Raw genomic sequence first — 57,671 nt, 5'->3', positions numbered from 1 at the left:
CCTTTTCATCAAAATGTAACTCTATGCTATCTATATCTTTCTTGTTTTTTATAGTTATCTTATTTATAATCAATTGTAGCAAAGTTTTTTTATCTTCTGGGGCAGTAATTTCTAGTAGCTTATGGAAGTTACTCATAGCGTTATATAAAGTAGTCATAACCCTATATCTATTAACATCTTTATTGCGTTCTAACCAATATTTAAAAATCTTATTTTTACTAATTATTTCTGCTCCATTGTCAGTAACATGCTCATCAGTTGCTTTTAAAATTCCCTTTACTATAAGCATCTAAAGCCTCGTTATAATTTCCATTTCTACGTGCTGTATACCTAAAAAGAGTGTCAAGATAGCTATACAGCTGCGCTAGGCTTTTATCTTCTATACAATCTAATACCAATCACATACCTTTTTGTCCTTTCTTTCTATCACTTACTTTTAAAGAACTCTGGTATAATAATCAAAATACTTTCATGTAAGTTAAATTTAATATAATAAACTAATTTACCTATTAATAACTCCTCTAATATCATCCAACTTCTGTTGACTTTCCTTGTATCTATTGTATAGGTAACATACTAACTCATCAATTTCTTTTATTAATTCATCTTGTTCTTTTTTGGGCAGCGACGTGAGTTTGTAGAGTCTATTGGTAATCATTCTTTTAGTCCCTAAAGAACTTTTTTCGCCCGCTGCATACACTTCAATATAAATGTCCCAATAATCATACTGCGGAAAGTCTTCTTCCCATATTTTTGATATTTGCTTTCCCTCCCTTGCAAGTTGAACTATCCTTTCAGAATCTCTCTTATCCATCTTAATAATACCTCCATAAATTTTGAAAAATTTATATCACATATAATTAATTAACCCAAAATGTTCTTTTAACTAAATATTTTCGTTTTATTCAACTTCCCATTATAGACATAATGTCTTATACGCCGTTTCCATTAATTTCATTATTCTACAAATTAGCTTAAATTCCTTTATTTTTAATTTCATTACTATAAAACACTTATCAGAAAAACAATCTTTACTAATGTACTTAAGACTCCCCACAACAAAGGCAACCTATAAACTTATACTTCATAGTGACTTGTATTGCTAGTATACGAGCTCCTCCTTGAAAAAAATAAAATATGCTACAGAGAACAAACCCTGTAGCAATTTCAAATTAAATCCCATCTTGTCTATTTAATTTACATAAAACTATTAACGTCCTCTAAAACACCTCTGTTTTTGTATCCATAAAACCAAAGTTGCTTAAATAATTAAACTTCTGCTATTATGGAGACTTTATGCAGTGATTGAGATATTATTATTTATTAACAAGTAGCTCCACCAACTAAATGAAGTTTTGCCTGTAATATTTCATCTTTTCTTTCTAGTATTTCATTTGATAATAATTCAGCTTCTATATTTTCAAATCCAATTCTTTCAATTGTGTCAGAAAGGCGCTCACCGGTTCTTCCTTTTTCTCTGTATAATAAAAGTGTTTTTTCTATAATACTTAATGCTTCTTCCTTATCCGTAAAAATTTTATTTAATGCTTTTCCTTTTGCTGTGAGTTTACCCCAACGACCTCCTATATAAATTTTATAACCTATGGTGCCATCTTCCATTACATCAAAATGACACTTTCCAATACAGCGTCCGCAATTGTTACATATATCCTTATCTATATTCAATATACTGTCTGCTATTTTGGCAGCTTTCATAGGGCAAGCTTCTGCTACATAACACTTTTTACATCCATTACAGCTGTCTTCATCAAAATTAGGTATTCTTTGTCCTATAATTCCTAAATCATTTAAGTCCGGCTTTACACAGTTATTTGGGCATCCTCCTACTGCAATTTTAAATTTATGAGGTAATTTTACATCTGAATATCCCTTATAAAATCTTTCATGAATTTCCTCTGATAGAGCATAAGTGTCAATGAGACCATATTGGCAAGTTGTTCCTTTGCAGCTTACTATTGGACGAACCTTAGAGCCTGTACCACCAGTAACCAGACCTTCTTTTGCAATATAATTTCTAAAATCCTCAATTTTATCATAAGGAATTCCTTGACATTCAATTGTAAGACGTGTAGTCATAGTAACAATACCGTTACCATATAATTGAGCTGCTTCTGCTATACATTTTATTTGATCAGAAGTGATTTTACCATTTACCGTAATTACCCTTCCTGAAAAATTATCTGTGCCTTTGTTGCTTAAAAAGCCAAGAGCTTTTACTCTTTTTTCATTTTCTGCACTAATTGTTAATGTAGCCATAATATTTGCTTCCCCCTTATACAATATTGTTTTTCTCTTTAAACTGTAAGCTTTTACTGTTTTATTTCATTTTAAATTTATTTATTCAATAGAATTCAAGGTTAAGCCGCCTTCAAGAACCAATGTATTGGTATATCCATAAAATTTTAATCGGTTCTGCAACAGGTACCCACGTTTACCTTTCGCACATACAAGCAGTAGCTTATCATCCTTATTAAGACCTTCCACCTCTCCCTTTACTTTCGTTAGATCAAGGTATTCTGCTGATTGGATTGTAGGTTGAAGAGAAACATCTATAATTTTATAATCAGAAGCTTCCCCTCTTTTATAAGCAGTAGGTGTAATTGTTGTAAACTCGCCCTTTATTTTATTTAACAAAATATTTACTGTGTTCGTAAAAGGATGAATTGCCGTTGAAAAAGGTGGTGCATAGGCCATATCCATATTCTCTAAGTTCTCTAAGGTAGCATTTAAAGTAAGTGCTGTTACTGCAATATCAACTATTTTATCAACTGCACCTTTACCAAGCACTTGTATACCTAAAAACTTATGAGTAGCCTTATCTGCAACCATTTTTATAATGAAGAATGAAGAGCCTGGGTAGTAGTGAGCTTTATCATCTACCACAGCTATAACGCTTATGGGATCATAGCCATGCTTTATTGCATCTACTTCTGATAGTCCTGTTTTTCCAACATTAAGTTCCGGCAATTTTGCTACACCTGTACCAAGAACACCTGGGTAAGATATGTTTTTATTGTTTATATTCTTAGCTACTATACGACCTTCCATGTTTGCAGAGGAACCCATTGGTGACCATGCTGGCAATTTGCTTATCCTATTTGTTACACAGGCACAATCTCCAACAGCAAAGATATCCTTTACATTTGTTTGGAGATGTTCGTCTACCTTAATTGTTCCATTTGGCATCAATTCAATATGGGAATCCTTTAAAAAATCAGTATTTGGTTTAATGCCAATAGAGAGAATAACTATATCTGCTTTTATTTTTTGTTTATCAGTTCGAATCCTTTCGACTTTTCCTTCTCCTATAATGGCTTCCAGTTTTGTGCCGGTAAAAGTCATAATTCCTCTGTCAGCTAGATGGTTTTCTACATACTCTGCAATTTCAGGATCAAATCCTGGTAAAATGTGCTCTGCTGCATCAATAACCGATACTTTTACCTTTTGATTGGCAAGGTTTTCAGCAACTTCTAGACCAATAAATCCGCCGCCTACTACAACTGCACGCTTTATATCGCCAGCTTCTAATGATTCTTTTATACCAATGGCATCATCTGGTGTACGCAATACAAATACACCCTTTAAATCTATTCCTTCAAAGGGAGGTTTTATTGGCTTTGCACCTGTTGCCAGAATAAGTTTATCATATGAATAGCTGGAAACTTCTTTTGTATTTAAATTTACGGCTTCTACTATTTTTTTGCTACTATGAATTGCAATTACTTCTGTTTCTGTTAAAACATTGACACCTGTAAGCATAGAAAATTTCTCTGGTGTATTTACAATTAATTCTTCTCGATCCTTAATAACATTTCCAATATAATAAGGAAGTCCACATCCGGCATAAGAAATATCTTTACTCATTGTTAAGATAGTAACTTCATCTTGTCTATTTTCCCGTTTTAGCTTTGCTGCTGCTTTCGTTCCAGCAGCTACTCCACCTATAACTAATATTTTCATAATATAACATCTTCCTTCATCTATATTTATAATTCTATCTGTATAGTAGTACTACTTGTCTTTATCATACCACTTGTTATTAAATAATAAAAATGGTATTATTTTATAATAATGATAGGTAAAACCTACTAAGTTTTAGGTATTATAAAGATAATAAAATAAATTTATAAAGAAAGGTTTATAATCAATATGACAATTCGCCATTTAAAAATCTTTATAGCTGTAGTAGAAACAGGTAAAATGAGTACAGCTGCAGATCTATATTATATTTCACAACCAACCGTTAGCCAGGCAATTAGGGAATTAGAAGATCACTATGGTGTGTTATTGTTTGAAAGAATTTGTAAAAAGCTATATATTACAGATGCAGGAAGAAACTTATTTACCTATGCTAAAATGGTAGTAAATCAGTTTGATGAACTAGAAGATAACATGTTAAAGGGGTTTTCAGAAAAACTCCGCATTGGTGCTACCATAACTGTAGGGGCTTGTATTATGCCTGAGCTTATAAATGAATATAAAAAAATAGCACCTCAAGTGGAAACTTTCGCTTACATTAATAACACCAAGTCTATAGAAGAAAAGTTGCTCAAATCCGAATTAGATATTGGCATTGTAGAAGGTAAAATTAAAAATCAAGATTTAGTCGTCACTCCAGTGATAAATGATTATCTTGTGATTGTATGCAGCAAGAATCACAGACTTTCAGGGTGCGGAAATGTTTCTATTAAAGATTTAGAAAAGGAACCTTTTGTAATGCGTGAAGAAGGAAGCGGTACTAGGGAACTTTTTGAGAATTATATTTCTAAGTGTGGAGCAAATATAAAGATTAAATGGGAAGTGAACTGTCCAGATATGATGAAGAAAGTAGTGATTGCAAACAACTGCCTTACAGCTATATCTGCAAGATTAGTTGAGGAAGAAGCAAAAAAAGGTTTGCTTTATGTGATAAAAAGTAATGATCAAGCCTTAGATAGGTCTTTTAGTGTAGTATACTACAAAAATAAATTTGTTAATGACAACATGAAGAACCTGATGCACATATTAGAGAAATATAAGGACAAGCATATTTTAAGTGGAATATCCACTGGAAGCTTAGTGGATATTTAATATTTTTGATCACAAGGACTTTTTTTATAATTTTTTAACATGTCTATAAATACTAGCGCCCCCTTTGATGGAGTGATTCCCTTTTGTAAAATATACGAAAAGGGACGGATATATTGCTGAGGAGTTTTTAAAATAGAAAGTTCTTTATTTATTAATGCAGTTTCAGTAACAAGGGAAGATATAAATGTAATTCCTAAGTTATTTTTAACTGCTTCTTTTACAGAATAATTGCTTCCAAATACAATGACATTTTTTGCATTAATATTATTAGTAGATAAAAAAAGTTCTAAATATTCCCTTGTTCCAGAACCAATCTCCCTGCTAATCCAGGTTTGATTTCCTAACTCTTCAACTGAAAATTTTCTATTAACTAAATAATGATTATAAGGAACAGCAACTACCATTTTATCTTTGTAGAAATTATTAGTTACAAAATTAGAAGATGGAACAGTACCTTCAACTAGTGCCAAATCAACTTGAAAATTTTTTACCTTCTCACAAATATTATGGGTGTTTTCAATTGCAATTTCTAGTTCTAAATCCGGATAGGCTTTAGTAAATTGACCTAAAAAGTGTGGCAAAAAATACTCTCCTATAGTAAAACTAGCTCCTATACGCAGTCTGCCCTTCACAATATTTCCATAATCCAACAAGTCATCCTTTGTGTCCTCTAATAGCTTAATAATTTGTTTTGAACGTTCATAAAGTAAGTTTCCTGATTCGGTTATATGTATGTTTTTTTGCTTAATTGAACGTTGTATTAGTGTTGCATTAAAATACTCTTCAAGATGTTTAATATGTAAACTTACACTAGGTTGAGATAAATTAATAGCCTCAGCTGCTTTAGTAAAATTTTTATATTCCACAACTGATATAAATGTCTTAAGTTCCTCTATCATAAAGTTTTATCCTTTCTGATAACCATTAAATATTTTAATGGTTATCATGATATATATATATTTTACTTATGGTTATATATCTATTATACTCAAACATGTAAGAAAAATCACTTCATATGAAGAGTAAAATTTGGAAGGATGATATAAATGCAATTAAATTCATTTGCATCTAATAAAAATGCTTTTAAAAAGGCAGATAAAGTTATTAAGATTTTACCGGGACTTATCATATGTGTAATTATTGCTTGGATAGGAAAGCTTATAGGAAATTATGTGCCTAGCATAGGCGGTGCATCTATGGCAATATTTATAGGTATGGCATTTGGAAATACATTAGGAAACAAAAAAATATATTCAGCAGGAGCTAAATTTGCTGAAAGTGATTTGTTATCTTATTCTATAGTTTTACTTGGTGGCACATTAAGTGCTCAAACTCTTCTTAAACTAGGATTTTCAGGAGTTGCTTTCATAGCATTACAAATGGTTATAACAATTACTTTTGCAATACTTATAGGAAAAAAACTTGGCTTTTCAGAAAACTTCCGTTTTTTAATGGCAAGCGGTAATGCGGTATGTGGTTCTTCTGCTATAGCAGCTACTGCTCCTGTTATAGACGCAGATGATAATGAAAAAGGCATAGCTATAACAATAGTAAATGTTACTGGAACAGTTTTAATGCTGCTACTGCCATTTATCGCTGCAGTAGTATTTTCTACTGAAACAATAAAAACTTCTGCTTTAATAGGAGGTATACTTCAGTCTGTAGGTCAAGTTGTTGCAAGTGGTAGTTTAGTAAATGAACAGGTTAAAGACTTGTCTACTATATTTAAGATAGTTCGTATAATATTCTTGATTTTTGTTGTATTAAGCTTTGGTACAATGAAGAAAAAATCTTCTACAACAGGTTGTAAAAATTCTAATTCAAAGGTAAAGGTACCTTGGTATGTAATAGGTTTCTTTATGATGTGTTCCTTATTTACAATGGGTGTGTTTTCCCTAGAGCTTTCTAAAATATTTAAATTGATAAGCAACAACTTTGAAATAATTGCCCTTGCAGGTATAGGAATGAGAGTAAATTTTAGAGAGCTTATAAAGCAAGGGGCTAAAGCTTCAATATATGCATTAGGGATTGCTACAGTTCAGATCCTATCGGCTATTGTGCTAATAACTGTTCTTCTATAAATTATTCTTTTTACAGGAATCTTGTACCCAACAATCCCAAGACAGAAATAGGACAACAAGTCTTTCTCTTGCAAAATTATCAGAGAGACCTATTACTGATACTGAGTGGTGAAAACTATAAAAGTATTTTAAAAATTAATGCTTAAAATACTTTTATAGTTGTTTTATATGGTATTCCACTTAAAAATTTAGCATTTTCATCTAAAATTCTTAATCCATATCCCGATTCTTTTTCAGCAGAATAGAAAACATTTACACCATCGATTTGAGTAAAGTTTCTCATTTCCACTTCATTAAACTTCGCATATTTACCTTGGAGTCCAGATTTGTAATCCCCTTTATTAACTTTTCCTGAAAGAATATCAAAACTCTTAATCTCTTTCCATTTGTTATTTATTTCTTGATAAACCTTACCTATGCGATCCAAAGAACTTACTAATATGTAATAATCCGTATCTGATTTAAATTCTGCCCTTCCATCAGCCTTTACCTTATCATCTTTATATAGTTTATCTGCTAAATTTGTATCTATCTTACCACTTATAGGTAAACTATTTTCTTTTTGAAATTGTTTTACTGCTGATATAGTATCATAACTGTTTAAATTTCCATCTAACTTTAGTTTATAACCTAAAGCAATAAGTTTTTTTTGAATATCTAAAGATATTGGACTAAATCCATTATTATCATCCACAGAATCATAATAGTTATTATTAATATAACCTAGTAAGGCTTTAGCTGTTTTAGGCCCAAAGACTCCATCTGTACTTATGCCTAACTTTTTCTGTACACTCTTAACAGCATCTTCTGTGCGCTTTCCATATATCCCATCTTCAGGAAGTTTAACCGCAAAATATGAATTTAAAACCCCCTGTATGTTTTTAACAATATCCCCTTTTGTATTTAACTTAATAGTTACTTTAGAATAATCATTATAATTATATATAGTTGTTTTAGATACTTTAGTAGTTTTTGCTTGCTGTGAATCCACAGTTTGTTTTGCTGAAGTTACTGAAGATTCTACGTTTTTTCCGGTGTCCACAGATACTTGGCTAGATTTACTATCATCATTTAATGAAGCCTTATTATGAGTATAATCTAGTAATGCTTTGGCTGTCTTAGGTCCAAAGATTCCATCGGCATTTATGCCTAACCTTTTCTGTACACTCTTAACAGCATCTTCTGTGCGCTTTCCATATATCCCATCTGTAGAAAGTTTAGCTCCAAAATATGAATTTAAAGTCTCTTGAATATTTTTAACAGCAACCCCTTTTTCATTTAACTTAATATTTGCTTTAGAGTAGTCATTATAATTATATGTAGCTGATTTAGGTACTTTAGTAGTTTGTCCCTGCTGTGCTTCTACAGCTTTTTTTTCTAAAGTTATTTCAGATTCTGTATTTTTTTCCACACCTGCAGGCACTGAAGTAACTTTACTATTATTATTGGATGAAGTATTATTAACATAATCTAGTAAAGCTTTAGCTGTCCTAGGTCCAAAGACTCCATCAGCATTTATACCTAACTTTTTTTGTACACTCTTAACGGCATCTTCTGTATACTTTCCATACACCCCATCTTCAGAAAGTCCAGCTCCAAAATATAAATTTAAAACCCCCTGTACGTTTTTAACAATATCACCTTTTGTATTTAACTTAATGGTTACTTTAGAATAATCACTATAATTATATATATCTAGTTTAGGTATTTTACTATCTATTACTTGCTGTGCATGTGCAGTTTTACTTCCTAAAGCTACTCCAGTTACTATGGATGCTGCTATTAATAACTTTTTTGTGCTCTTCATAAGTTGCTCCTCCTTAAAACAAATTGTCAATAATATATTTTCCCTTCGACAATTTTTAATATTTTCCGCTGCTTTTATTATAGCCCTGTCCACTGTTAGTTTTGCAGACTGCAAAAGTCACATCCCATAAGTAAAAAAGTCACAAAAAATAGGGACTAAAGTCCCTTAAGATTGATGCAGATAAATAACATAAAAGCTTGACTTATACTAGGGATATATTCACTATCCTTTGTTACGGCAAATATATTCCGACCTGTAAGTCAAGCCTATTAATCGCTTATCTATATTTATTTATGTAATATTCCTCAATATTATTTTGTAGTGCGAGGATTGTCGCTTGAACTCTATCATTTACATTTATCTTTTTAAAAAGGTTTGTAGCATAGTTTTTAACTGTTTTTTCAGAAATATACAGCTGTTGTCCAATTTCCTTGTTGCTAAGTCCTTTGGAGATTTCAATAAGCACTTCAACTTCTCTTTTGGAGAGGTTATCTAAAACACTTAGTGTTTTCTCTTCCTTAATTTTTATATGTGAAAAAAGAATGGACACTAATGATTTATCAATATATTTTTCACCATTATATACTAATCGAATTGCATTTACAATCTCTGTTCCTGCAGAATCCTTAAGCATATAGCCATCTGCTCCAATTTCTATTGCTGTATTAATAGTCTTTCTGTCATTTTCAACAGTTAGCATTATAACTTTAGTATTAATTCCCTGATCCCTTATACTTTCAAGAGCCTGGATACCATTCATAATAGGCATATTGCAATCTAAGAGAACAACATCTATCTGATGCTCCGTTAAAAGCTTCAGAGCCTCTTCTCCATTTTTTGCATCAAAGGCAACAACCATATCATCTTCAAAGCTTATAATTCTCCTTACCCCCTGCCTTACTATGTCATGATCATCAGCAATTAATATTCTTATCATCACGTTTTTCATCCTTTATCACCTCTCGATTAATGGGAAGCTTAACAATATAAGCGGTACCTGCTCCCTCTGCAGATCTAATTTCAACCTTCCCTTGAAGCTGATTCACTCTATCTAAAATGCTAATAAGTCCATAGGAAGATCCCTGTGTTTTTACTGTCTTTAAAGTTTCCTCTACATCAAATCCAACACCATCATCGGTTATAATTAGTATTAGATATTTTGTCCCATAATCTAGCCTTACTTCTACATGCTTTGCCTTAGAGTGCTTTCTAATATTGTTGAATATCTCTTGAACAATTCTATATACTGCAATCTGAATAATGTGTTCTATTTCTGTATTAATAGGCTTTAGGTCTAATTTTACATCAATATCTAATTCTTGAGAAATTGCATTTACAATTTGGTAAATAGTTTCACTTAACCCCAAATCATCTAAAGACATTGGTCTTAAGTCAAATATAATACTTCTTACTTCCCTTAAAGCTACCTTAGCACTTTCCTTTAAATCTGCCAATTCCTTAAGCCCTTCTTGCAAATCTCTTTGAATGACCATATTGCAAATATCAACTTTCATAATTACATTGGCCATATGCTGAGCAGGCCCGTCATGAACATCCCTTGCAATTCTCTTTCTTTCATTTTCTTGAGCCTCTAAAACCTTTATACCAATAAACATTTCCGAATTTTTATCTGCTCCTTCTAGAACGGAAAAAATATCTCCTTCCAAACAACCAATAGCTATACTTATTTGATTAATCACGTTTTCCCCGTTCTTAACATTCATAATTGTATCTTTAAGGGCTCTTTCCAAACTATCTCTTCGTTCTCTTAATGATTTTTCTGCATTTTGTTTTGTAAGAAATTTAACTCTTATATTTGATGCCTCTTCGTAAGCCTCCTTAATATCATTTTCAGTAAATTTTAAAAAATTTGCAGAGACCTCAGCCAGTCTTCTTCTACAAGCCCTATCTTGTTTTTCTAGTTCATCAACCTCATCAATAACCTTAGTAACTTCACTTCTAACTTGGTCCAATTCAAACATTAAGTTGTCTTGATTCCTTCTTATGTTGTCCACAATATCAAGTATTTGTCCTCTGCTTGAATTTACCTTTTCTATTATATTCTTAATTATTTTATTGATTTCATTAACAGCCAAGTCCATATTGCCAATCATGCCTCCATCTCAATGAAAAATAAAGCTCAAACTAAAAAATTTTAGATAAAAATCACTGGATTTATACTATATGAAGTATTCTCAATTCCATTATTCAATGTTACTTCTATAACAAAAATTAGCATATTCATACCTTACCTACAAATAAATACTTGTTGACACTGGAAAGAATTTAATAATGAAAAAAGAATATCTTTTGGTTAAATAAATTTTCATGAGAAATCTACAAAAGTAGGTTCTGCATATTTTACCAATAATTATAATAAAGCATTTTTTAACAAATTAACAGACATAATTTCTGGAAATGTATTAAATAAAGCCAAAAAAACTATAATTTTGACTTTATAATACAATATTTTAATACTAAATCATATTTATATTCAATATTATTTTTTCACCACATAACCTAGTCTCTTAGCTAGTTGCTGATATGAAATGATTGAACTTAGTCGAAAAAAGTGTTATGCTATCAATGTTAAACTCAATAGAGTATCTTTACTGCATAAAAATCAAGTATAAAATTGCAAATGATAAGAGAATATATTAAGAGCTTATTTTTATAAGCTCTTTTTTAGTGATAAAGAGAGGTAATAATATGATAAAAGTTGATAACTTGTCCTACTCATTTCCGCAAAAGGACCTATTTCATAACATTTCATTTACATTAGAGGATGGTCAGCATTGTGCCTTTATAGGAACAAATGGCAGTGGAAAAAGTACACTTATAGATATAATTATGGATCCAGAAAAATATATGTTTGATGGAAAGCTGGAGATAGACCCAAATTGTAGAATTGGGTATGTAAGTCAATTCTTACAACTAGACAAAACAAAAGACACTACGGTTTTTCAATATATAAGTCAAGAATTTATTAGACTTCAAAATGAAATAACATCTATTTGTGCTGAAATGGAAACATCCACAGATATTGATTCTTTACTAGAAAAGTACCAGCAAGCTTTAGATGCATTTGATGCAATTAACGGGAATGATTTCGAAAACAGCATTAATAAAAACCTAAATCTTGCAAACTTAATGAAGTGTAAAGATCTAATGATATCTGAGCTTAGTGGTGGAGAATTTAAGCTTATTCAAGTAATTAAGGAAATGCTAAATCGTCCAGACTTAATAATTATGGATGAACCGGATGTGTTTTTAGACTTTGAAAACCTTAATTCTCTTAAAAACTTAATTAATTCACACAAAGGAACAATGTTAATTATTACCCACAATAGATATCTATTGAATCATTGTTTTAACAAAATTCTGCACCTTGAGAACATGGAGCTCCAAGAGTTTGATGGAAGCTATATTGATTATAACTTCACATTACTTCAAACTAAAATTGAGTTACAGGAACTAGCAATTGCTGATAATGAAGAACTTGAGAGAAACGAGAAGTTAATAAAAAAACTAAGAATTATTGCAACTGAAAATTCTGAATCTGCTAAAGGTAGGTCTCTAAATGCTAGAGTTAAAATTCAAGAAAGATTAGAAAAGCGTAGAATTAAAGCGCCATTTATAAATATTAAACAGCCTAATATTAGGTTTTTTACAAATAATAAATTGGAAGAAACCACTGTTTTAAAAGTTAATGATTACAGTGTTGCCTTTGATGATATGCTTCTAGAAAATGTTAACTTTGAGATTAAATCTACTGACAAAGTAGCCCTTATCGGTTCAAATGGTACTGGTAAAACGACTTTACTACGAGAAATCTTTGAAAACAATCATGATTCTATTGAGATAAATGAACAGGTTAAAATGGCTTATTTATCTCAACTTCAAGGTAAAACACTAAATGAGTCCAATACGATACTTGAAGAGTTTTTAGATGCTGGTTTTAAAACCTATGAGGAGATTAGAGCATATATTTCAAACTATGGCTTTGAAGAAGAAGCCATTAATCAAAAGATAGGGTCTTTATCTGGTGGGGAAAAAAATATGCTTCAATTGGCTAAAGTTTCTGCTAGCAAAGCAAACCTGTTGCTTCTTGATGAACCCACAAGTCATTTAGACACCTATTCACAAATGGCACTGGAAAAAGCCATAGAAAACTATAACGGTGCAATTTTAATGATTTCTCATGATTTCTATACTGTAGTAAACTGTATGGATTTTGTTTTAATCATTGAAGATAAGACAGTTAGAAAAATGAGTATACGAAAATTTAGAAAGATGATTTATGCTAGTCATTTTGACAAAGACTATTTAGAAATTGAACAAAAGAAAAAATTAGTTGAAACAAAAATAGAATTGGCTTTAAAAAATACTGATTTTACCCTTGCAAAAGCTTTATCTGAAGAGTTAGAAAAACTGATTAAATTACTCTAAATTTAGTAAGTAGCAAGAGGAGCCTTTCGCTCCCCTCTAGCACCTGGGAGATTTAGGCAGCTTCCAAATTATGACCACCGATAACCGGTGGTATTCACTAAACAATAAGAAAACCCTCGACTAGTTAATTCAAGGGTTTTCTATTGTATCAATATTATAGTTTATGTATGGTGGAGGCGAACCGTATCGTATGAAATGTACAAAATCTATTGAAGATTATAGACATAACTAAATTTGTGGGAGTTTAATTACTCCCACTCTATTTTTAAATATTATCTTACCTTAATACCTGGTTGTTATTGAAGCTTTAATATTTATTTTATTCATATTATTTAGGATTATTACGCTGTTTAAACCTTAATAGAATCATGATTTTAATTCATTAAGTTATCTATTATAAATTCGTCTTAATTGTTCATGCTTATTTAAGCATAGCATCATAGATATCATAGTTTCAATGCCTTTTCGTTCCTCATCATCTATTGCTTGGCTCTTTATAAACATAAAAACATCTTCAACATGTTCATCTTCTAAAATACTATTAAAATCTATTTCTAATACATTTAATAACTTATGAAGCTCACTAATAGAAGGAACTGTTTTGCCTAATTCAATTCTACATATTACTTGCTTATTAATTCCTGTTAATTTACCTAACTGAACTTGCGTCATATCTTTTTCTTTTCTTTTTTGCTTCATAGCTAGTGATAATCTAACTAAATCTATTTTTCTCATAATAGTTACCCTTAACCATTTCTGTTTATTAACATATATATCATACTAATAACTGTATATTAATCTTTATTTTCATACTTAATTTCTAAACTAAAACTCCCATTCCAAATCTAAAATATCATCATCATCAGCTACTCTTAACAACGTAAATACTCTATTAAGATTATTTTGGAACATTGATTCCTCTACTATTTTACAACATATATTATCATTTTGAAACCAAATGCTACTATCAATAACATCTTTTATTTCAGCACTAGTATTATAGGAAGTCAATAATTTATGTGCAGAAGATTTTGTAATACATCCATCCTTTATTTTTTTATTAAAAGTCTTTGACTTCATTTGAATATATTTATTTCCATTAGCGTAATAAATTAATACAACTGCTTCGTTATCTGTATATTCCAAAATTCTTCTTGCCATTACTACCAAAGATACATCATACTTTTCAGCTAAGGACTTTATTAATGATAAGGTTACTTTCTTTCTCTTTATATCCTCTAGTAAATTGCTTTTGGGAACTAATAATTCAGATGCAAAATCATTTGCTTCACATTCTATGGTATCTTCAGACTTAAAATCCACTATCTCATCACATTGTTGTAGGTTTTCATGCCACGGTATTATATAATGCCCAATCTCATGAGCAATAGTAAACCTTTCTCTTGGTCTATATATATTTCTACAGTTATCTATTATTATATTTCTTTTACCAGATGATACCATCAACAATGCCTCAACTGAACCTAGTGGTTCATAATTAACCTTTATATCTAATTTTTCGCATATTTTATTTAAATCTATTGGTGGAGTTAGATTAAATGATGAAACAATATCCTGAGCATATTGCTCAGGATAGTTGTATATATATTTACTCATTTTATTTATATTTTTCAATAGCTTCTGCAACTCTAGAATCTATTTCACCTTTTTTATTTCTTGCTGCTATATCATATGATCCGTTAATATATGCATCAATATCTTTTCTATTAAATCTCCACTCTCTACCAAACTTTACAGCCTTTATTCTACCATCTTTTATCATATTGTATATAGTTTGATTACTAACTCTTAATAAGTCAGCAACCTCTGTCAAATTTAAAACATCTGGCTTGCTTTCAACCTCTGTATCCACTAAGCTTCTACTAAGCTTCTGAAGCATATTAGCATCCTTACTGTCTAAAACCATCTCTCCACATTCCGGACATACATATGCACTTACACCATTTACAGTCAGCTTATAATCGCCCCATCCAGTATTGATTGAAGTGATTTTTTCTTCCATATCATGATCACAAATATAACATTTCATACTCATGGTTTATGCATCTCCCTTCTCTTTAAAACATTACCTACACATTCCCACACTTCATCTTTTGTTCTACAAACTGTAACTATAACAGGTCTTTCTCTATCTGCAACTACAGTATAAACTTCAGGCTTTTCTTTATTTCCTTCTTGAAATAAGACTTTAAAATCATTTATTTCTTTTCCTATTTGAACTTCAATACTTTTGCCCTCAGTTATACATTCAATAACCTTCTCTTCAGGAATCCTCCGTTCTGCCATTCTATTATGTGCATGCGTACTGACTACATAATAACCTTCACTTACCTTCTGTCTTATGTTTTTTTCAGCCATTACACTTCTAAGCTTTGCTAACTCATCTATCATAAATTATTACCTCTTCTATATATAATATACACCTTAAAGTGATTTTGTACAATAAATTGTTATAAAATATTATAAATTAATATAAAACAATCATAACGTTATTCTCTTAATCAAACGCTTGTACATTTTAATTAATGTATAGTAATAAATTATTAATCGCACCATCTTAAACCAAGTGATTAAAAATTTATATAATTATCACATATAGCTTTATTAATTATTCCTAAAACAATTCATCGATTATATCCCTAATCTTCTTAGAATCAATACCGCCATTTTCAGTATCTTCAGTTATTATAAGATTTCCACCTTCTTCTACAGGTACTATACCATTTTCCCTATAGAGCTCTTTCTTAGCTTCCCATCTTTGTCTATAATCAGTATCAAACATCATTCCGCAATGCTCCCAATAATAAGTTTCTCCTGAAGCATCATCTTCAATAGTGAAATCTGGATAACGGGTAACGCCACCTACAATTAGTGGCTTTTCGTAGGAATAATCTATGCCTTTTTCAAATAAATGATCTGCAATAATGACCTCAGATTTAGATCTAACAAGCTCTCCTCTAGCTGTACGATGTATAAGTCTTTCCTCAAGGAAAGTATTTTGAACTTCAACTATTGAAGGAGCTTCAAAGAGGTTTGTATATCTTTTAGCAGCCTCACAATAGACTTCAGAAGCATACTTCTTCAGATCAGAAATTACTCCTTGATGTAAAACTATAATTCTTTCCTCTTGTCTTGTAAGAGCTGTATATAATAATTCTCTTGATAAAAGCCTACAAGGATTAGGCAATACAAGTACAACTATACCAAACTGACTTCCTTGAGCCTTATGAACCGTAAGAGCATAAGCTAATTCAAGTGTAGCTTCTCTCTCTTCTCCAAAATCTTTATCTGAAAAGCCATAGTGATAACCAATTTGGGAAGAAAATTCAACCTTAAGTTCCCAAGGTAATCCTTTCATGTTTTTAGTCTTAAATTGTCCTTGAACAACTCCAATTTCTCCATTTGCCAAATACTCTTGCGCACCTTCTTCAGGCCATACATTATCTCTTCTGTGATTAGCAACATTAATTACTTTATCACCATACACTATCTCCTCTATACCCATAGGTTTAGGTATCTTTCTCCATTTATAATTTGCAGACTCAACAGTACTTCTCTTAAAAGTCTCATGTATAAGCCTATTTATTTGAAATACACCTTGTGGCATGGTTTTAACTGGTGATAAAATCTGCCATTTTTCTGCAGTCTTTGCTGTGCCTTTATTAAAGTAAGTATAACCATTGGCTTCAATTGCTCCTAAAGATTTATCAAAGTTAACAATATCCTCTTTATCTTTTAGTTTAAGTTCCTTCACTAAGGTTTCAAGTAAAAGACTTTCGAGTTGCTCATTGGTATCCCATTTAATAAATTGTATTCTTGAGGATGAATTGTTTTTCAAAACTTCCTCAAAGATATCATCTTCTGCAGCTGCCATTGATCTGCCGCTAAACCATTCAGCCATTCTTAAATCTGATCTATCCTCTCCTGTCTGTCTTCTAGGAATGGTTAATTCTCCATAACCTTGTGCGACTTTAGGAAATATAGTTTCTATATTACTAGGCTTCAACTTTGCTACTATATCAACAAAAGGTCTACCCGGTCCAATTGGAGGCAATTGACTTGGATCGCCTACAAGTATTAACCTATGAACCCCTTTTAAAGATTGAATCAAAGCTGCAAGCATTTCTTCTGTTAGCATGGAACTTTCATCAATTATTACTGTCCTTGGTGCCTCCTCTGCCGGTCTATCAGACAATTTATACTGTTGTGTTCTATAATCAAATCTTTTACTTTTACCTAGATGTTGTGCCAAAGTACATGCCTTAATATCAATATTGCCAGTAAGTTTTTCTCCTAATTCTTTTATTACTTCTTCTACACGAACTCTTGCTTTTCCTGTTGGTGCTAGAAGTAACACTCCGCCTGCTGCTATATCTTTTTGACTGCATAATATTGATAATAACGTAGTTTTACCAGTACCAGCTGGTCCTATTAATATTGAAAATCTTGACTGTGACAATTCCTCTAAAATTTTAGTTTTCTCTACTCTTGCTCTTTCTTCCTTATCTCGTTCCTTAATAGGCATACTAGCCAAAGATCCAAAGGCACGGTCAACTGCTGCTCTCCAGTCTTCATTTATACTAATTCGTTTACCACCTAATCTCTTAGTAATTTCCCTTCTTATAATATCATCCATTTGAGCAAGCCTTTTAAGTTGATAGGCTCTAGAGCCATCTACCATTTCTACTAGTTCAATTGCGCCCTCAAAGTAATTTTCAACAACCTGCATAATATCACTATTAATTTGGCAAGCAGGCTCAATTGAAAGATTTCTTATTTTTTGTATAATAAGTCCTTTTGGCTGAAGTGTATGTCCTTCTAAAGCAGCAGTTTCAAGTAAGTTAATAGTAAGCGCCCTAACTCTTCTTTTATCTGTACCTGTATCAACAGCTGAAGGTTCTTGAAGCGGAAACTTCTTTTGAATACTTTCTATAGGAAACACTCCCATATCAATAGTGGATAAACTAACCTTCTCAATGCAATTTCTAGTTGACTCGTAAATTAGATAAGGATTAGCAAGTAGTTCACTATCAGTACCTTTAATTAATTTTTGCTCTCTTTCTTCTTGGACATAAAGCAGCTGTGCTTGTAGTGAGGTTAACTCAAATCTGCTCAGAAGCTTTAATAAGGACTTTCTCTCTTCAGATAGTACACTCCAGGTTTCTTGCAAGGTTTTACCTATTCTTGAGGCTAATTGTGGTGAAAGATGCTTTTTCGGATCCATAAACATTTTATCTATATATAGCCAAGGATCTTCCTCTTCTCCAATCTTCTCCATTATTTCTTTTGCAACAAACATACCAAGTTCAATTCCAAAGGCATTTAATGCTGCTCCCAAGCCAGGATAAGCTCCTCTCATCTGCCATACTTCAGAGAGTTGTTCATTTATCCAATTTAAACCTCTATCCCAAGGACCACTTATGTAGTCTTTAATCTTAGTTAAAGCACTAGCACAGGAAAGTAAAGCATTTATAGCTGCATCATGAGTAACATGTTCAGTGGCATAAGAAAACTCCTCTCTTCTTTCATCTGGTGCAAAGGCTACAACTTCATTTATATCAAAAGTTGGATTTTCTTTTGAATATTCTATAAGCTCTGCATAGGGCATAATAAAGCCTTCCTTAAAATCTGGTCTTATTGAGTGCTTTATCATGGTTTCCCACAACATAGCTTTTGTATCTCTTGCCTCTGTATAATCATACTCTTTAGCTGGAAGCATTCCCTTTACTTTTCCGATACCTATGATGACTCTTTTTGAATCCTCTACAAAAGGTACTTGTTTAGCATAAAATATACAAAGAGATTCTCCAACTTCTATTTCCGAGAAAAAGTAATTCATAATCTCTCTTTGATTATATTTAGATTGATACCAAATAGTTTTAAAGGGAAGCTCAGGCTCCTTTGAAATATCAACTTTTAGTCCTAATTCTTCTTTTAAATACTTATAATTTTCCTTCATCATCCAACCAAAAGGAACTGCTGCTGCAGAATAAGCTGGATACTTTAGCAAAGTTGGTGCAAAGTGACCATGCGTTTCTGGTGAAGAATCCTTGTAAGGATGTGATACAAACCTTTCAAATTCAAAAGGAGCCATAAAAGTTCCTCTTTCTGCAATACAGCATGGCCATTTATTTTGTTCAAGAAACTCTATAGATTTACCAGCTACCTCTTCTTCAAGTTCATCTTCTCTTTGCTCTGCTATTCTCCTTAACCTTAAGCAGGAGTCATTATGGCTTGGATTAAGACATACTGTTCCTGACCACCCATTATCATGCCAAGGCACTCTTATAGATATATGTTTAATTATCTTCTTACCCAATTTTATACCCCCTCATATTATTTAAAACTCAATTTTTAAGCCTTCTCTAGCTATAATTTCACTCCCATTATATTGCAAAGTTATCCCCTTAATGCTTAGGCCTTCCTCAACACAAGTTCTTAAAAGTTCTTTATATTCCTTATAGTAGTCGTCTATAATTACCTTTCTTACTATAGGACTAAGAGAAACAAAATAATACTGTACTCTATACCCTTTATTAAGTAGCTCTCCAAGCTTCTCTAATTGGTGAATAGCTCTCTCCATTGGTACATTAGGAAAAGTTACCTCACGTTTTACTCCGATTATTGATTTTGCCTCTACTATAGTTGTCTGTTGTATTTATCAATCTCTAAAAAATAACATCCATTCATCTTTCAGAGAATGTTCTGTAATATTATTACTAGCATCAATAAAATAAACATAGGTATAGTTAAGAATATCTCCTAGGTCTTCTAAATAATCCTTCGAATAAAGAACATTTCTATCTGTTGCTACTATAATAAACCTTGGTTCACCATTATATCTTTCACTGTAGAAATCCACTAAAGCATAGGCCTTGAAGCTTTTAAAATTACTTCGTCCATTATGATGTTCATACTTTTCAACTACTTCCTTAAAATCTTCAGGAAACTCCCTATTACCTGTACCATCAGGAACTAATTCAAGCTTAGCAATAAGTTTAGGAGGTTTCATTGTGATATTTCTTTGGTGTTCTACCTCTGATATTCTTTCTTCTTTTCTTGCCTCTATATCAATTAAAGCAGCATTCATTTGGTTAATTAGTATAGTATTTTTGTTGTCTATATTATCCTGCTGATATTGAGCAAGTCTTTCAAGTGTATCATTGTACTGTCTTTGGAAGGTCTTATTCAAGAAATCACTTAACTTCTCAAGCTGTTTATCTCGCTTAGCTTTTATATTTTTTTTCAATTCTGCAAGTTCTTTATAAACATAAGCTAAAGCTTCCTTGCTTTCAACTTTTTCTAATTGAATACAATCTCCACTAAAATTAAAGCCTTGTAACCAATAGTTGTCTAGACTCTCAATTTTGCCACTACTTCTCTTAGCAAAATAAAAAACTTTACTAATTAATTCTTTTCCAGTTCCATCACCTATCCCAACTTGATAAATCTCGACTGATAGTGGATCCTTGCAGGGATATTTAACCATGCATCTATCAAAGGCAATTTTTTCATACTCAGCCCTTGTAAGTTCTATACTTAGTTTAAATAAAGGATGATCTTGGTTAATTAATGCTACTTCCTCTGCTTCAAGGGCTTTATGCGCAGTAAATTTATAGGACTCTAGGTTATCCTGAAGGTTAATTTTATTCTTTTTTGCAAAGTCTTTTATAAACTTTGGCAGTCTATCTATTCTAATAATTTTATTATCATTAGTTTCACTAAGACGTACTCTTTTTTTAGTTAAAATATTTTTACTGAAATTACTGTAAACTCTTACAGGTGTATGTTCTACAGAAAGTTCATACTGCTCTCTTCTTAGGCTTGTTAAATCGATAGCTTCCTCGTCAATTTTTTCTTTCTTATAAAATTCTAATAACTTCTTATGTTCCTCTGAAAGCACTTTATCCATATTAATAAGCACAGACTCTAGCTTCTCCCTATTTAAAACTGCTTGCTGCATCAAGGTTGGTAAGTCAAAATCATTATCCTCTAAAACCTCACCAATAAAATCATAGACTAAATCTGTACCTAAATCTTCTCGCATTTGTTCCATCTTATCAAGAAGCCTGGTCATAACCTCTCCCTCTCTTGTATTTTTTGCTACAAGATTGAAGACAAAAACCTCATTGTTCTGACCTATTCTATGTATACGACCCATTCTCTGCTCTAATTTGTTAGGATTCCAAGGAATATCATAGTTAATCATCTGATTACAAAACTGCAGATTTATAGACTCACCACCAGCATCAGTAGCTAACATAATCTTGCAAGCCCCTCTGAAAAGTTCCACTTGTTTTCTTCTTTCTTCAATAGAATACTTACCGGTAATTTTAGCTATTATATCTACATGATTAAGGAGCTTCCCTTCAAGATATAGCAGTGTATCCACAGATTCAGTAAAAATAAGTATTTTCTCACCTTTATTTAGTAAGCCCTCTTCACCAAAAAGAGTTTTTTCAAGTTCCTCATACTTTCTTTCTACTGAGGAAAATTTAAGCACTTCTGCTTTTTCAATTAAGCCTTCTAATACTTCCAATTCTACTCTCAACTCATCGAGGTCAATATTTATTATAGCCTTCTCCATTAAAGTCTCTAACTTTTCCTGAGTACCATAGTCTTCTTCCTCATATTGTTCAACTTCAGCTTCCTCAGTAGATTTCAATAATTTCTTTCTTTCCTCAAGAGTTACATTAAGAAGTTCCTTCAATCTCTCACTTCTACGTTTTAAGGATAAATAGATAGCCTCTATTGAGGAACTTAATCTTCTTTGGAGCAACATCATTGCAAAAGCAGTACTATTATTGCCATTATTCATCGCCTTATTAAAATAAAACCTTACATAATCCGTAACCTCTTCGTATAACTCTTTCTCCTTATCAGATAAGTTATATTCAATAGTTTTAGTTGTTCTTTTAGGAAACAAAGGTGTACCGTCAAAATTTTTTAAGTTCTCTTTAAGTCTTCTAACGATAAAAGGATTACTTTTATCCTTTAAAGACTCTCTTGCAGACACATTTGCAAAGATATCATAGTCCAGCAAACTCATAAGGTGCCTAAAATTTTCGGCATCCCCCTTATGTGGAGTTGCAGTTAATAGCAAACAATTCTCTACTTGTCTAAGTAAGCTTTCACCTAATTGATAGAGTTTTGTTCTAGTTACCTTTTTCTTTACTTTACCATGAGTATAAGCTGCTAGTTTATGAGCCTCATCAATTATAACTAAATCATAATCAGCTTCACTTAAAAGTACCTTTACATCCTCTCTAATAACCCAGAACATAGAGGCCAAGCAAAAATTGTTCTCTGCAAAAGGATTATGTCTTCTACTTTTTAGAGTCTCCCTTGTAATAATATCAAAGCTTAAACCAAACTTTTCGTAGAGTTCATTTTGCCACTGGGTTAATACAAGTGGAGGAACCAATATTAAAACACGTTGTAGCAGTTTTCTTGCTAGCAGTTCCTTTATAAGCATCCCAGCCATTATTGTCTTTCCAGCACCAGGATCATCTGCTAATAAAAAGCGCAGCTTGGGCATTTGAAGAAATCTTCCGTAAACCGCTTCTATCTGGTGAGGTAAAGGCATTAAATTTCTTCCTCCAAGAGCTCGGCTCTCTGAGTACTTTTCTTCTATTAGAAAGTTTTTAAATTGAAGAAAATGTTGAAGTTCTGAGGCTGTTAACTGAACTTGCTGTTCTTCAGAAGAATTTAACTTTTCTAAGGCAAGAATTTCATTCTTGTCTATCATTAATTCATAAAATTTTTGACTTTCTCTTCCTAAGGCTTCAATTAAATAATAATCCTCACTTACCTTTTCAAAATGCTTAATTTCTACAGTTTCAGGAAATTGCACTCCTCTAATTGTATCCCCCTGCTTCAGCATAATTCTTCCCCCTTTTAAAGGCTCAACATGTACGTATCTAGACCTTGTCTGTCAATTTTTATTTCTGTTGTATCTATTTCATTTATATTCAGCTTTAAATCAAAAGGAAATAATAAGTTCAAATTACTAATCATCGTTAAAGGCATAGTTTTATATTCAGACACACTTAAGAGCACCTTCAATAACCAGTTTTTTAACTTAACCTCTTCCAAAGCTGTTTTTTTGTTTAAGGTATAAACCTGATTTTTGCCACGTTCAATAATCCCCCAGGTTTTTAAGCTCATCAGAACTGCACTAGTTGCAACTTCAACACGTCTTCTATCTCCATATAACATTTTAATCCTTCTGCCCAGCTGTTGACTGGAAACCTCATTCTGTAATCTAAAAAGGTTACCCATTTCTTCAATAACATCTTTAAAAAAAGGATACGCTAGTAGAGTCATTCCCCAATGTAAAATTAATCGCTGTTCTTCTTCTAAAATTGGATATAATTCATAAGCCTGTTCCTTAATAGACTCCTGCTCCTTATCAACTAAGTACCAAATCTTCATAAGCATAGTAATAGCATTTTTTCTAGACTTATCTCCTTTTATATCTTGTTTAAGATACTCATCAAGCTTACCATACATATCTTTTCTGTCAGAAACTCTTGCTTCTTTTATTGTTACATCTAAATGCTTTAATTCAATTTTTTGATCAAAACCTACAGGTTTATGCATATTTAATTCTCCTTTTTGTTTTTTCCTACGATTTTTATAAAAGGTACAATTACCTCTTCTATACTCATTCCACCGTGACTAACAACTGTCTTCCCTTCTGCTACAAAAGCCTCTCCAGCTTTAGCCAATAGTGGGTACATTCCTTCAGGAAGAGCTGCACTATCCCAGGCTAGGGCCTTATACTTTTCTGCCGCTTCATCCCGTAGCACCTTACTGTTATATAACCTTAAGCGTTCACCTCTTGTATAAGCTAAAATTCCCTCTGTAATTTTTCCAACACCTCTACACTCTCTATTTCCATGATCTGAAACAATATAAAGCTCATAATTTTGCTCTAATAACCTTTCAAACAGTTCTTTTAAGTAGCCTTTCTTAAGCCAAATACTTATTTCAGCCTGTATGCCCTTGTAACCTTGTGTTGCTGAATGAACAAATTCATCAAATGTATCTATAACCACAGCAAGCACCTTATTATTAGCTTTAAAAGAAATTATTTCATCTTCACTATCTAAAGTGTTAACAATCTTTTTATAATCTACATAAAACTTTAATATACCCTGATTCTCCCAGAATAGCTGCCAATAATTACTCTCCTTTGAAGTAGTATTAATTGACTTTGAATAATACACTGGTAGTTCTCCAGCAAAAATAGCTTGCCTTGATATAGAAGTTATAGTTGGTATCCAAGCAAACACTCCATTTTCTTCAAATTCAAAAAAATCCTTCATACTATCTTTTATCTGAGACCATTGGAGCAAACTCATACAATCCAAAACAACTAAAGCAATCTTCTTAGCTTTTTTACTAGCTAAATAATGAGGAATATGCTGAAGCATAACCGGTTGTGGCAAATATGGTCTGTTTACCAAACCTTCATAGTTAATAACTAACCATTCTTGAAAACTTTTATCTATCTGCAGCTGTAATTGCTTTAGATTATTATTTAGTTCCTCATCTTCCCCTTCATTGATTTCTAAATTCTTTTTTATTATATCAGCATAAATGTAAGCCGAATCTATCCAATCCCTATATGCCATTTTACTACTGAGTTTCTCAGACAAATGAAAAATCTTTTCAACCAGCTTACTCTTTTCAGCTCCAGCATAATCAACTACTACACCAAACTCTGTCCAGCCTGGAAGAGCTCCTTTTGCCTCTACTTTTACTGCTTCAAGCTTTCCCTCAGCAAACAGGTTATCGAGTAATAATCTCACATCAGTATCAAAGAAAAAAACTTTATCCTTTTCAATTGTTGTTACAAGTTCACTTTCCTGTATTTGTGTTCCTGTTTTAACCAACTCCACGATAAAAGCTCCCCAAGCCTCTTGTAAGTAGTTATAAAAATAATTAGAAGACGTGAGTAGTTCTTTTAGCGGCAATTCTTTTATAGTATTTATACTTGAAAGTTTATCTATAATATAGTTGTTTATGATCTCAGGATAATCCTTATTTTTATAGTGCTTTGATAAGAGAAATTTTATTAGTTCCTCTTTAGTTTTAATAAACTCATAATGAAACCCATATAACTTCTTTAAAACAAACTCAAGGGTAGCACTATCAGAATTAGAACTACTATAGTCTTTATAAACTTCATACAAAAGATCAAGTTCCTCTTTATCTAAAGCCCTCACTATAGTTGGTGATAAGCTTGGAAATAAATCTCCAACACTTATATGTCTTCCTACTCCTTTAACTAAAAGATCATAAGGAATAGAATTTAAAACCTCTGCTTCACAGATTACTGCTAAATTTATTTTCTTAGCCTCTACAAGCTTGCTATATTTTCTCTCATAGATATATCTAAAAAATATAGGCTCCCTATATTCTACTACTGTAATATTTTTATCTTTTAGTCTTTTTTCAAGCTCATTATCTTTTAATAACCCATCAGGGTCTGCAATGAAAGAGAGAACCGGAATCGGTTCTCCAAACAGCAGCATTATATTATCTCTCCAACTCTTCAACTTATTACTCACATCCTTGCTACATGCCAAGCCTTATTTGAGCATTATCATAATACATTAATAGTTTATCGTCTTCCTGAAGTACATTTTCAGGTATCTTTCCTCCAACTTCAACTATAGTCTTATAATCTTTCTCTCCCCAAGCCTTCTTAAAACCAGCTCTAATAGCTTCAAGCCTAAACTGCTTTAGCTTCTTCTTACTTTTTCCTATTTCCTCTACATAAGAATTAAACTCTCTAAGTAGAGATTTTTCACGAAGTTTTTCTAAGTCCGCTTGTTTATTTGGATCAGGTACATACCATCTATCCTTTGCTTTTTGTTGGAGCTTAGGATCTTCTTTACTAAGTTCACGTAAATCCTTGAAGTTTGTACTTAAATATGCATGTATCTGACTTGGCACAGGACCAATTCCATCATACTTTAAAAAGTTTTGTTCTAATAATGTATCAAGTTCTGGAAGTTTTTCATACTTAGAAATATGTTGTAGTTCCTTCATAAAGTTTGGATGTAAATCTTGCCTTGTCTGAGGTTTCTTCATAAGCTGTTGCCTTAACCATTCAATTGCAGAGTTTTCATCTGAAACATATAAACTCATTTGAACAAATTCTTTAGCTAAAATTCTTTTTTTATCATATTCAGCGACTTGATTTTCTAAAAATACCATTCCATCACGCACTGGAAAACGTTGAACTACTCCAGCTTGGAATTCTGCTGAAGATATTGGCACACTATATCCATTTCGCACATAATATGCTATCATTCGATCAAATAAAACTCTTGGTGTACGTTCAACTATTAATTCTGCATTACCTTTACTACCTATAAATATAGGTAGTTGTTGCAAATGGTTTCTTATGAAACTCCATACAGAAATTTCATTATTACTTCCTTCTTTAATCTCAATAAACATTTGCTCTGATGGTTTATATGCAGATATAACTAAATCTTGCTTGACTGCAGTTGTAGTTGTTAAAGCTTTGAAACTAAGCTGTTTTTTATCAAGAGCAGCTACATTAGCTATTATAAATCCAGCATTTTCAATTGATTCCTGAATAGCATTCCAAACACTAGCTTGTGAATTACTAAATGCAACCGTCATCCATCTTCCAGGTTTTAACACATAATACATATTTTCAAAACAATCTCTCATCAATTCCTTATAATTATCTAATTTTTTTCCTTGAAACCTATTAACTATTGCCTCACGTTCGTTATTTGTATATAAGTTGAGCCAGGACTCCCATAGATAATTTAATTCTGAATACATTAAATTTGCTCCAAATGGTGGATCAGTAAAAATGTAATCTACTGAGTTCTTTTTAATATTCAAATTTGATGAAGATTGTGTTGAAATTACTGGTACCCTTCCATTATTTAATGCTTTCATAATATCCATCAATTTTCTGCTTACTTGATTTAAAGGATTATTCTCTTGGGGAGTTGAACATATGTAGTAAGTTCCAGATGTTGTTCCTCCTTTTTTATTGGCTCTCCACCTATACATCCAAGTCAAATTTGGTATAGATGCCGTGAGCAAAAATAACCCAATTTTCGAAAACTTTGATTTCTTAATTTGATTTAATAATTCACCAATAATTATATTATTTCTTCTTGACATAAATTGAAATGTATACTCTATTCCAAGTGCTGATAACCTTCCTATTTCATCTCCATTAATTAAATTATTAGTAGGATAAAAAATATCTGTTTGAAATTCTTCAATAGTGCTAATCAGTTTCAAATCATCTTGATCAGGTCTTTTTTCATACCTTTTAGAACCTACACTATAATTTATTAGAATAGGTACACGTTTTACTTGCTTATATGTTTTTTTAGACAATTCATCAAACTTCACTTCAAATGCTCTATCCATATTATCTTTAGTTAAATTGGAATTGCATTTTTTACAATAAAAACTATCTTTAACATTTTCATTTTCTAAATCTACTGCAACATCCCAAAATATTACTTCTTCTTGACAATTTGGACAAATAAATACTTCGCTCCAAACTACATAATTTATTTCTCCTTTTACAACTTCACTACCTAAATTTATGGACGTTTTATTCTCTAAAGTATGATTAGTTAAATACATCCATCCATATTTTTGATTTACATCTTCAATTAATTTTAATGCATATCTTTGAAATTCATTCAAATTTATACTACTATTAAAAGTCGATGAAATATGAGTAGCTAATGGCGATAAATCATATAAAATCGAGTTTCTTTTTCCAACTTTTGAACTTACTGCTCCTTCGCCATCAACTATATCATCATTTTCTAAAACATTAATTCCAAGACTTTCAATATATTTTTTATCCTCACAAAATTGTGCAGCAACACCAGTCATACCAGTTCCTGAAAAAGCATCTAAGACTATATCTCCTGGATTAGTATAATGTAAAATATATCGCATTATTGCTTTGTGTGGAACTTTAGTATGATAACTATGTGCAGTATATATGGGATCATTCTTGCCTTCACTCACATCTGCTGCAAAAGGTTGTCTATGATATTCTTCTTCATAACCTTCATTTAATTCTTTCTTTTCATTCTCCCAAACATTTATAAAATCATTTATAAACGGATTAGGACACGCTGTATAATATGGAGGATCTGACAAGGCGAGGATATCTTCATCCTCACCTATTGGAAATCCTTCAATTTCCCTTAATTCAGGTAGCTTTTTCCTTAGTTCCTCAGTAAAATATGATCTTCTAGCTTCATCACTTTCAAAGGTCATACCTAAACATGTTACAGGTCCTTCTTTACTAGATTTATCTTCAAATAGTTCTAGCTGTTCAGTATATTCTTTAGCCATCTTATCTCTCCTTATTGCTTTTGTTCATGCTCAAGCATAATTCTTACTCTGCTTGTTTGATTAGTTCCTACTTTCTGCTTTAGCATTTGCTCAAATCTGAATCTTATGTCCTCTACTGTCATTGGGCTTCCCTTTCCCATTAACTCCTTTAATTCTTCTATTTTTATTTCTACCTTCTCTATTCCTTGAAGTAATAGCTTTATTGCCTCAATTAATTTATTATCAATTGGCAAGGTAAATTCGCCTTTATCCAATAACTCTTTGGTCAAGTTTTGTTGCACAGGACTTAATAAACTTATATTTGCTTTTACTTCTTTATCTTTAAAGTTATTCAACAATAACTCTGTCCATTGCTCCAACATAGTCTGTAGTTGTTCTTCATAGTTTGAAAGTCTGTCTCCCTTGAATACTACCTCATCTTTAGGTCTAAATTTGCAAGATGGACAATAAGCCTGAGTGTCAAGCTGAACCTTTGTAAGACTCCAGCAGGTTTTTAAAGCTGTAATATTCTTTACCAAACTTTCAAAATGAGCTTTAGGTAGTAATTCAATAGTAGCTAACTGTCTAAGTGCTGAAAGTCTTTTATCGTTCATAAGAGCAGTTTTTCTACTATCATCAGCAGCATTTAAGCGTGCTTTACTATGCAGCTCCAGGTAAATATCTTGATATTTCTTTTTTATGTCTTGAATCCTAACAAGTTCTGTTTGATAACCTGTTTCTTTCTTTATTGCTTCTAACAAATCTTCTAAAGCTATTAAAGCTTCTTCCTGCCACTCATGGTCAGAAGCCAAATGCTGTGAAGCAGTTAGAATATAATTAGCTAGCCCTTGAGCTTCATTTACTTTTTGTTGTAGTCTCTTAACTTTCTCAAGTAAATCTAACCCTGCCTTTTGTTCCTTAATTTCTTCAATTGTAAATTTAAAATTATTCAGTTTTGCTGGTGCATTGAACACAAGTAAAGCTTCAAGGAAAGTTTTTAACTTACTTAAAAGTTCACTGTATTGTTGTTGTTCTGCTACATTTAAAACCGTTCCCTCCCAACAAGGTATACCAGTTTTTACAGTCTGTAGGGTTATAACAACCTCATTAAGCAGCTTATTTACTTTTTCATTCAGTTGAATTACTCCATAGTTTAAATTCTGTTGCTGAAGCATATATTCAGCTAAATCAAGCAACTCGAAAAGTGCCTTCAAGGCAGGCATAGGAAGTCCGCTCGGTCTTTTAATATGGCTGAAATTAATAATATCAGTTATAGATAACTTCACAAGCTGATCTAGCTTCATAGCATCATATTGAGTTCCATTTATAGTTAGCACAATATCTCCATTATAAACTAAGGCAACAAGTACAACAGCAAATAATTCAGGTTCAATTTTCAATTCTTTTACTAATTCAACATCCTCTGTTCCCTGCATAGTATAGATAACTTCTATAAGTTCATCTCTATTTACTACTTGCCCTTGACCTTTTGCTTCTAAAATATCAGTTACCCATTTTGCAAAGCCAGAATTATCAAGCTTCACCTTTTCCTCCTGAAGCATTACCAAACCTTCTAATATTGCTGCACCACTCTTAGTTTTGTTTCCAGCCAAATATTTTATAGCTTCTTGAAGATATACTGGCCTATTATCTTTAGTCATAACAGTGTTAAGTTTAGAAAAATGAGGATATAGCGGATATTTTTCATCAAAATTTGAGGATAGATATGTAGCAGCTACATTATCAATTATTTCTTTAACACTTGCCTGTGGTGGTAAAGCTTTAGTTCCTTCAACCACTTTTTTAGTCACTCCCTTATAGGTAACCTCAAAGGCGCTTAAGAAATTATCTCTAAGCCACCTAGTAAGTCTCTGTAGATACTCTTTAGCTTTTTCCTCATACAAATTTTTTGTTCCTGAAGGAGCTGAGGCTGCCATTTCTCTACTTCCAGCATAAAATTTTAGTGAACGAATAAAACTTTCATCCTTTACTTTTAGCTTAAAGAATACTTCATCAGCCTTATTCTCATCTTTAAATTTAGGAACTTCGAAAATCTGCAGCATATATATATAAAAGTCTCTTGGTGGTTGTGCAGTTGAACGATCATTTGGTGCTCCAAAGAATAAATAACCTTGTCTAGTTACTTTACAGGTCCACCAAGGTAGTTCATAAGTCCATATTCTATAGCCAGTTATATAAGTATTTTTAGATCTTTCTGTTAACTGCTCTAGCACCTCAAAATAATATCTATCTAGCTGATCTCCTACCAAACTTTCTGCTCTTTGTTCAATAAGATCATCTACAGCTATATCCTTATTTATATCTATGTAATACTGACCGTTAGCATCATTGAAGGATATGAACTGCCAGCTAACAGTTTTTAATATTTCTTTTAATATAGACTCTATTGAAGTTCTAAGAAAGTCACCATCCTCATCAGCTACACTAGGATGAAACAAAAATAATCCATCCCTTAATTCTTCTGAAGTAACACCTAGCTTAGTATAAATATCACCAGTAGTTAACCTATTTACTGATAAAGCATATACTATCCTTAAAGCAACAGTCTTATAAGTTGGTCTAGTAAAAGCATTTTCAATTCTATCCTGTAGAATTTTTGACTTAGTCATTACTTCTCTAATATCAGGATTACTCTTTAAAGAGGTATCTGCCTCAATATATTGCCAGTAGCTATCGTAAGAAATCAAACCTGGTCTATCTTCAGGCACTTCGGTATTCAGTAGCTTTTTCATTTCATTACTAATCGTCTTAAGTATTACTCTTTTTTCTGCCACTATTACCTTTTCAAAGGTTGATATATAGGAAGGATGGATAGGGAATAACGAAACATACTCTTCCATTCTTTCATTTAACTTATCATAAAACTTAGTAAACTTTTGAAGATGCTCTCTTATAATTGCCTTTTGCTTTTCATCCTTCTTTAAAAGTCTTTGGGTTACAACATAAGCTATATCTTCTCTTACTATATTAACTTGTTCAAAACGCTCTTTAACTCTTCTTAATTGCTCAGCCACAAACTGAAACTTTGGATTATCAAAAAGCATCTCCTGAACACCAGAAATAAATCTAAAGCGTGTAAACCTACAAATTTCACCTAGCTCACGTAAAAAACCTAAGTCTAGTATTAGTTCTTGTGTTCTTCTTGTTCTTAAATAATCTAGTAACTCATCCACAACTACAAGTAACCCTTGCTCTGGATACATTTCATTGAATTTACCCATCATCTCTACAAAGGCATCTTTATTACTTCTTACCTTATCCATAGGTGGAAAAGTAAAATCTATTCCCATCTCTTGAAGCTGATAACTTATCTCTTCACAGATAAAATCTCTTAAAGTCATAGTAGTAGCACCAATTTCAGAGCGTATAACTTTAAACTTACCTTCTATTTCCTTTGCTCTTTTAGCTACCCTGGCATTATTAATTCTGTCACTGGTTCCCTCAGTTTCAGCAATAGTAGAAATAACACTCATTAAGTGTGATTTACCTGTACCATAGTTACCAACTACTAATAATCCTTTATTGTCTGCAGGTTTTTCAAATTGCAATTGTTCAATAATTACTTCATCTATTAGTTCTGCCATTCTGTCTGATATTACATAAGTATCAATTAAATTAAAAGCATAATCCTGCTGAGAGGTTTCTCTTAACTGAACTATAGACTCAACAGGTTCAAAATGAATCAATTCACTGTATTTCATATAACTTCCACCTTTCAAATATTTCCTTGTACTATTATAGCATCTAAATCTTTATATTCTCTATATTCTCTATGCCAAGGCTCCGCATAATATAAACTGTTATTTTCATACCTGCCTTCCCAGACAATAAGGATAACTCTTTCTTTACTTAAGTCTTCAAAAAGTCTAATTGGGTCTTGTTTTAATTCGGGCAAAAAAAGAAGCTCATAATTACTTAAGGCTAAAGTGTTCATATTATTGCTTTTAATTAAGTCCTTAATAAAACTATCTACACTTCTACTTCTTTTACTAACAGGTATTTCTAGTAATTTTTCACTTAATAATAAATTAAGGTTTATACAATCTAATCCTATTGCCGCTATAGCTTTTTCAAAGGCTACCTTTTTAGTATTAACAATGATAAGTTTATTTCTTTTTGATTTAGCTGCAGCTACAGCATCTGTCATCCTATAAATTAATTTTTCAGCTTCCATACCTCACCTACTATCTACTTATTTATAGAATTAGTCACTTATTAATCTATATCTTGTTATATATTCTTTATTTATTTTAAAAATCCTTCCTGGAGCTAATATTTTGTTAGTTTATGTAAATATAGGTATAAAAATAACTATATTTTTATCAGATACTAAGTTTACATTATCAAAAGTACTTTTTATTTTCATGCCCAAGCATAGAAGCCTTATACTTCTACATTTAGCTTTAATACCATAAATCATTTAAGCCTGTCGGATTTGACACATTATTTTACATTCTTGACTTTTGTTGTAATGCGATTTATTATTAAGCTGCTGTATCATATTCAAAATATTATTTTAATAACCTAGGAGGTGTTTGATGACCGAATGGATTTGTAAATGTGATGCAAGCAACAATGAAGCAATAGGAATGACTATAGGCCTTCAAATAATGAACGCAAAAACATCAGAAGAGTTTCTTTTTTCTGAATGTATTGGACCTTTTGGGGATTCTAATTTCGCCGAAGGTCAAGCCATTATTAAGTCTTTATTAAAGCTTGCAGAACTTTGTAAAAAGGATGATATTATTACTATCTATGGTGACAACCAAGATGTAATTGGTAAAGTGAATAAAATAATAATTCGAGGCATGAAAAAGGCCAAAAGAAAGCCACCTCAATATGTACTTAATATCATCAATCTTATGTCTAATTTTCAAAATATAGAATTAAAATGGATTCCAAGAAATCTTAATCGCAAAGCTCACTATCTAAGCCAAGAACCATTCTTAGATAAGTACATTGAGTATAGAGCAAAGAAAATCAATGTTAACTACATCAACGATAATACTTTTTTAGCTCAAAGTAGTAAAGATAAAAATATATATTATATTGTTGATTTAGAGCTTTGCACATGCACCTGCCGCTTCTTTAAATTGCAACATTGGTGGGAAAGAAAAAAGTGCAAGCATATCATTGCTGCTGAAAACTATACAAATAATCTTTAGACTTCAATATATAAAGGAGAAATATTAAGTGCCAAAAAGAAATGAAAATTTTGAAACAATGTTTAATGGACACAAAAGCACTACTGGCAAATCAAGAGCAATAAAACTAAAGACTGAAGAATCTATTATAGAAATTAATAGTGTTCAACTTCCGTTCATAGCTGAATATAAAGGCGAAAAGTTAAAAAGTATATACTATAAATGGATTAATCGAACAGGGAAACCTGCTCAAAGAGGTACCTATGTTTCTGGACATGAAGAATTTGGAGTTCCTACTTTAAGAGATTTAGACATCTTAGCTGCATTGCAAAGCATATTTATAAAAAATAAAACAAAGAACGGTATCTGCATATTAAAGACAGATTTCATCTTTGAAGAAGATCTAACCATAGATTTTACAATTAATGCTTTAGCAAAAGAATTAGGCTATAAAAGTTTTATAAATAATACGGTTCGTAATAATATACAAAATAGTATAGAAACTCTTTTGGCAACAAACATTGTTAATTGTTATGATGGCGGAATATACAACATCAAAAGCAAAAATTATATTAAAGATACTTCAACAAAGTATAAGTACATAGAAAGATGTCCAAATTACTATAATTCAAATACAACAGATAACTTGAAGCTTAATAATATAAGTAAAATAAAGCTAAATAGCTTCTTCTATGATATGATTATTAATGGACATTTTCTTGTATATAATAGAGAAAATTTAAGATTAACTAATAATCTTACTGCAAGGAAACTTTATTTGCTAATTTCACTGTGGATGCATACTAAAAGCAGTTTAACTGTATCAATTGATGATTTAATAGAATTTGTACCAGTAGCACAAAGTGAATTAAAATACCAAAGGCAATATATAAAAAAAGCTTTAAATATATTACATGAACGAAAAATATTTAATGGAGAATGTCCGTAGTTTTGTGTAAAATTAAATAGATAAGATTAATTTTAATTGGAAATTACTACAGGAAACGTGAACTGCACCCTGTCAAGTAGACAGTGGAAATAATAAAAAGGATCTAAGCGGTCAAAGCCCGATATTCCATTGGGCTGAGGCCGTTTAATTTTTTTTGTAATCTTTTGTTATTGTAGAAAAGCATATATTCATCAACCCCATTAGAGAGCTCCTCATATGTTTGATATTTATGTAAGTAATACTTTTCACACTTAAGAATTCCCCAAAACCCTTCCATAGGGCCATTATCAATACATCGACCAACTCGTGACATGCTTTGAGTCATTCCTACTACATCTAATTTTCGTTTGAATCTATTGGAGGTATACTGAAAACCACGATCACTGTGAATCATTGGACTTGCTCCATGAGAAACCTCTAGAGCCATATCAAGAGTTTTAAATACAAGGTTATTATTATTAGAGTGTCCAAGTACATATGCAACAATACTTTTATCATACAGATCCAAAATAGCACTTAAATACGCTTTCTGGGAGTTCCCATATTTGAATTCAGTAACGTCTGTAACCCACTTCTCATTTGGATTGGTAGCAGTAAATTCGCGGTTGAGCAGGTTTTCTGCTACATGTTGAGGTTTAGATTTTATGTAACGACTCTTTTTACTTCTAATAACAGACTGTAGACTCAAAAGCTTCATAAGTCTATAGATGCGTTTATGGTTGAAAGCCTTGTCCAGCCTTCGGTTTAAATTCATCATAATTCTTCTATAGCCATAAATACCGTCAACTTCCTCGTAGAGTTCAACAATCTTTGTTATTAACATCTTGTTTTCAGTTTCTGTGGCAGATTCTTCACGATTTAGCCACTTATAGTATGAAGAGCGTGAAACCATTGCTATCTCGCATAATAGAGATATTGAAAATTTACTTTTTTTATGAAGTTGTGAGATTGCAATATACTTATTCTCTTGTCGTAGACGGCTTAAGATCGCCCCCTTTCTAGTTCCTTCAATTTTTTTAAGAATTCATTCTCTGCCCTTAATCTTTCGTTTTCTATTTTTAATTTTTTCATTTCAAGATTTACTCTATCTTCAGGTGTCAGTTCCTCTTCGTCCTTATTCCGACCTCGTCGGTCTTTCAAGGCGTCCTCTCCACCAGATTCATATTTCTTTACCCATTGGTATACTTGTTGGTAGGAGACATTATAAGCTTCAGCAGTATTTTGATAGTTTTTGTTTCTATCTATGCAGTAAAAGACAATTTCAATTCTTTCTTCTAAAGAAGTAGTTCTGCTCTTTGTCATAGATTGGTTCATTCCTTTCGTAGGTGACGCTATTTCTCTATGACTATTATACTTCTTTATCCAATGTTTCAGTAATGATTTGTCTGATATTTCGTACTTCTGCACAACTTCTGTTAGTGAATATTCTCCTGAGGAATAGTCTATTACAGCCTGTTCCTTCAGCTCTTTTGAATATGATTTCCATGTTTTTGATTCTTTTAGCCCATCTAAACCATATTTTTCAAAATTATATATCCACTTTTTAAGAGTAGCTTCATTGATTTTATACATAGAAGCAATCTTCACCATTGATCCAATTCCATCCTCATATGCCATTAAGATTTTATACTTTTCTTCTGCTGTATACTTAGTTCTTCTGGACATAAAAATGCTCCTCCTTAAAGTAAAAGATTTTTATTTTTTAATCTGTCTACTTTAAAGGGAGCATATCAACGCTTTCTGTAGTAATTTTTATTTTTTAGGGAATGACTAAATACTGAGATAGTATAGCTTATATTTATTATTATAATTTGCAAAATCTCTAATATTATTCACTCTATTCCAAAAAAGTACAAGCGTAGCTTTTTAGATAAACTGTTCAAGCCTATCTTCAAACATTATACTAAGTTGAGCTAATGTTAAAGACCAATTCTGGCTAGGCGAAGTCCATTTAGTCATAATCTGCTCTGTAGCTAAATATAGAGCCTTCATTAATGAATCATCCGTAGGAAAGGATGTTCTAATCTTAGTAAATTTTCTTAGCTGTCTATTGAATCCCTCTAAGGCATTTGTAGTGTATATTATTCTTCTAATCTCTGGTGGGAAAGCAAAGTATGTAGATAAATTCTCCCAGTTATTCCTCCAAGACTGTATAACTATTGAATACTTTTCTCCCCAAGTATCTTCCAGAGTTTGAAGAGAGTTTAGAGCTACCTGTTCACCTGTTGCTTGATATACAGATTTTAAATCCTTCATAAAAGCCTTGATATCTTTTGAAGCTACATACCTTATAGAATTTCTAATTTGATGTATTATGCAATTTTGTATACTTACATTAGGAAATACAGCTTTTATAGCGTCAGGTAAACCTTTAAGACCATCCATACAGGCAATTAGTATATCTCTTACCCCTCTGTTTTTAAGGTCGTTGCAAACTGATAACCAAAACTTAGCTCCCTCCTGTTCTCCAATCCAAATGCCAAGTATATCTTTATAACCTTTTGTATCTAAAGCCATACAAATGTATGCAGCCTTACTTACAATTCTATGCTCTTCTCTAACCTTAAAATGAACAGCATCCATATAGACTATAGGGTATACAGGGTCTAACGACCTGTTCTGCCAGGCGATAGCCGTCTCCATTACCTTATCTGTTATTTTCGAAATCATTGTAGGAGATATGTCTACACCGTAGAGTTCATCAATTTCTGACTTAATATCATCCACAGACATGCCTCTTGCATATAAGCCTATAACCTTCTTATCAAGTTCATTACAAACCGTTTCATATTTCTTCACAATTCTAGGCTCAAATTCCGACTTTCGATCCCTCGGAACATTTACGTCAACTTCTCCAAAACTTGTTCTAATATTCTTTTGGCTATAACCATTTCTATAATTCCTACCGCCGTTACTATTCCTCTCATACTTCTCTCTGCCGAGATGTTCTTCCATCTCAGCTTCTAAGAACTGCTGAATTATGTTTCCAAATAACCGTTGCATCAATCCATTTTTTCCAACTAGGTCCTCCATGCTTTTGCATTTATTAAGTTCCTTATTTAAATCTATATCTGGTATTTGTAGTTGTTTCATTTCCTTTTCTCCTCTCAAAAACATTTATGTTATTTTTTCCATAAATACCAGCTATCTATACAGAAAGAAGCGTAAATAGATTTGAATTTACACAAATCTATTTACGCTCCCATTTAATGTTTTATACTTACCTGATAATAAATATAAAATTGAAGTAATATAAAGTATCCCATATAGTTTTTAATTTACACAGGAAAGCAATTAGCTTCTAAATGTTTTCCTGTATAAATTAAATGTCAAATCCGACATAACCATTTCTATTATAATTAATTACAGTTTTGGTTTCTTACATTTATTATCTGTATTAATCATATTAATATGAATACTTTTTTAAAGAAATGTCCTCAGCTATCCCCTGTGTCAAATTTGACACACCACTTACACAATATATTCTCGATATTCTCTAACAGCAACTATCAATATGTTTTATCTTAAAAAATATATAACTAAAAAGAAAACAAGTAGCTCCAACTACTTGTTCTCGGATTAATTTTACAGCACTGACAGAAGCCAACGGCTCTATCCACTTATTATTATATCAAAATAGTTAAAATTATAAATATCTATTTTAATAATATATAGCTTCAATTCGCTTATTTAGTTATAAAATTACGTATATTTTTTTCCTAGTACCAGGCTATATCAATTAAAATGTATTTCTTAGTTTCATGCCCCACCCCTCTAAAGATATGAGTGGTTCATTTTGACCCAAATGAAAATGTATAATAAATAGTAATCAAATGACAAAAACTAATATACATCTCTCTCATCTATGCTTTCTTACGGTTAGTATCTGTAAGAATCATATCAATAGTATTAGTTTACATAGAGATGATCCCGTGTATTCTGTACCCTTCGTCAAATTTGACGCACCCCTCTCAACTAAATTTCCTATATGCTCTAGTGACAAATACCAATGTATTTTGTCTTTTAAAAATGATTCACCGCTTGTATTAATATCATGAACCTTATAATATCCCACTTCACTTATATATCTATAAAATCACATATATTTTCTCTCGGTACCAGGCTATATAAATCAAAATCCAATTCTTAGTTTCATGCCCCACCCCTTTATTGAATTACATGGTTCATTTTGACCTATCCAAAGCCTTCGGCTTAATTCACAACAGCTTAATCTAATTTGGCTTATACCTTAAACCCTTTTTTAACTATTCATCTTCCTTTTTCAGATTAAAGATTTAGCCCTTAGCAGGGCACTGGTGGTTCTTTTTTAACTTTTTATAAGTATGCTTAAACCTTTATAAAGCTCAACCTTATTTAAAGTATTGAATAACCATTAATATTTATATCTAAAGGAGGATTCATAATGAAATCAACTGAAAAATCTATTAAAACTTCTAATCTTATCAATCAGAAAGGTCTTAAAAAGATTAATCCTAAGCATGACTACAAGGCTGAATACACAAGACTTTTCCCTACCAAGATGTCTAGTTCAAACTTCTTATCTTTCTACACCCTTCATGTATTAAACAAACAAAACAGGCCTCTATATGGCAAAGAAATACTAGCATTCCTGCAAGACACAATAGGCTCTGCTGTTTGGAAGCCCTCACATGGAACTCTCTATCCTATTTTAAACAAGCTTACAGCAAACAACCTTATTGAGAACATAAAGATAGAGGACGATAAAAAGTATTATGCCCTTACTGAGCTTGGAAGAGAAGAATTAGAAATAAAAATGAAGGAGTTCAAGTCGATGATAATTGAATCCTATAAATTCTTCTCTAAACTTATTGAAGAAATATATGGTTTCAATGAGAATCAAAATGATACTACTACTTCTTAAAATACGTTTATAGCTATTATAATGGCTTAAGCATTAATCTCTGAAAACTCCATTCCACTTACTATAATCAAAAATCCAAACTCTTATGATTTTATCGTAATATCAAAAATGTGGTTCCTTTATAAGCATCTACAAATGTCTATAAGGTAGACAAACATTTATAGATGAATATTTATATACAAATGTTTATAGACATATATAAACATAGAATTGGTTCAAAATGACCTTCTGGTGTTTTGTGATAATGTCTTTATAACTACTCTCTTAACACTAGGATGTACTGATGATCAAAATGAACCAATGTATCAAAATGACACAAATATGCTGAATAATTATATACATTTCTATGTAATACTTACTACCGGTTCAAATTTAGCCATGATATATATAATACCTGCTTCTCAACAGCAATGTAACTTAGAAGCAATTATAAAGGTAAAAACCTCCTCATGTATATATATTGGTGAGGAGGCTTTTTCTCTAATACTCATGTTGCTTTAAGCTGCATCTAATACCGTGAAAGGTGTGGAAGCTGTGGAAGGCTAATTAACTCTTTTTTATATATTAACTATAGATTACTATATAGAAACTAGTAAAATATTAAAATTGACCCTCCACAACCTCCACTGCCTCCACTATACTCTTACCCCTATTAAATACACTCATGTATACTTTAAAAGGAGGGGGACCCTATATGATTAATGGACTGTTCTTCTTAAATGGATTATATTATTTGTATTAGTACGTTTAATCTCAAATTCTATTCCTAATCTTTCTAAGTTACTTTTTATAGATTTCAGTTTTTTGCTTACCATATTTGAGGTTGTTGGGAAATCTGAAGAACAAGTGTATATCTTTTCTTTAGCGGCTACCGTTTCTAAAACTGCTATTAAATCACTAGCTTTTCCACTCCAACTTTGATTGCTATCTAGCAGAGCTACAACTGCTGAAGCAAATGAATTAGAATTAATTGCTTCTGAATTCTGTTTGTTTATATTTCTTTCATACCTTGATAAAAATTCATTACCCAAGCCACCAATGGCTTCTGCTATTGCATACCCCCAAGAAGTGAAGTCAGCCATTCTATTTAATTTTATTGTTGATGAATAAGAATACACTCTTATTGCTTTTGATAATATGTCAAAAATGCCTCCTAATATCTCTGGCATTACAAGTCTTAATTCTTCCAACAACTTATACTCACTTTTTCTATTTGAATCTTGAATTCTATCTAATTCAAATAGAATTGATCTATCAAGCAAATCATCCTTCTTTGGAATAACATCTATACCATTTAAGGAAACACAGCGTTTGTAAGTAAATACAACATCATCTTCATTAGTATATATTCCTCTCTTGGAATATCCTTCTCCAGTAACAGCTCTACATAAGGTATCGCTTGTTACATCTCCTATATTGGATATATTATCAAAGTTACAAAACCAATTATGAGCTAGATTCTGTATAAGCTCTTCATTGTTTTTAGGAAATGTTATTGTTGGCATAATTGAAGGATCAATTATCATCTTCATTACTTTAGAAGCTGTAGTCTTTGCCGAACCCTTTTCACCGTAAAATACTCCTATTGGATGAGCAATTTCAGGAATAAAGCAACTAATTAGGTATACCAAAAATAATAGTTTATCCTCCTCTTTAATATTAATATATCTAAATATTGAATTTATATCTCCACCGCCTACCGGTCTTACCTGCTCATTTTGCGTCTTATATCTTTTAAAAAATGCTAATGGATTACTATTTATCCTCCAACCAGATGCATCAATCTCAACAATCTCCCAATTCCTATTTACCAAATCATAATATATACTTTTGTCATCACCTGCTACACGAAGATTCAGTTTATATTGAATCCCATCAAATTTTGCATGAGCCTCTATTGAGTTTACAATATCTCTTATTGCCATAGTTGATATTGTTGTTTCATAGGTATCCCATACCTTTTTAATTAGCCAACTAGAAAAGTCTTCACCTTTGACAGCAAGTATCTCTTTATGAGCACCTACAGGTATAATAGCATGAGCCTCCTTTCTATCATCTATAAACAAATGAGCTTCTCTCAAAATATCTTTTACTAATACATCCTTTATATTAGTTTTTTGTCTTTGCTTGTTATCACAATTACTGATTATCTCACTCTCTTCATCTTTAAAAGTATACATATTAGTTAACGTGATCTGGTCTGGTGTTTTTATTTCATTTATATTATTATTCATAAAATTAGTCTCCCTTTCTAAAACTAGTATATCTATTAGTTTTTCTTAATAGCTTGCATACCTTTGCAAGTGCTCTTTCATATATTTTTTCTAAAAATTAAGACTCATCTGCATAACCGCAAAGGAGTCTTAAGTATTCTCTTGTCCAGCTTCGAAATCAAGCAACATTACATTTTACTAATAATTTTTCAAATTCACATGATTCAGCTATTTCTTCTAAAAATTTAACAGCTTCATTAATGGCTTTAACGTTTGCCAAGACTCTTTCAAAACATGTATTTCTAAAAAACTCTTCTTTCATAACTTTTACCCAATAATTTCTTTTCATAAACCAGTACTCCTTTTAAGCAATTTCCTTAGTGTAATCTTCCTTAACCATTTTTGTTATAATATATGTTTTGGAAGCTTTATATTTTGATTTCTGATTATTGCAGTTATACTTTAGCCTCATAAGCTTATATTTCTCTACTATTTCTTTTAGAGCTTTTTTGGTTTCAAATTCAGAATAAGCATCCTTCGCTTCTATTGACTGAAAAATATCTAGCTCCTTTACATAGCCTTGTTTTTCAATATTACTTAAGACAACATTTTCTATCTTATCTATTAGCTCATCCTTATTAATTTCACACACGCTATTGCAAAACAACATTTAAGTCACCCCAACTAAAAGATTCCAGCATTATACCTATCGTATAGAATCTTTGCACTAGTTATAAGGTATTCTATCTCTTCAAAGTTTAGATACACTTCTTTGTTCCCCCAGTCTGATCTTTCTGCCCTTATAAAGCTAACAAGCTTGTCTACAAAATCTGAAACCTTATCTGAATCATTATTTAATGCTTCAGGCTTAAATAAGTCACAAATATTACTAGCTCCCATAATAGAATGATTTTTTTCATCGTAGTCATAAGTTATTTTTTCATATTCATCTCTTGTAGTTCTTATTAACATTTCTATTCTCCTTTCTAAGCAGCATAATCTAGTGAATGCTTTTTATTAATATCTGTTCTAAAAATAAACTTCTCTCTAAGCTCTTCTGCTAGAGTCTTAACGAACTGATTTTCAAATTCAGCATCTACACTCTTTTGGGTCAATAACTCCTCCTTTACTCTTTCTTTTGACTTTCTATCATAGCTGATAGTAACTATTGAAACTTCCAAAATATCACCTCCTCTTACAACTTAGCTGTCGGATTTGACACTCTAGTTTTTGTAATCCAAGTTACATTTATATTTATATTTCGTTCTTGTTTTACATATTAGCATATATTTTTTCACTTGTAAACCAGGATACAAAAAATATTTTATTTGTATCCTGGATTATTTTAGTATATAATATTTTTTGAGGTGAATATTATGTTTAATAAAGAAAAATTTAGTGAATTATTAAAAGCTTCTATTGGTGCAAACAGAAGTATTACTGACTTCTCAAAGGAATGCGGGGTTGCAAGACCTTACATATCTAAATTTTTAAATTGTAAATTAGAAAAAGCCCCCTCTCCTGAAATAATAAAAAAGTTTTCTAGTGTTGCTTATAATAATATAAAGGAGGCTGACCTTTTACTTGCTGCTGGTTACGAGATAAGTGATATTGATCACTTTAATCTAACTTTTGAGGCTGCTATTGAAGATGGTTCTCTAAATAATCCTGTTTCAGATACTAGAAGCAAAATAAACAAATTGTATCTTGAAAACAACACAAGTAGCAGTATCCCAATTAGAGTTCCTGTTTTGTCTTTTATTGATGATAAAAACATAATTTCTAATGATGATGAGAATGTAATTAGCTATGAATATGTACCTAGTACTTTAGCTTACGATGCTTCGAAATGCTTCTACTATATAGCAGAAGATGATAGTATGTCTAATGCACGAATCCATGATGGTGATGCTGTGTTTATAATTCCCAATATAACTTATAAGCATAATGACATTGTGCTTTTATTAAAAGATGGTGAAGCTTTTTTAAGAAGATATAAGAAATTGAGTAATGTACACTTATTCCAAGCTGAAAGCAACGATTTTGATAGCTTCGCATTAACAAATAATGATCTTAAAAATTCTAAAATAACTATTTTAGGTACTGTTGAGCATATAAAGATAAGAACAAAGATTTAGGAAGGGATGATGTTTTTTGAATGGAGCAATATATGCGAGATATAGTTCAGATAATCAGCGTGAAGAGTCAATTGATGCACAAATCCGTGCTATAAAAGAATATGCAGATAAAAGTGGAATAATAATTACTAAGGTATACACTGATGAAGCAAGATCAGCAACAACAGATAATAGGCCTAAATTTCTTGAAATGATAAAAGATAGTGAGTATGGACTATTCGATGCTGTAATAGTACATAAGCTTGATCGTTTTTCAAGAGATAGATATGATAGTGCTCATTATAAAAGAATTCTCAAAAAGAATAATGTAAGGCTTATATCTGTGCTAGAACATTTGGATGACAGTCCTGAAAGCATAATACTTGAATCAGTTCTTCAAGGCATGGCTGAATATTATTCTAAGAACTTAGCTAGAGAAGTTATGAAAGGTATGAAAGAAACTGCACTGCAGTGTAAACACACAGGAGGTCTTCCCCCATTAGGTTACGATGTAGATCCTGAAACAAAGAAATATATTATAAATGAACAAGAAGCAAAATCAGTAAAGTTAATTTTTGAGATGTATTCTGAAGGACATGGCTACAATACTATCGTAGACAGACTTAACCTATTAGGCTATAAGACCAAAATAGGAAGAAGCTTTGGTAAAAACAGCATATCAGAAATACTAAGAAATGAAAAATACATAGGTACTTTTATATTTAATAAGGCACCTAAGTCCTTCAATGGTAAGCGTAATTCACATAGAACCAAAAGTCCTGAGGAGATTATAAAAATAGAAAATGGATTACCTGCTATTATTTCAAAGGATATTTTTGATAAAGTTCAAAAAAGAATGCTTAATAATAAAAGAAATGCTACAAATAAGGCTAAAGAAGTTTATCTATTGTCTGGGAAAATGGTTTGTGGCTGCTGTGGAGCTTCTATGGTAGGTCATACTAGTTATTCTGGAAGGAATAAAGCAAAGTACTCTACTTATAATTGCAGCTCTAGATATAGAACAAAACAATGTGGTATGAAAAATATACAGAAGAACTTTGTTGAAGAACTTGTACTTAATGAAATAAAAAGCAAAATCTTAAATCCTTCCTCAATAAAAAGACTTACGAAAAAACTTATAGAACACTATAACAAGATGTTAAATTCTAATAATGATGAATTAAAAAGTCTAGATAAACGCCTAAAAGAAATAGATTTTGAAATTGGCAATATTGTCAATGCTATCTCTCAAGGAATGTTTCACAACTCCTTTAAAGAAAAGATGGACAACCTCGAAGCTGAAAAAACTAGAATATCCAGCTATATAAATGAAATAAAAGCTACAATGAATAGTAGCGAACTTAATGAAAAACTTATCGAGCAGTATTTAATTAAAGATATAACTGCTATAAATGAAAAAAGTGCTAATGATCTAAAAACAATCATTAACACTTATGTAGAATCAGTTTTAGTACATGAAGATAAGGTTGACATTAACCTTATCCTCTTTTTTGTACATATCAATGGTGGAGGCGAACCTCATTGAACTCCTCACCAAAGAACATAGTATACTGTAATTACTTCTTTCAGCCTGGTTTCCATACATACACCAGTGAAAACTGCTTAATGCAAATAAGGTATAGAAGATAGTCTTCCATACCCTATTATTAATTACTCAGTATAACAAACGATAGGCGTTCCTGGTGTGATGTTATTATATATGGCATTTGCTAAATAATATGGTGAATTAATGCATCCATGAGAACCGTTTTTCACATAAATATCTTTTCCAAACTCTGTTCTCCATGTTGCATCGTGAATACCTATATTTCCGTTAAAGGGCATCCAGAAATCAACTGGTGAACTATAGCCTTCTCCCTTCAATGTAGCATTTCTTTCTTTATAATTTAATACATATGTTCCTGCAGGTGTTCCGAAATTTGCGCTTGTATTTCCAGTAACAATATCGCCTTCTGTAACAAGAGCTCCATTCTTATAAAACCACATATGCTGTCTTGTTAAATTGATTTCTACATAGGTACTTCCAATATCGTTTTTATCATGGGATACTGCCTTTTGTGAATATATTGGTTCTTTCTTTGCATCTTTGCCCTTTTTTATCACTTCAATTAAACTCCTTACTTCTTCTGCCTTGCTAATAACCCATCCGTAGTTACCACCATCTACTTGTACAATTTTTCCTGTTGATGCAGCAAACTTTCTTGTTTCTCCAAAGGTATTATATTTAACAGCCAATGAATCTACATAGGTTCTAACCTTTTTTTCATTAAATCCAACCTTCATATTTTCATCTACATAAAGCCACTTGTTTATAGTTGACCCATCTAAAATTTCTTCATTGCTGCCAAAATTATAGGTAACCTTTAAATTTGTATATTTGTTTAGAAGTTCCATAGCTTCTTTAGCTTCTTTAGATTTTGAAGTGTATTTTGGCTTTTCATAACAATTAGCCTGCTCTAGATTTAATAGATTATTTTGATTTAAAATTGCATTTTGTACACTTTCATAAACAGCTTCTTTTTTTATTTTGTTTCCGTTAACCTCAGGTATCATCTTATAACCATTATCTGAATACTCAAAGGAAACATCTTTAGGTTCATTTACCTCTTTACTGCTAAAGAAATTTTCCTTATTTAATTTTTCTTTCAATAACTCTTTGTCAAAGGTTATTAAACCCTCTATCTGCTCATGATTTTTATTAAAAATGGAAGAGATCCATTTAAATGAATCTTGCTTACTTTTAAATTCTTTAATTTTATTCCCCTCATTAATTGCTAATCCAATCTCTTTCCCATTGATTTTCCCTTTAATTCCATCTTGTCCCTCTATTTCCAACGAATATTTAGAAATAACTGATATTATTTTTTCCTCCGCTTGTTTTGTAGTTTTAAGCGAAACATCAATGCCATTAATTTGTGAACGAAAGAAAAAATGATTAGCAAAAAATATTGTTGCTGCTAGATACATAAAAGCTAAAGCACTTAATCCTACTATAATCTTTTTCTTATCACTCATATGTTTGTTTCTTTTTTTCCTCATAATAAATATCATCCCTTTAATTATTGTTAATATGCAAAATTTTATCTTTAAAATACCTTTTATATTTTAACATTTTATTTAAAATAAATATATAAATATTAAAATTATTATTAGGGAAACTACATTAAATTTTAAATTATAATTAAAGTGGATTAATTTCTTGGATTTACTACAAAAAAATGCCTAAAAGACTGATTATAATAAAAAAACTGTAATTTAGCATTATGCTATAGTACAGCTTTTTCGCAACTGAATTATTAGTTACAACTACCTATATTGTTAAAATTTAAGACACGGACCGTGACCGGTAGCCACAAATTTAGGATTTAACTGCATCAAAGTTTGCTGCAGTTTTGCTCTTGCTTCAGAGTCTGACACCTGCTGCGGAGTAATACTGTCTATTTCTACTTTCCAATTACCTTCTATTACTGTATTATGGGATTCTCCAAAGCCAAATACTAAATCACTGCTAAAGAATATTCCCCTTTTGTTTTCTATTAATAATAACCCTTCCCACAGGTGCATTTCAGATGGATAGTTAATGAACTCAAGCTCATAGTCACTGGAAATTAGCTTCTCTCCTGGCTTTTTAACTAGTACATCCTTTGCTATTCCAAATCCACTTAATTGTCTTGCTGTAACCTCAGAACAGATTGGTTTTACCTCAGGAAAATGCTTTAATATTAGGGATAGACCTCCGCATTCATCTGATTCAAAGTGAGAAACAAAAATATATTTTAATGTTCTTCCATTAAGAATCTCTTTTAACTGCGGTATAAGAACCTCTGTCTGCTCCATGCTACCTGTATGAACTAATATAGGCTCATCGGCTAATAACAGATACTGGTGAAATGTAAGGTCTATAGGTGGAACATAGGAACTAAACTGGTGTAAATCTTCGTAAATATTTGACTCTTTAACAACAACATTCATAATAATAACTTCCTTTCACCCTTTTAATGATTATATATTATTTTGTCTAAAACTATTTTATATATGTCAACCTCAATTTTGTAAATGGAGGACTCACTTAGAGTTTTGCAAGCCCTTATAGTATCTTTAATATTTCTACTGTATAATTTTCACTTGGAGCATTAACTTCAACTATATCCCCAGCCTTTTTCCCCATCAATGCTTTACCTAAATCTGATTCTACACTTATAAGCATATTTTCTGGATCTGCATCGATAGTGGTTACTAATGACATAGTTTCTTCGTATTCATCCTCTATAAATTTAGCAATAAACTTACTGTTAACCCCAAGTACTGATTTATCTAAACTTTTATCGTCTATTACAGTTGCAGTTGAAATCATAGTCAATAAATATTGGATTCTGTTATCATTTTCTCTGTAGTTTGCACAAGCTTCTTTATACTCTGCATTTTCCGACCTATCCCCATGTGCAGCAGCCACTAATTTCTCCTTTGCTATTTCCGCTCTTTTTACTGTCATTCTATATTCTAATTCTTCTTTTAATTTATTCATATTTTCTTGTGTCAGTATATTATTCATAATAAGGTATCCCTCCTTAAGATATATTACGTTACTATTATACAATAGCCTATATTATTATTATTTTAATAGTAAGTCATTAATTAGGCAAGAATTATGTAATATACATCTCATTTCCATATAAAAGTAAAAGGCTTTAGAGTTAGAGAGACAGTTTATGCTAAATATTTGTAACTTTTCATTTACTTGATATATAATTAGACAAATAGGTGATTATGATCTATTACATTTTAATAACATTTTTAGGAGGAATTTATTATGGCTACTTTTGAAGATTTTATGAAATTAGATATCAGAGTTGGAGAAATTACTAAAGTGGAGTTTTTTGAAAAAGCGAAAAAACCTGCTTATAAATTATGGGTTGATTTTGGTAATGAAATTGGCATAAAAAAATCCAGTGCTCAGATTACTGACTGTTACAGTAAAGAAGAACTTGTAGGTAAGCAAGTTTTAGGAGTGGTAAACTTTCTGCCAAGACAAATTGCTGATTTCATGTCAGAGGTGCTAGTCTTAGGAGTTTACGCTGCACAAGGAGTGGTGTTGATACAACCTCAACAACCTGTTAAAAAAGGTGACAAATTAGGATAATGAGTAATTTTTATAAATACCCTGGCAGGTAGATTTATGGCCAAGACAGTTGCGATTGTAACATTTATGGAATTGGCTGCAGAGTTTTATTCAGGACAGTTAAAAGAATTATTTGGGGATTTAATTGAAACTAAGTTATTCTCAGTTGAAAAGCATACAACTAACCAAGGGATAACTGGAGATATTATTATTGTTTCAACTTATTCAATTTATAAGGCAATAAAAAATAACCTTTCAGTTGAAAGTGAAGTAGTAATTCCTAATCTGACCTTATCTAAATCAGCCCTTAGTAAAATTAAGTCAATTCCTAGGGGAACAAAATGTATGCTTATCAACTCTAGTGTAGATATGTGTATTGATACTATTTCTTTGATTGGGCAATTAGGTGTAAATCATGTGGAATTTGTCCCTGTGTACCCTGGAATGAGTAAAATTCCAAATCTTAAGTTAGCAGTTACACCAGGTGAATCAAGGTTTGCTCCTGAAAATATTAATAAACTAATAGATATTGGTGATAGAATTTTTGATGTTAGTACTATAATAGAAATAGTATTAAAACTTAACCTTGAATTTTTGCTTAAAGATGAAAAGTTTATCCGCTACTCTGAAAGAATTGCAACAAACACCTACAGCCTGGAAAAGCTAGCTGGCAAGACAAACAAACTTGAAAGCCAATTTGATATTTTATTAAGAACAATTGATGAAGGCATAATTGGTATTAATCCTGATGGTGTTGTCTTTGCAATTAATAGCAGTGCTGAAAGAATTATTAAAATTGTAAAGAAAATATACCTAAAATTAAACCTAATATTCCAGAAGCTACTTATTTAATTTGGATAGATTGTAAAGACCTTGGAATGACCGCTGACCAATTAAAAAACTTTATGACTAATGAAGCTAAATTAGGTTTAGGATTATGGTATGGGGAAGAAAGTAAAGATCATGTAAGAATGAATATTGCCTGTCCTAGAACAATAGTTGAACAAGCATTGCTAAGATTAAAAGCAGCTGTTGATACTCTACAATAATTATACTAGGTTTATGGATTCTCTTTAACTTTGATACTAACAATCCATTGAAGGTATTAAAAATCAATACTTTCAATGGATTGCTTAATCTTATTATCCTTGCTTTTATCTACCCTAGCTAAAAAATATCCCGGATTTTTCCATAGTCCTTACCTAGTTCTCTCTGCATTACTTCCTGGAAAATACCAGCGCTTTTGTAAAAATACATATCATGTCTTACACATTCAGCAGCAAGTGCTATCATAGGTTTACTTTCTGTCCAAATAACTTCCGCCATGCTGTCACTTAGAATTTGCCCAAAGACAACCTCTTTCATGTCTGAAACAAGTGTAATCCACCTGCCCCCCATTTCTTTGCGCTTTTCATCTACTAATCCATGTCTGCAGTATTTCTTTAACGGAACCTCGGAATTTTCATTGTTACTGAAGTAAACAATCCCCATTCTAACATCTTGTTCTTCTAACTCTTGTATATCCTTTAGCAAATTTGGTAAATCTTCTTCCCATATCTGCATCAATAGTTCACTCTTCGTCTTTTTAATAATCTCTCTACATTTTGCAAACACATTAGAATTTTGACGGATATGCCATATGTAATCTAAATCAGTTTTTGCAGGATATTCTTTTAATCGTTCTGTAAGATCCTCCAATACCTCTTCCGTTTCATGTTTTACTCTTTGCGAGATTTCATCTATTGGAACTGCTGCATATCTATTATTGTTTTCCTGCTCTGTATAAAGAATAAATCCCTTTGAAACTAATGATTCTAGTATATTATAGATTTTAGACCTCGCTACTGATGATAACTTGCTTGCTTCATAACCGGAGGTACTTCCATGTCGAAGTAATGCTAGATATACCTTTGCCTCTGCATCAGTTAAGCCAATTTTATTTAATAAAATAATTTCATTATCTACCATACTTATATCCTTCCCTGACCTTCTTATATATTTACGCTACTCTCAATATATTAACACAATATGCTACCATAACACTTCAGACATAGAAATACTCTTTCAATATTACAAGAAGAAACTGACTCAAGACTAATTTTTTATCTTATTCACTCCATTTAGTTCCAATACCTTGTTCTACTGCTTTTTCATAAATATACTTTGCAGTTATCAGATCTTGTATTCCGATTCCTACAGTTTTAAATACAATAATTTCATCATCATTTTCTCTTCCCACTACAGTTCCAAGTATAACTTCTCCTAAATCACCTGTGAAATCATCTTTTGTAATAGTTCCATCTTCAAGGGGAATCAAGATATCCCCTGCCTCTGATAAAACAGCTTCTTCAGAATCAAAGTAAATCTTGCTTGCTCTTGTTAAAATAACAGGGTCCATTTCCTGCATGTGATGCTGATAAGCGCCAACACAACTAACTGTTGCACCTTTTTTCACTTTACTTCCATCAAATACAGGCTTGGAGGAAGAAGTAACTGTAACAATCAAGTCAGCATCTTCAATTGCTTCGTCAGAACTTTCTGCTGCTATAATTTTTACTCCATAATCCTTTAACTCCTCTTGCATCTTTGCTGCAAAAGCCTTTGCTCTTTCAAGGTTCGAACTATATACTCTCACTTCTTCAAGATCACGGGCAACAATCATAGCCTCTAACTGTGCAGCCGCCTGTCCACCTGTTCCAATTAACGCGCCTTTTCTTGCATCTTTTCTTGCTAATATATCAAAGGCAGCCCCTGATGCAGCTCCTGTTCTAAGTTGAGTAACATATGTTCCATCTAAAATTGCAGTTACAAATCCATTTGTACCATCTACTAACAATACCTGTGCTGGTGCTGATGAAAGTCCTTTATCAATATTTTTAGGAAAAATATTAACAACCTTTAATGATGCACAATCTAACTCTGATACATATGCTGGCATGAATAAGAATGTACCATCATGCTTTGGTGCAGGAATTTGAGTACGAAGTGGCACAACACTTTTCCCCTCTGTAAAAATGCGAAAAGCATCTTTGTCAGCTTTAATTGCATCTTTCATTGAAAATACTTTTTTAATATCCTCTTTTGATAACAATAACATAATTATTTCTCCTTTTTATATAAATTTTCAGTCTTTATTAATTTAACCTAAGAAGCTAAATTATATATTTTTAGTACAGCTACCTTGAAAACGACTACAACAGTCACAGTTATAGTCTTTAGTATACTATGATTTTCTTTGGTATTTTATAATTCACATGCGTATACCCCTATAGTAACTATTATATATTTGAAATTTTCTTTGTCAATGTATATATCCATAACTTAGCAATTGTACTTTGTATTTTTTATTAATCATAGTTTTCTATAACCGGTTTTAATATTAATTATACTGTATAACTAGTAAATAAATCCCTTAAAGTTCACAGCCTTATATAAGTTTACCTTTCCTATAGTATTGCCCTAAGTAGATACTTGAAAATAAAAAGAGAAGGTTATCGTTCTCCCTCTCTCTAAAATCCAACCTTAAATAATATCTTTAAAATACTCAGTTATTTTAATCTTATTTGCTGTATTCAATTTTAACGCCTCACCATTAATACAAATATTTACTCCATTGACCAAATAAATATTTACATCATATTTCAAATTTCTTTTGCTATACTCTAAGGACATAAACTCATTTATAAACTCCTCAATTTCCTTAAGTGTCATGTTGTTATGAAGCATCTTTTTCTCTGAAATAGCTTTCTTTAAAAAATTCTTAACTTCCTTCATTATCTTATAAAGGTTTATTTGTTTCCACCTTATCAGTCTCATTTTTAAATCTTTAAAGATTTCATCCCCATCTTTTCTTATAATAGGAACTCCATGAAGCTGATCTTCAAGTTTTTTCACTGTAGAGTTATTGTTGTCAAATTTACTCATAATAAACAGAACACCATAATCATATTCAGTTCTTATGATTCTTCCGTAAATCTGTTTTAGGTCTATAGATACAATAGGAAAATTCACCTTTGCATAAGCCTGCCAATAGTTTTTACCTCTTCCAATTTGATTTTCTATTAAAGACTTATAAAAGGGCTCCTTACTATTGATATTAGGCACTTTATCTAAAATCACTGTTGACATACTGTCCCCAGGAATATCTATTCCTTCAAAATATCCTTTTGATCCTAGGAGAATATATCTTTCCTCTCTGGATCTCAGCTTTTCTATATCTTTTTTTCCCTCTACAACACTTACTCCTAAAGCCTTTAAGTTATCTGAGGCCTCTCTTTTAAAGCTCTCAAGCCTTTTTCTGCTTGTAAAAAGAATAATAATATTACCGTCAACATTTGCTAAAAGCTCTATAACAAACTTTTTCATTTCCTCTGAAAAAGTATCTGTATTATTAGGATCAATATTCTCTATAGCATAGATTGCACTCTTGCCTTTATAATCAAAGACAGGTTCTATAGGGGCAACTTCTACTATCTCTTTATTTTGAGACTTTACAATATTTATTCCTAATGTGTTTTTTAAACTATTGTAGCCCTTATCTGTACTTAAAGTTGCGGATATAAAAACACAGCTCTTAGCGCCGCTTAGAACTTTTTCATAAAAAGCACCGGATACATCTAACGGGATACTGGATATCTTCCACCACTTAAAATGTTTATCTACTTCAAAGTAAAAACAATAACCTTCTTCACTTTGAACTATTACATCCTCTAAAAGTTTACTATAGCTATTTATAACTTCTACCTTTTCTATCAATATCTTAAGACGTTTATCCTTTTCAAGATTAGATATATCCTTTAAAACAGAAACTGCCTTTTCTAAATTTATGTTTAAACTGCCTAAGTTCTCTTTAAGATACTCTAAGTATTTTACTATACCTGATATGTTAGGATTGCTTTTATTTAAATGTTCCTTGATATTGTAATCCTTACTTATACCACTATTGGTTATATAGTTTTCAAAGGCAGCTTTAATGTTAACAGTTTGATTTATGCACTGTTCTATCCACGACTCTACTTCACTTAAAGGTAATGTATCCTTTTTAGTTCTTCTTGATAAATAATATAGGTACCCGCTTTTTTCTGCACTGTTATATATCTCTTTTAGACTTCTCTCAAAGTCATTGGAAAGAAGAGTGCTTTCAAAGGCATCGTAGACTTCCTGAGTTAGATTATGAGCTTCGTCCACCACAATATTTTCAAGAGGAGCAAAGCTTTTATAGGGCCACTTTAATAATAAGGAATGATTTACAACAATAAGCTGTGCCTCCTTTAGTGCCTCAACCTTTGATGCATAATAGCATAGGTCTTTATATTTACAAACGCCCACTTCGCAAAGTTCTGAATCGCAATTGCATTGATTTATCAAGAAATCTAAATTAAACCTTTCTCTTATAAGAGGGTTTATTTCTTCTGCATCTCCAATACCTCTTTCTACCATGAGCCTTTTTAAATAGACATAACCAATAAGAGTTTGCATATCATTGGGATATTCTATATCTCCAAACCTTTCAAAGCAGAGATAATTGCTCTTTCCTTTTATTAGAGTACAGCTTACATCTCTTTTCAGATTTAATGACTCTAAAAGATTAGGAATATCCTTCTCCACCAGCTGATTTTGTAATCCCTTTGTATTAGTAGATATAATAACTTTCTCTTCTTTAAGATATGTATATATGGAAGCGGGAAGTAAATAAGCCATACTCTTTCCTAGTCCTGTTGGTGCTTCCATTATTGTTATTTTGCCCTTTTCTAATCCTTCTCTTATAAATTTTGAAGCATCCCTTTGCTGTGGTCTCAAGCTGTAGCTTCTTCCCTTTCTTCTCCAAATTTCCTCATGCTCAAAAAGTTTTTCATAGTCTTTAAGGGCAAAAACGGGATAGGGTTCAGTAAACCTATTTTCTGGTTCAATAGGTTTACTTTCTATGAAGGACTTTACATCTTTCATATTTGCCTTTGTAAGATGCTTATACCAATTCCACCTTTCCAGCTCTGTAATGGTCATAGGCAGTGAATAGCGATTTTCATAATAAAAACTGCTTATTGCATAATTTACCATCATTATTATGTCTTCAGCATAACTAAGACTTCTGCAATCTTCCTCTTTATAATTATTAATAAATTTCTTTAATAGATACTGAAGATTAAACTCTGTGAGCTCAGGAAAAAGAATGGCAAAAAGCTCTATTAAATCTAAAAATTCATTATCCACTTTGAGCATATTTTCTTCAAAGATTTCAGTATGATAAACTACTGGAAAATCTTCAATAAAAAATACTAGCTTTCTTATCCCTTCTTTTAACTGAGGAGCACTATCTAGTTCTTTTTGAGTAATTCCTCTCAAAAGTTGAGAAATACTTAGTGACACCAACCTATTTGGATTAACTAAGGTGCTGAATTCTGTAGCAATATTATTTTTTATTTTAACAGCACAAATTTTTATAATTTTATTCTCCATATCAGTGGTTTCTATATCTAAAAATATTACGTTATTTAATATACTGTAGGGTTTCATAATTTCTCCTTGGTAAATGGTTAACCGTTTTTAATACTTGTATAAAGTCTAAAGGTATTATAACATAGGTACTTTTTCTTTCTATTTAATCTTTTCCAATAAACTTTCCACAAAGTTTGGCTGATTTAATATAGGTCTTCCAAGAGCTATAAAGTCAACCTCTCCCTTTTCAACCATATCCGCTGCTATTTCAATATCTTCCAAGCTGCCGGCACCGATAACAGGAACTGTCACTGTTGATTTTACAGTTTTAATCATGTCTCTTAACATTGCCGGGCCTTTTAACACAAGCGGTGGAAGCATACCTGAGGATGTATCAAGAATATCTATTCCTGCTTCAACAAGCTTTTCTGCTACCAGACAGCCTTCTTCGAGAGTTAGACCTCCAGGAAGAAGGTCATCCAGTCCAAGACGTACTAGTAATAAAAAGTCCTCACCTACAGCCTTCCTCACCTCTGTTGTTATTTCTAAAAGAAGACGGCTTCTATTCTCCAGACTTCCACCGTATTCATCAGTTCTTAAATTTGTTATCGGTGACAAGAATTGAGTCAATAAAAATCCATGACAATTGTGTATTTCTACACCATCAAAACCTGCTTTTTTAACCCTGATGGCAGCCCTTACAAAATCCTCTTTTATTTCATGGATTTCATCAATAGTCAAAGCCCTTGGCATTGTACGTTTGAAGGCAGGATTTACTACAGCGGATGGAGCAACAGCTTCCATTTTGGTGAGATTAGTATCAGCAGCACTTCCTGCATGGTTTATCTGAACTACCCCAACCTGATTGTTCTTATGTATAACATCTGCAAGTTTTGTCAAACCTTCGATACACTCATCTCTATCCACATATATGAGCCTCTCCCTGTACTGTCCGGCAGGGGCTACAGCTGCCTGTTCAACCACTATAAGAGATGGACCCTTACGCTGCTCATAAATTGATAATAGTTCCTCCGTAATCAACCCATCCTCCGTTGCCATTGCTATATCAAAAGGTGCACAGGCATACCTGTTTTCAAAAGTAAATCCTTTAACTGTAATGTTGCTAAGTAAAATTGCTCCCTTGCTCATCTTTCCACATCCTTCGTTAATATTTTTTCGTATAGTATAAACAATAATATACCACAATCATAATAATATTTCATAAACATAGATTATTTTATAAATTCCCCCTTAAAATACTATTTGCTTACGTATAATACTTTGTTAGCACAGGTATTTAAAAGAGAGAATTTAATATATAAAACTAAAATCAATGAGGTGCAGCCAATGAAGAAAAAACAAAATGCATTAAAGATTACCCTAGCATATACAGCAATTAGTTTAGTGTTGTTAGTATTATCCAATAAGGCCTTAGGTCAGCTTTCCAATGATATCCAAGGAATGTTGAATTTTGATCGATATAGAGGATATTTTTATGTTATTCTATCTGCTTCTCTTCTATACTTTGTAATAAGTAATATAGAAATAAGATATATAAGCAAGATAACAAATTTGAAAGCTAGAAATACAGTTTTAAAGCAAGAGCTAGAAATCCTCTGCAGGGAGCTTATTTTTAATGAACATAAAAATAGTAAGCTGGAGGGATACGCTAATACTGATGAACTTACAGGCCTCTATACCAGAAGAAGAGGATTAGCGCTTATAAAGGAACAGGCGGATCAAATATCAACAGTTAAAGATTCAATGCTCATTGCATTTATAGATATTGATGGTTTGAAAGTGATAAACGATACCTTTGGGCATATTGAAGGAGATGATCTTCTTAGATCTGCAGCAACTGTAATAAGAGATTCCTTAGCTAGAAAGGATATAATATGCAGATATGGGGGAGATGAATTCTTGGTTGCACT

46 protein-coding genes (2 of these 46 cut by a window edge) are annotated in these 57,671 nt (G+C 31.7%); 12 read left to right on the top strand and 34 right to left on the bottom strand.

From position 1 onward, the window contains the following. The 4 genes from N4T77_RS00775 to N4T77_RS00760 all read right to left on the bottom strand — a co-directional run. On the bottom strand, positions 1 to 289 hold the 5' portion of the coding sequence (locus tag N4T77_RS00775; RefSeq protein WP_261669802.1) for a hypothetical protein. It extends 86 nt beyond the left edge of the window; 289 of the gene's 375 nt are visible here — the first part of the coding sequence; its start codon is at positions 287 to 289; the stop codon falls past the left edge of the window. Positions 290 to 502: 213 nt separating this feature from the next. Continuing rightward, positions 503 to 814, bottom strand: a complete 312-nt coding sequence (locus N4T77_RS00770; protein WP_261669801.1) for a hypothetical protein — start codon at positions 812 to 814, stop codon at positions 503 to 505. 509 nt (positions 815 to 1,323) lie between these two features. After that, on the bottom strand, positions 1,324 to 2,277 hold the full coding sequence (locus N4T77_RS00765) for a (4Fe-4S)-binding protein (protein WP_261669800.1): 954 nt from the start codon (positions 2,275 to 2,277) through the stop codon (positions 1,324 to 1,326). 81 nt (positions 2,278 to 2,358) lie between these two features. Then, positions 2,359 to 3,981, bottom strand: coding sequence for an FAD-dependent oxidoreductase (locus N4T77_RS00760; protein WP_261669799.1), 1,623 nt, complete (start codon positions 3,979 to 3,981; stop codon positions 2,359 to 2,361). A 189-nt stretch (positions 3,982 to 4,170) separates the two neighbouring features. On the opposite strand from N4T77_RS00760, the gene N4T77_RS00755 reads away from it, so the two are divergent. Further along, positions 4,171 to 5,091 carry a LysR family transcriptional regulator gene (locus N4T77_RS00755; RefSeq protein ID WP_261669798.1) on the top strand — a complete coding sequence of 307 codons (921 nt, stop codon included), beginning with the start codon at positions 4,171 to 4,173 and terminating at the stop codon, positions 5,089 to 5,091. Here the strand turns inward: N4T77_RS00755 and N4T77_RS00750 are convergent. After that, entirely contained in the window at positions 5,088 to 5,990 is a 903-nt protein-coding gene (locus tag N4T77_RS00750; RefSeq protein WP_261669797.1) for a LysR substrate-binding domain-containing protein, read from the bottom strand. The genes N4T77_RS00755 and N4T77_RS00750 overlap by 4 nt on opposite strands. 147 nt (positions 5,991 to 6,137) lie before the next feature. Between N4T77_RS00750 and N4T77_RS00745 the strand changes: the two genes are divergently transcribed. Continuing rightward, positions 6,138 to 7,172: a YeiH family protein gene (locus N4T77_RS00745; protein WP_261669796.1), complete on the top strand. Its 1,035-nt coding sequence runs from the start codon at positions 6,138 to 6,140 to the stop codon at positions 7,170 to 7,172. Positions 7,173 to 7,314: 142 nt separating this feature from the next. Here N4T77_RS00745 and N4T77_RS00740 read toward each other — a convergent pair whose 3' ends face one another. From N4T77_RS00740 to N4T77_RS00730, 3 genes are all read right to left on the bottom strand, one after another. Next, positions 7,315 to 8,979 (bottom strand): peptidoglycan-binding protein, encoded by a 1,665-nt coding sequence (locus tag N4T77_RS00740; RefSeq protein ID WP_261669795.1) that lies wholly within the window; start codon positions 8,977 to 8,979, stop codon positions 7,315 to 7,317. A 277-nt stretch (positions 8,980 to 9,256) separates the two neighbouring features. Further along, positions 9,257 to 9,928 carry a response regulator transcription factor gene (locus tag N4T77_RS00735; protein ID WP_261669794.1) on the bottom strand — a complete coding sequence of 224 codons (672 nt, stop codon included), beginning with the start codon at positions 9,926 to 9,928 and terminating at the stop codon, positions 9,257 to 9,259. Further along, positions 9,894 to 11,093 (bottom strand): sensor histidine kinase, encoded by a 1,200-nt coding sequence (locus tag N4T77_RS00730; RefSeq protein WP_261669793.1) that lies wholly within the window; start codon positions 11,091 to 11,093, stop codon positions 9,894 to 9,896. Before N4T77_RS00730 ends, N4T77_RS00735 begins: the two co-directional genes overlap by 35 nt. Positions 11,094 to 11,688: 595 nt before the next feature. Between N4T77_RS00730 and N4T77_RS00725 the strand changes: the two genes are divergently transcribed. Further along, positions 11,689 to 13,428: an ABC-F family ATP-binding cassette domain-containing protein gene (locus N4T77_RS00725; protein WP_261669792.1), complete on the top strand. Its 1,740-nt coding sequence runs from the start codon at positions 11,689 to 11,691 to the stop codon at positions 13,426 to 13,428. A 387-nt stretch (positions 13,429 to 13,815) separates the two neighbouring features. On the opposite strand, the gene N4T77_RS00720 is transcribed toward N4T77_RS00725, so the two are convergent. The 12 genes from N4T77_RS00720 to brxF all read right to left on the bottom strand — a co-directional run bounded on the left by N4T77_RS00720 (position 13,816) and on the right by brxF (position 33,013). After that, positions 13,816 to 14,163: a helix-turn-helix transcriptional regulator gene (locus N4T77_RS00720; RefSeq protein WP_261669791.1), complete on the bottom strand. Its 348-nt coding sequence runs from the start codon at positions 14,161 to 14,163 to the stop codon at positions 13,816 to 13,818. Between the two features lie 90 nt (positions 14,164 to 14,253). Further along, on the bottom strand, positions 14,254 to 15,045 hold the full coding sequence (locus N4T77_RS00715) for an ImmA/IrrE family metallo-endopeptidase (RefSeq protein ID WP_261669790.1): 792 nt from the start codon (positions 15,043 to 15,045) through the stop codon (positions 14,254 to 14,256). A 1-nt stretch (position 15,046) separates the two neighbouring features. Continuing rightward, positions 15,047 to 15,484, bottom strand: a complete 438-nt coding sequence (locus N4T77_RS00710; protein WP_261669789.1) for a helix-turn-helix domain-containing protein — start codon at positions 15,482 to 15,484, stop codon at positions 15,047 to 15,049. Continuing rightward, positions 15,481 to 15,840, bottom strand: coding sequence for a DUF4258 domain-containing protein (locus N4T77_RS00705; RefSeq protein ID WP_261669788.1), 360 nt, complete (start codon positions 15,838 to 15,840; stop codon positions 15,481 to 15,483). The genes N4T77_RS00710 and N4T77_RS00705 overlap by 4 nt, the downstream gene beginning before the upstream one ends. 223 nt (positions 15,841 to 16,063) lie before the next feature. Beyond that, positions 16,064 to 19,768 carry an AAA family ATPase gene (locus tag N4T77_RS00700; RefSeq protein WP_261669787.1) on the bottom strand — a complete coding sequence of 1,235 codons (3,705 nt, stop codon included), beginning with the start codon at positions 19,766 to 19,768 and terminating at the stop codon, positions 16,064 to 16,066. 21 nt (positions 19,769 to 19,789) lie between these two features. Then, on the bottom strand, positions 19,790 to 20,092 hold the full coding sequence (locus N4T77_RS00695; RefSeq protein ID WP_261670008.1) for a DNA/RNA nuclease SfsA: 303 nt from the start codon (positions 20,090 to 20,092) through the stop codon (positions 19,790 to 19,792). A gap of 18 nt (positions 20,093 to 20,110) precedes the next feature. Beyond that, positions 20,111 to 23,332 (bottom strand): DEAD/DEAH box helicase, encoded by a 3,222-nt coding sequence (locus N4T77_RS00690; RefSeq protein ID WP_261669786.1) that lies wholly within the window; start codon positions 23,330 to 23,332, stop codon positions 20,111 to 20,113. Positions 23,333 to 23,346: 14 nt separating this feature from the next. Next, positions 23,347 to 24,051: a hypothetical protein gene (locus N4T77_RS00685; RefSeq protein WP_119865504.1), complete on the bottom strand. Its 705-nt coding sequence runs from the start codon at positions 24,049 to 24,051 to the stop codon at positions 23,347 to 23,349. A 2-nt stretch (positions 24,052 to 24,053) separates the two neighbouring features. Further along, positions 24,054 to 25,991, bottom strand: coding sequence for a BREX-3 system phosphatase PglZ (gene pglZ, locus N4T77_RS00680; RefSeq protein ID WP_119865505.1), 1,938 nt, complete (start codon positions 25,989 to 25,991; stop codon positions 24,054 to 24,056). A 43-nt stretch (positions 25,992 to 26,034) separates the two neighbouring features. Beyond that, the gene (locus N4T77_RS00675; protein ID WP_261669785.1) at positions 26,035 to 28,839 is read right to left on the bottom strand and encodes a site-specific DNA-methyltransferase; all 2,805 of its coding nucleotides are present in this window, start codon (positions 28,837 to 28,839) and stop codon (positions 26,035 to 26,037) included. 11 nt (positions 28,840 to 28,850) lie between these two features. Then, on the bottom strand, positions 28,851 to 32,540 hold the full coding sequence (locus N4T77_RS00670) for a DUF6079 family protein (protein ID WP_261669784.1): 3,690 nt from the start codon (positions 32,538 to 32,540) through the stop codon (positions 28,851 to 28,853). A 14-nt stretch (positions 32,541 to 32,554) separates the two neighbouring features. Beyond that, positions 32,555 to 33,013, bottom strand: coding sequence for a BREX-3 system P-loop-containing protein BrxF (brxF, locus tag N4T77_RS00665; RefSeq protein WP_261669783.1), 459 nt, complete (start codon positions 33,011 to 33,013; stop codon positions 32,555 to 32,557). 364 nt (positions 33,014 to 33,377) lie between these two features. Between brxF and N4T77_RS00660 the strand changes: the two genes are divergently transcribed. Together N4T77_RS00660 and N4T77_RS00655 are read left to right on the top strand one after the other, a co-directional pair. Further along, a complete protein-coding gene (locus N4T77_RS00660; protein WP_261669782.1) occupies positions 33,378 to 34,004 on the top strand; it encodes a reverse transcriptase-like protein in 627 nt (208 codons plus the stop codon). A 28-nt stretch (positions 34,005 to 34,032) separates the two neighbouring features. Beyond that, a complete protein-coding gene (locus tag N4T77_RS00655) occupies positions 34,033 to 34,932 on the top strand; it encodes a hypothetical protein (protein ID WP_261669781.1) in 900 nt (299 codons plus the stop codon). Positions 34,933 to 35,035: 103 nt separating this feature from the next. On the opposite strand, the gene N4T77_RS20245 is transcribed toward N4T77_RS00655, so the two are convergent. Together N4T77_RS20245 and N4T77_RS00640 are read right to left on the bottom strand one after the other, a co-directional pair. After that, a protein-coding gene (locus N4T77_RS20245) for an IS3 family transposase (RefSeq protein WP_396125069.1) occupies positions 35,036 to 36,597 on the bottom strand; the annotation gives its coding sequence in 2 pieces (ribosomal slippage) (positions 35,036 to 35,940 and positions 35,940 to 36,597; 1,563 coding nt in all). A 201-nt stretch (positions 36,598 to 36,798) separates the two neighbouring features. Continuing rightward, positions 36,799 to 38,025, bottom strand: a complete 1,227-nt coding sequence (locus N4T77_RS00640) for an IS256 family transposase (RefSeq protein WP_261669779.1) — start codon at positions 38,023 to 38,025, stop codon at positions 36,799 to 36,801. A gap of 1,330 nt (positions 38,026 to 39,355) precedes the next feature. Here N4T77_RS00640 and N4T77_RS00635 point away from each other — a divergent pair. Next, complete coding sequence (locus N4T77_RS00635) at positions 39,356 to 39,835, top strand: PadR family transcriptional regulator (RefSeq protein WP_261669778.1); 480 nt, start codon at positions 39,356 to 39,358, stop codon at positions 39,833 to 39,835. A 698-nt stretch (positions 39,836 to 40,533) separates the two neighbouring features. On the opposite strand, the gene N4T77_RS00630 is transcribed toward N4T77_RS00635, so the two are convergent. The 5 genes from N4T77_RS00630 to N4T77_RS00610 form a co-directional block, all read right to left on the bottom strand. Then, the gene (locus N4T77_RS00630; RefSeq protein ID WP_261669777.1) at positions 40,534 to 42,069 is read right to left on the bottom strand and encodes a hypothetical protein; all 1,536 of its coding nucleotides are present in this window, start codon (positions 42,067 to 42,069) and stop codon (positions 40,534 to 40,536) included. Between the two features lie 157 nt (positions 42,070 to 42,226). Then, positions 42,227 to 42,397, bottom strand: a complete 171-nt coding sequence (locus N4T77_RS00625; protein WP_261669776.1) for a hypothetical protein — start codon at positions 42,395 to 42,397, stop codon at positions 42,227 to 42,229. A 15-nt stretch (positions 42,398 to 42,412) separates the two neighbouring features. Further along, positions 42,413 to 42,718, bottom strand: a complete 306-nt coding sequence (locus tag N4T77_RS00620) for a hypothetical protein (RefSeq protein ID WP_261669775.1) — start codon at positions 42,716 to 42,718, stop codon at positions 42,413 to 42,415. Between the two features lie 14 nt (positions 42,719 to 42,732). Beyond that, positions 42,733 to 43,020, bottom strand: a complete 288-nt coding sequence (locus N4T77_RS00615) for a hypothetical protein (RefSeq protein ID WP_261669774.1) — start codon at positions 43,018 to 43,020, stop codon at positions 42,733 to 42,735. A 14-nt stretch (positions 43,021 to 43,034) separates the two neighbouring features. After that, positions 43,035 to 43,229: a hypothetical protein gene (locus N4T77_RS00610; RefSeq protein WP_261669773.1), complete on the bottom strand. Its 195-nt coding sequence runs from the start codon at positions 43,227 to 43,229 to the stop codon at positions 43,035 to 43,037. A gap of 195 nt (positions 43,230 to 43,424) precedes the next feature. Between N4T77_RS00610 and N4T77_RS00605 the strand changes: the two genes are divergently transcribed. Further along, complete coding sequence (locus N4T77_RS00605; RefSeq protein ID WP_261669772.1) at positions 43,425 to 44,186, top strand: LexA family transcriptional regulator; 762 nt, start codon at positions 43,425 to 43,427, stop codon at positions 44,184 to 44,186. Between the two features lie 16 nt (positions 44,187 to 44,202). Next, entirely contained in the window at positions 44,203 to 45,711 is a 1,509-nt protein-coding gene (locus N4T77_RS00600; RefSeq protein ID WP_261669771.1) for a recombinase family protein, read from the top strand. A 125-nt stretch (positions 45,712 to 45,836) separates the two neighbouring features. Here the strand turns inward: N4T77_RS00600 and N4T77_RS00595 are convergent, their stop codons facing one another. From N4T77_RS00595 to greA, 3 genes are all read right to left on the bottom strand, one after another. After that, positions 45,837 to 47,225, bottom strand: coding sequence for a L,D-transpeptidase family protein (locus N4T77_RS00595; protein WP_261669770.1), 1,389 nt, complete (start codon positions 47,223 to 47,225; stop codon positions 45,837 to 45,839). A 279-nt stretch (positions 47,226 to 47,504) separates the two neighbouring features. Further along, on the bottom strand, positions 47,505 to 48,158 hold the full coding sequence (locus N4T77_RS00590) for an MBL fold metallo-hydrolase (protein WP_261669768.1): 654 nt from the start codon (positions 48,156 to 48,158) through the stop codon (positions 47,505 to 47,507). Positions 48,159 to 48,273: 115 nt separating this feature from the next. Beyond that, complete coding sequence (gene greA / locus N4T77_RS00585; protein WP_261669767.1) at positions 48,274 to 48,738, bottom strand: transcription elongation factor GreA; 465 nt, start codon at positions 48,736 to 48,738, stop codon at positions 48,274 to 48,276. Positions 48,739 to 48,996: 258 nt separating this feature from the next. On the opposite strand from greA, the gene N4T77_RS00580 reads away from it, so the two are divergent. The 3 genes from N4T77_RS00580 to N4T77_RS00570 are packed head-to-tail and all read left to right on the top strand — an operon-like array spanning position 48,997 to position 50,354. Then, positions 48,997 to 49,326: a tRNA-binding protein gene (locus tag N4T77_RS00580; protein ID WP_261669765.1), complete on the top strand. Its 330-nt coding sequence runs from the start codon at positions 48,997 to 48,999 to the stop codon at positions 49,324 to 49,326. A gap of 36 nt (positions 49,327 to 49,362) precedes the next feature. Then, on the top strand, positions 49,363 to 50,157 hold the full coding sequence (locus N4T77_RS00575) for a hypothetical protein (protein ID WP_261669764.1): 795 nt from the start codon (positions 49,363 to 49,365) through the stop codon (positions 50,155 to 50,157). Between the two features lie 26 nt (positions 50,158 to 50,183). After that, positions 50,184 to 50,354, top strand: a complete 171-nt coding sequence (locus N4T77_RS00570) for a hypothetical protein (RefSeq protein WP_261669762.1) — start codon at positions 50,184 to 50,186, stop codon at positions 50,352 to 50,354. Between the two features lie 118 nt (positions 50,355 to 50,472). Here N4T77_RS00570 and N4T77_RS00565 read toward each other — a convergent pair whose 3' ends face one another. From N4T77_RS00565 to N4T77_RS00550, 4 genes are all read right to left on the bottom strand, one after another. Beyond that, positions 50,473 to 51,273, bottom strand: a complete 801-nt coding sequence (locus N4T77_RS00565) for a TrmB family transcriptional regulator (RefSeq protein ID WP_261669761.1) — start codon at positions 51,271 to 51,273, stop codon at positions 50,473 to 50,475. Between the two features lie 139 nt (positions 51,274 to 51,412). Further along, positions 51,413 to 52,402: an ornithine cyclodeaminase family protein gene (locus tag N4T77_RS00560; RefSeq protein ID WP_261669760.1), complete on the bottom strand. Its 990-nt coding sequence runs from the start codon at positions 52,400 to 52,402 to the stop codon at positions 51,413 to 51,415. Positions 52,403 to 52,827: 425 nt separating this feature from the next. Then, entirely contained in the window at positions 52,828 to 55,818 is a 2,991-nt protein-coding gene (locus N4T77_RS00555) for a helicase C-terminal domain-containing protein (RefSeq protein ID WP_261669759.1), read from the bottom strand. A gap of 81 nt (positions 55,819 to 55,899) precedes the next feature. Continuing rightward, positions 55,900 to 56,889 (bottom strand): NADH:flavin oxidoreductase, encoded by a 990-nt coding sequence (locus N4T77_RS00550; RefSeq protein WP_261669758.1) that lies wholly within the window; start codon positions 56,887 to 56,889, stop codon positions 55,900 to 55,902. A 198-nt stretch (positions 56,890 to 57,087) separates the two neighbouring features. Between N4T77_RS00550 and N4T77_RS00545 the strand changes: the two genes are divergently transcribed. Continuing rightward, positions 57,088 to 57,671: the 5' portion of a GGDEF domain-containing protein gene (locus tag N4T77_RS00545; RefSeq protein ID WP_261669757.1), read on the top strand. It continues 232 nt past the right edge of the window; the window shows 584 of its 816 coding nt (coding positions 1–584); it begins with the start codon at positions 57,088 to 57,090; its stop codon lies beyond the right edge, outside the window.

Origin of the sequence: Clostridium sp. CX1 (genome assembly GCF_025398335.1) — a bacterium.
Lineage (GTDB): Bacteria > Bacillota > Clostridia > Clostridiales > Clostridiaceae > Clostridium_AM > Clostridium_AM tanneri.
This window is presented reverse-complemented; position numbering and strand designations above follow the sequence as displayed.

What these genes read in the sequence shown, in the direction of transcription:
- N4T77_RS00755 (WP_261669798.1), top strand. Translation starts at nt 4,171, where the DNA reads ATGACAATTCGCCATTTAAAAATCTTTATAGCTGTAGTAGAAACAGGT.
- N4T77_RS00630 (WP_261669777.1), bottom strand. Translation starts at nt 42,069, where the DNA reads ATGAATAATAATATAAATGAAATAAAAACACCAGACCAGATCACGTTA.
- N4T77_RS00550 (WP_261669758.1), bottom strand. Translation starts at nt 56,889, where the DNA reads ATGAGCAAGGGAGCAATTTTACTTAGCAACATTACAGTTAAAGGATTT.
- N4T77_RS00690 (WP_261669786.1), bottom strand. Translation starts at nt 23,332, where the DNA reads ATGCTGAAGCAGGGGGATACAATTAGAGGAGTGCAATTTCCTGAAACT.
- N4T77_RS00570 (WP_261669762.1), top strand. Translation starts at nt 50,184, where the DNA reads ATGACCGCTGACCAATTAAAAAACTTTATGACTAATGAAGCTAAATTA.
- N4T77_RS00670 (WP_261669784.1), bottom strand. Translation starts at nt 32,540, where the DNA reads ATGAAATACAGTGAATTGATTCATTTTGAACCTGTTGAGTCTATAGTT.
- N4T77_RS00560 (WP_261669760.1), bottom strand. Translation starts at nt 52,402, where the DNA reads ATGTTATTGTTATCAAAAGAGGATATTAAAAAAGTATTTTCAATGAAA.
- greA (WP_261669767.1), bottom strand. Translation starts at nt 48,738, where the DNA reads ATGAATAATATACTGACACAAGAAAATATGAATAAATTAAAAGAAGAA.
- N4T77_RS00595 (WP_261669770.1), bottom strand. Translation starts at nt 47,225, where the DNA reads ATGAGGAAAAAAAGAAACAAACATATGAGTGATAAGAAAAAGATTATA.
- N4T77_RS00745 (WP_261669796.1), top strand. Translation starts at nt 6,138, where the DNA reads ATGCAATTAAATTCATTTGCATCTAATAAAAATGCTTTTAAAAAGGCA.
- N4T77_RS00705 (WP_261669788.1), bottom strand. Translation starts at nt 15,840, where the DNA reads ATGATAGATGAGTTAGCAAAGCTTAGAAGTGTAATGGCTGAAAAAAAC.
- N4T77_RS00565 (WP_261669761.1), bottom strand. Translation starts at nt 51,273, where the DNA reads ATGGTAGATAATGAAATTATTTTATTAAATAAAATTGGCTTAACTGAT.
- N4T77_RS00740 (WP_261669795.1), bottom strand. Translation starts at nt 8,979, where the DNA reads ATGAAGAGCACAAAAAAGTTATTAATAGCAGCATCCATAGTAACTGGA.
- N4T77_RS00605 (WP_261669772.1), top strand. Translation starts at nt 43,425, where the DNA reads ATGTTTAATAAAGAAAAATTTAGTGAATTATTAAAAGCTTCTATTGGT.
- N4T77_RS00660 (WP_261669782.1), top strand. Translation starts at nt 33,378, where the DNA reads ATGACCGAATGGATTTGTAAATGTGATGCAAGCAACAATGAAGCAATA.
- N4T77_RS00580 (WP_261669765.1), top strand. Translation starts at nt 48,997, where the DNA reads ATGGCTACTTTTGAAGATTTTATGAAATTAGATATCAGAGTTGGAGAA.
- N4T77_RS00635 (WP_261669778.1), top strand. Translation starts at nt 39,356, where the DNA reads ATGAAATCAACTGAAAAATCTATTAAAACTTCTAATCTTATCAATCAG.
- brxF (WP_261669783.1), bottom strand. Translation starts at nt 33,013, where the DNA reads ATGGAAGCTGAAAAATTAATTTATAGGATGACAGATGCTGTAGCTGCA.
- N4T77_RS00710 (WP_261669789.1), bottom strand. Translation starts at nt 15,484, where the DNA reads ATGAGTATGAAATGTTATATTTGTGATCATGATATGGAAGAAAAAATC.
- N4T77_RS00685 (WP_119865504.1), bottom strand. Translation starts at nt 24,051, where the DNA reads ATGCATAAACCTGTAGGTTTTGATCAAAAAATTGAATTAAAGCATTTA.
- N4T77_RS00620 (WP_261669775.1), bottom strand. Translation starts at nt 42,718, where the DNA reads ATGTTGTTTTGCAATAGCGTGTGTGAAATTAATAAGGATGAGCTAATA.
- N4T77_RS00720 (WP_261669791.1), bottom strand. Translation starts at nt 14,163, where the DNA reads ATGAGAAAAATAGATTTAGTTAGATTATCACTAGCTATGAAGCAAAAA.
- N4T77_RS00625 (WP_261669776.1), bottom strand. Translation starts at nt 42,397, where the DNA reads ATGAAAAGAAATTATTGGGTAAAAGTTATGAAAGAAGAGTTTTTTAGA.
- N4T77_RS00715 (WP_261669790.1), bottom strand. Translation starts at nt 15,045, where the DNA reads ATGAGTAAATATATATACAACTATCCTGAGCAATATGCTCAGGATATT.
- N4T77_RS00770 (WP_261669801.1), bottom strand. Translation starts at nt 814, where the DNA reads ATGGATAAGAGAGATTCTGAAAGGATAGTTCAACTTGCAAGGGAGGGA.
- N4T77_RS00725 (WP_261669792.1), top strand. Translation starts at nt 11,689, where the DNA reads ATGATAAAAGTTGATAACTTGTCCTACTCATTTCCGCAAAAGGACCTA.
- N4T77_RS00675 (WP_261669785.1), bottom strand. Translation starts at nt 28,839, where the DNA reads ATGGCTAAAGAATATACTGAACAGCTAGAACTATTTGAAGATAAATCT.
- N4T77_RS00765 (WP_261669800.1), bottom strand. Translation starts at nt 2,277, where the DNA reads ATGGCTACATTAACAATTAGTGCAGAAAATGAAAAAAGAGTAAAAGCT.
- N4T77_RS00730 (WP_261669793.1), bottom strand. Translation starts at nt 11,093, where the DNA reads ATGATTGGCAATATGGACTTGGCTGTTAATGAAATCAATAAAATAATT.
- N4T77_RS00590 (WP_261669768.1), bottom strand. Translation starts at nt 48,158, where the DNA reads ATGAATGTTGTTGTTAAAGAGTCAAATATTTACGAAGATTTACACCAG.
- N4T77_RS00640 (WP_261669779.1), bottom strand. Translation starts at nt 38,025, where the DNA reads ATGAAACAACTACAAATACCAGATATAGATTTAAATAAGGAACTTAAT.
- N4T77_RS00750 (WP_261669797.1), bottom strand. Translation starts at nt 5,990, where the DNA reads ATGATAGAGGAACTTAAGACATTTATATCAGTTGTGGAATATAAAAAT.
- pglZ (WP_119865505.1), bottom strand. Translation starts at nt 25,991, where the DNA reads ATGCTGCTGTTTGGAGAACCGATTCCGGTTCTCTCTTTCATTGCAGAC.
- N4T77_RS00760 (WP_261669799.1), bottom strand. Translation starts at nt 3,981, where the DNA reads ATGAAAATATTAGTTATAGGTGGAGTAGCTGCTGGAACGAAAGCAGCA.
- N4T77_RS00555 (WP_261669759.1), bottom strand. Translation starts at nt 55,818, where the DNA reads ATGAAACCCTACAGTATATTAAATAACGTAATATTTTTAGATATAGAA.
- N4T77_RS00735 (WP_261669794.1), bottom strand. Translation starts at nt 9,928, where the DNA reads ATGAAAAACGTGATGATAAGAATATTAATTGCTGATGATCATGACATA.
- N4T77_RS00615 (WP_261669774.1), bottom strand. Translation starts at nt 43,020, where the DNA reads ATGTTAATAAGAACTACAAGAGATGAATATGAAAAAATAACTTATGAC.
- N4T77_RS00575 (WP_261669764.1), top strand. Translation starts at nt 49,363, where the DNA reads ATGGCCAAGACAGTTGCGATTGTAACATTTATGGAATTGGCTGCAGAG.